The following is a 57,671-nucleotide window of genomic DNA, read 5'->3' as shown; positions in this document are numbered from 1 at the left end:
ATCTTAAAAAGTTTGAAGAAGTAAAATTAGAAGCAAAGGTTGAAACTAATATGATTTTTGCGTATTTCCCAAAAGAGTGGATAGAGCCGTTGCAAGAAAAATATCCTTTTTATGTAATTAATCCTGGTATTAATATGGTAAGATTGGTTACATCTTTTGATACAAAAAAAGAAGAGGTTGAAGAATTTATAAATATGATAAATGATTTAAGGAAACGAGGTTAGAAAGTGGAAGTAAAAGGGTAACTAATTTCATTTTTCAGCTACAGTAAGTATTGCTGGAGATAGGGATTTGTATGTTAGAGCTGCTGATGTTACTAATATTGTACAAGCTTCTGGATATGGAGTCTATAGTGTGGGTATTGTAGCAGAGGTATTAAATCCCGATGACGATGTTAATAATCATGCTGGATGGACGATTCAGATTGTTTATGCTAATGAAGCTTTACCCGTTAGAAATATGAGTGTGTATGTTGGGGCAGAAGTTTATTTTGATTTCTTAGGATTATCAGGAGTAGATATAAGTAATGAGGTTTTTGCATATGTTAAAGATGGAGCTACAGAAGAATATATCAAATTAAGATGTTGCTGTAGTAAAAATATAAATGTTAATATATATAATTGCAAAAAATAGGTAAGACAAAGAAGGGTTACTTCAATTTTAGAGTAATAGAAATACAAAGCTAATTTATTGTAATAATTTTTTAGTGTATACAATAGACTCTTAATCAGTAACTCTTAACTTTGTATCTTCTTCTCCTATTATTTTAATGCCAATTTCAATTTCTTTCAGAGATAATCTAGAGTAACTTAATCTCAGGGTATCATCAGGGGCATCGCTACAATAAAAAATATCCCCAGGTGTGAAAATTACATTTCTTTGGGTACATTTTTTAAGTAAATCTCTGGAATTAATATTATCTAGTTTTATAAATATAAATAGCCCACCATCCCCCCAAATGAATTTATGAGGAATAAGTTCTGTAGCTAGTCTTTTAGTATATATAAATTTTTCTCTATAAACATTTCTAATTCTTTTTACATATTTATCGAAATTACCTGAATTTAAATAGTCATATAATATTGCCTGGTCAAGAAAGGACGTATGTATATTTCTGCTTCTTTTTACACTTTCTAAAAGATTAATTAATTTTGGGTCAGCAAAAATCCATCCTATTCTGAGGCCTGGGAAAAGAATTTTAGATAAACTTCCTATATAAATAATAGAGTTATCATTGATACCAATTGCAGTCATTGGTGCTATATGGTCGCTTGAAAACTGTAATTCTTCATTAAAACCATCCTCTATTATAGGAATATTGAATTTTCTAAACATATCATAAACATCTTTTCTTTTTTTGTAGGACATAACTAGTCCAGTAGGATTGTGGTATGAAGGAACTAAAAAAGCAATTTTAACTTTATTTTCTTTTAGATTTTTTTCTAAAGAAGATAGGTCAATACCATTACTTGTCATTGGTATTCCTAAAATATTTAGTTTGTGAAGTTTCATTAATTTTATGGCAGTATTGTGAGTTGGATTTTCACATAGTATGGTATCTCCTTCAACTGTTAAGGAGGACAAAAGTATATCAAAAGCTTCAGTAAATCCATTAGTTATAAGGATTTTTTTATTAAAAATATTAACTCCTTTTTTGTGCATATATTGCATTAGATAATCTATGAGATTTTTATAGCCTTGTGCATAACCATAGTTTAGTATTTTTTCGCCTTCCTTGGAAATAACATTTAGAAAAGATCTTTTTACTTCTTCAATATCAAAAAAACTACCGTCTGGTGCAATGCTTTTGAAAGATATCATTCCTTTTTTATAGATTGTTTCCGTTTTCATAATGTCAAGCTGCTCTGCTAGTACAGAATAATCATTTATGGAATCATTCCAATTAAAATCCCAAGCTACTGAATCTTCAAGTTCAATGTTAGAAACAAAGTAGCCTTTATTTTTTATGCTATGAATTAAGTTATCTTCAGCTAACATATTGTAAGCATATATAACAGAATTTCTACTTATGTTTATAATACTAGAAAGCTCCCTTGTAGATGGGAGTTTACTACCACAGGGAAGCATGCCTGTTATTATCATTTTTTTTAAATGTTCGTAAATTTGAGTATATATTTTCTTTTTAGTGTCCAATTTAATATTAAAAATCATGATTACCTCATTTTCTTTTTAGAGTTAGTGATGAACTTATAATTTTATCTAATAGGGTTGTAAAGTTTAAACCATAAGCTTTTGCACTTTTGGGCAAAAGACTATTGCGAGTCATTCCTGGAAGTGTATCTATTTCTAAAACATAAATTCCTTTTTTGTTTATTATAAGATCAATTCTTGCGTAAACCTGTAGATTAAAAGAATCCCAGCATTTTAAGCAAATATCTTTGACTTTAGATTCTATATCAGAACTTAGTTTGATTACTTTCTCATCAGCTTTATTATTCCCATATTTAGACGAATAATCGAAAAAGGCAGAGTGCGGAGTTATTCCTAGCATAGGTAGTACTTCACCATTAAGAATACTACAAGTTATTTCATCCCCTTCAATAAATTCTTCAACTAAAATTTCATCATCATATTGAAAGGACGATGATAAACACTGATTTAATTCCTCTTCATTATTTACCTTGTAAACACCTATACTTGAACCTCCATTATTTGGTTTTATAAACAGAGGGAATTTAAGTTTATAGATTGCATCTAAATTTAAAGTGTCTTCTTTTTTTATTATAAACCAATTGGGAGTTTTAATCTTTTCATTATTGAATATTTTTTTACTCATATTTTTATTCATACATAAGGCACTAGAGAGTACGCCACATCCTGAGTAAGGTACATCCATAGTTTCTAGTAAAGATTGAATTTTACCATCTTCACCAAAGGCTCCGTGGAGAGCAATAAAAGCAAATTCAAGATTTCTAATTTGATCAATTAATTCATAGCGAGTATTTATTGAAACAGGAACTACTGTATATTTTTCTTTATCTAAATTTTTTATGATTTCTGCTCCAGTTAAAAGAGATACTTCTCTCTCAGAAGAGTCACCACCCATTATAACACCAACATTCATTCAATTTTCCTCCTTAAATATTAATATTCTCTAATACTATTTTAACTTATATTTAAAAAATAAAAAGAGCCACCTTTCTCTCTTTTTAGGGCAAAGATGGATTTCTTTTTTAAATATAGTGTGCAGTTTGCAGAGTGCTTTTTATTAAACATAGAGTGCAATTTGCAGAGTGCAGTTAAAAGATTAAAAGATTAAAAGATTAAAAGATTAAAAGATTAAAAGATTAAAAGATAATTAACAATGTACAATTATGTATGATGTTGCCGGTGCAAAAGCTTTGATTTAATATTCGTTTAGATTTACTAAAAAAATACTATTGTATAGGTATTTGATATATATGAGATAAAAGGGTATTAATTAATTGATGATCCTCGACAAATAGCGAGAATCATCAATCACTTCACAATTCACACTGAAAAAAAGCTTACTATTTTGTTTTTGACATCATATGTTTTGAAATAGATAGCACTCCGTTTCTGGGGAGAAATCTAACTAATTGGGATAATAAAAAGTTTTTATTGCCCACGATTTTCACTCTTTTGTTATGCATTAAAGCTGAATAGCCTTGTTTTGCAACCTCTTTTGGAGTAAGTAAATGTTGAAATATTCGTGATGAACTTGACCCTTTAGCGGTACTGGTAAAGTTAGAGTCAGTAGGACCTGGACATAGAGCTGTTACAGTTAATCCGTATTTTTCAAATTCTTTGCTTATACTTTCGCTGAAAGAAAGTATATATGATTTTGTTGCAAAATAAACAGCCATATAAGGTCCTGATTGAAAAGAGGCTGTTGATGCAATATTTAATATTCTACCATAACCGTTTTTAGCCATATCTCTAGCAAATAATTTAGTCATATGAGTAGTGCAACTAATATTTAAATTAATCATATCAAGTTCTTTTTCTAAATTTGTTTCTATAAAAGGTCCGTATGTACCAAAACCAGCATTATTTACTAGAACTGTAACTTCAATATTTTGAGATTTTAACTGCTCGTAAATTTCTTTTGGAGAGTTTCTCTGAGATAAATCTTTTTTTATAATAATAGTTTTTATTTTGTACATTTTTTCAAAAAATATAGAAGCAGATTTTAATGTTTCATAATCTCTTGCCACTAAAATTAGATTATAGCCATCTTTTGCGAATAGATTTGCTAATTCCAAACCGATGCCTTTATTTCCACCTGTAATAAGAGCAAAGTTATTATTCATTTAATCACCGTCCTCATTATATATTTTTAGTTTTATATAATAAAATATACAATTTTTGATATAATGAAAGAGTACAGATAAACTTGCATATATATAAATAAGTAGCTTTATTGATTTAATATGTAAAACTCATTAATTTGTAAGAGGATTGAATTTTATTTAAAATATTATATAAAGGTGGTATATAATGAGATATAAGATTAGAGAAAAAATTTTTAGTTTTGGCGATAATTTCACTGTTAAAGATGAAGATGATAGAGATATTTTTAAAGTTAAAGGTAAGGTTTTTGCAATAGGAGATAAACTTAGATTATATGATATGCAAGAAAAAGAAATTTCTTATATTGAGCAAAAGGTTTTAAGATTACTTCCTGAATATAATATTTATATGAATGGAATGTCAGTTGCTAAAGTAAAGAAGCAGATTTCATTTTTTAAAGCTAAATTTAATATTGAAAGTAGTTTTGGGGATTATTCAGTTGAGGGAGATGTTTTCTCTCATGAATTTAATGTTCTAAGAAATGGGACTGTAGTTGCTAGAGTGTCTAAGAAATGGTTTAGTCTTTCTGATACTTACTCAGTTGATGTTTCAGACAGTGAGAATCAAGGCTTTATGGTATCACTTGTGATTGTAATTGACCAAGTTATTCACGATGATGAGAATAAGAATTAAGTTTTACTGTGAAAACTTCGTAGTTTGACTTTTCATATAAATAATTTATATTTTACCTATTATATGGTGTATTATTTTTAAATAATACAGAGGGAGATTTTTATGAGTGCAGGTGTTCTTAACTAAACAAATTTGATATTTTAATAAAGTATACTTAAAAGTATAAATCTTGTTAAAAATTTTTTCTTGGAGCAAGCTTTTTGTGATATTTATTAGAAATATATGGTTTATAGTTCGACTAATTATTTATTCATGTCCAAAACTAGTAGAATCGTCTAGCTTTTGGAACAAGTATAAATATAGTTTTACAATGGATACCCTATAGTTAAGAATACTACAGGCTTATTATATATAATGGTTAAAAGCATAATTTAAAATATATATTTTATTTTTCATAAGGATTATATTATTCTATTCTTCATTTAAAATAGGTGATTGTGTATATATCAATACAATGGAAAGAACAGGTATAGTATACGAAGAAGAAGAATTAAATTTAAAAGATAAAATAGTGTGAAGAGTGAAATGTGAAGTTAAGGATGATTTTGCTACGCAAAATCGACTAATAAATTAAAAGATTTCCGAAGAATGAGGAAATCATCCATCATTTCACACTTCACATTTCACACTTTTTAAAATAAACCTTTTTAATATAACAATACTTTATAAATCAGCATTATTATAAAAAAAGGATTTGGTGATCTTATGGGGATAAACAATAATAGAAGAATTATTCATGTGGATATGGATGCTTTTTTTGCTGCTGTTGAGCAACATGATAATCCAAAATTGAAGGGCAGACCTGTTATAGTTGGGGGGACAAGTAATAGAGGGGTAGTATCTACTTGTTCTTATGAAGCGAGAAAGTTTGGGGTTCATTCTGCAATGCCTATTTTTATGGCAAAATCAAAATGCCCAAATGGAGTATACGTGCCCGTAAGATATGGAAGGTATAAAGAAGTTTCAAGGCAAGTTTTTGAAATATTATATAGAGTAACGGATAGAGTAGAGCCACTTTCTATTGATGAAGCTTATTTAGATGTCACTGATGTTAAACTAGAGTCTATTAAAATAGCAAATTGGATTAAAAGAGAGGTTTTAAGAAATACGGGACTAACTATTTCTGCAGGTATATCTTATAATAAATTTTTAGCTAAAATTGCTTCTGATTGGAATAAACCAAATGGTATAAAAGAAATAAATCAAGATATGATACCAGAAATATTAAAGCCTTTATCTATTGATAAAATATATGGACTTGGTAAAAAATCAGTTCAAAAATTAAATAATATAGGAATATATAAAGTTGAAGAATTACTGAAGTTAGAAGAAGATTTTTTTGTAGAGTATTTTGGTAAATACGGCAATGAAATTTATTGGAGGATAAGAGGAATAGATAATAGGAATGTTAAAGTTGAACGAAATATTAAATCTATTGGAAGAGAAAGTACCCTTAAGGAAGATACTAAAGATAAAGAAAATCTAAAAGAGTATTTAAAAGATTTTTCTAGTAATATAGAAAAATCGTTATATGCAAGAAATTTATATTGTAAGACAATAACGGTTAAATACAAAACAGCAAGTTTTCAAGGACATACTAAGAGTAAAACTGTTATTGAAAATATTAGCGGTAAAAAAGAAATATATAAGGTTGCTACGGAAATTTTAGAAGAATTATATATAGAAGAAGAAATTAGATTAATAGGGTTATCTGTAACTAATCTATATGAAAAAACTATAGAACAAATTTCTTTTTTATAATCTGTAACATATTGAAGATACAATGAAAAATTCAAAAAAAGATTCTTGTATTGTTAAAAATTTTTTGATAAAATATAATTAATATAGAAAAGGTTTTCTATATTAATTATTGAAATGGGATAACCACCTTATTCTATGTTGATATTTAATGTAAAAAATTTATTTAGGTATTTAGAAAACCTTTTCTATTTAATAATTATAAAAGTGAGGAATGTTATTATGGAATTAGTAAATAAATTAAAAAATGATTTTAATACAGTATTTGGGAATAAAGATGTTAGAGTTTTTTTTGCACCAGGAAGAGTTAATATGATTGGTGAACATACTGATTACAATGGAGGTAATGTTTTTCCTTGCGCATTAAGTTTTGGAACTTATATAATAGCGTCAAAACGAGAAGATACTAGAGGTAGAGTATATTCTTTGAATTTTGAGGATTTAGGAATTATTGAATTTGATATAAATAATTTAGAGTATTTAAAACAAGATGATTGGGCTAATTATCCTAAGGGAGTAATTAGTGAATTTAAAAAGAATGGTTTTAAAATAGATAAGGGATTTGATGTTTTATTTTATGGTAATATCCCAAATGGAGCAGGTCTTTCTTCATCAGCTTCTGTTGAACTTGTAACTTCTGTAATGTTAAAAGGATTATTCAATGTAGATGTTGATATGGTTTCAATGGTTAAAATGAGTCAAAAAGCTGAAAATGAATTTGTAGGTGTAAATTGTGGTATTATGGATCAATTTGCAATTGGGATGGGCAAAAAAGATAAGGCTATTTTATTAGATTGTAATACATTAGAGTACAAATATACAAAACTTGATTTGAAGGATGCTGCAATAGTTATAGCCAATACAAATAAAAGAAGAGGTCTTGCTGATTCTAAATACAATGAAAGAAGAAGTGAGTGTGAAAGAGCATTAAAACAACTTCAAGAAAAATTAAACATTACTTCTTTAGGTGATTTAACAGAAGATGAGTTTGAAGAAAATAAAAGTTTAATTACAAATGATGTAGATAGACAAAGATCAAAACATGCTGTCTATGAAAATAGAAGAGTCTTAAAGGCAGTAGATGCCCTTGAAGGTGGAGATTTAGTTCTATTCGGACAATTAATGAATGAAACACATATTTCTTTGAGAGATGATTATGAAGTAACAGGAGTAGAATTAGATACTTTAGTCGATATAGCTTGGAGGGAAGAAGGAACAATAGGATCAAGAATGACAGGAGCAGGTTTTGGAGGTTGCACTGTTAGTATTGTAAAAGAGGATAAAGTCCATTCTTTTATAGAAAATGTAGGCAAAAAGTACAAAGAAAAAATAGGATATGAGGCAGATTTTTATGTGGCAAAAGTAGGAGATGGAGCTAGAGAACTTTTTTAAAAAGAAGAGTGCAATTAGCAATTAGCAATTTGCAATTAAGGATGATTTTGCTACGCAAAATCTTTCAATTAATTAAAGATTCTCGACGATAGGAGAGAATCATATACAATTGCACATTGCAAATTATTTATAAAATATAGCAAAAGAGAATAAGAGGAGGGTTATTATGGTTGATATTAGCAGAGAAATCTGTAAATTAGTAGAGTATGCTCTTTATAATAGGCTTATAGAAATGGATGATGTTATTTACTCTCGTAATAGAGTTCTTGAAGTTTTGGGTTTGGATGATTTTACTGAAATGGCGTTAGAAGACGAAAAAAATGATAATGTCTCAGTAATTTTAGAGAATATATTAAATTGGGCATTTGAAAATGGTAAGTTAGAGAGTAATTCAGCTGTTTATAGGGACCTTTTAGATACAAAAATCATGGATTGTTTTATACCTAGACCTTCAGAGATTATTAGAAAATTTAAAGATTTAAGCAAATTTGATAAAGTAAAAGCAACAGATTATTATTATAATTTAAGTAAGGCATCTAATTATATAAGAACTGATAGAATTGCTAAAAATCTAGTTTGGAAATCAGAAACTGAGTATGGAGATTTGGATATCACTATAAATTTATCTAAACCAGAAAAAGACCCTAAGGCTATAGCAGCAGCAAGAAATATGAAATCATCTTCTTATCCAAAATGTCTTTTATGCAAAGAAAACGAAGGATATGCAGGACGTATTAATCACCCAGCAAGACAGAATCATAGAATTGTACCAATAGAATTAATGGGAGATAAGTGGTTTATTCAATATTCTCCCTATGTTTATTACAATGAACATTGTATAGTATTCCGTGGTGAACATGTTCCAATGAAAATTTCTAAGAGTTCTTTTGATAGACTTTTACAGTTTGTTGATGAATTACCGCACTATTTTGTAGGTTCAAATGCTGATTTACCTATTGTAGGTGGGTCTATATTATCCCATGATCATTTTCAAGGAGGACATTATAAATTTGCTATGGAAAAAGCTACTATAGAAGAAGAAATAGTGTTTGAAGGTTATGAGGATATTAGTTCAGGTATAGTAAAATGGCCTATGTCAGTTATTAGACTTAGTGGAATGAACAAAGAAAAAATAGCTTCACTAGGAGAAAAAATACTAAATAAATGGAGAGAATATAGTGATAAAAAAGTTGATATTATTGCTTACTCTGAAGAAACTCCACATAATACTGTAACTCCGATTGCTAGAAGAAGAGGAGAACTATTTGAACTTGATTTAGTACTTAGAAACAATAGAACCACAGAGGAGCATCCTCTAGGCATATTTCATCCACATAGTGAAGTTCATCATATAAAGAAAGAGAATATTGGACTTATTGAGGTTATGGGATTAGCAGTTTTACCTGCAAGATTAAAAGAAGAATTAAAAGACTTAGAACAGTATTTAATAGATGATAGTTTAGATATTATGAATAATGAAGAAATAGCTAAACATAGAGTTTGGGCAGAAGAAATTAAAGATAAGTATAGTGATATTGATACCTCTAATGTTGAAGAAATATTAAGAAAAGAAGTTGGCATAAAGTTTATGAAGGTTCTTGAGCATGCAGGAGTGTATAAAAGAAATGATGAAGGTAAAGAAGCCTTCTCTAGATTTGTTAGTTTTGTGAATGAAAAATAAAATGTAAATCTAATAAGTATAAATTCTTTTGAATGAGGATAAGACATACTATGAATTGAAAGAACGTTGTTATATTTGAAACATAAAGTTTCATATATAACAACGTTTTTCTTTATCATATGATATAATTAGAATGTTTTAATGAAATGTTTTAAAGAGTTGTTAATTTACAAGATATTGTTTGCATAAATAGTTTTAATTTATAAAAATGCAAATTGCTAATTATTATTTGTGCTAAAGTAATTTACCTAGCTAAAATTTTAATATCAACAATATTCTAAAACATAGTTATAAACAAATATATTGTGTGGGAACATGATAAAATAGGAGAATTTATATAATGAAAAATAATAAATCTAAAGCAATAGTTTATATGGTGATATCATCTTTTTCTTTTGCGATTATGGGTGCATTTGTGAAATTGACTGGAGAGATACCTCTTTATGAGAAAGTATTTTTTAGAAATTTTATTTCTTTTTTTATAGCATTATGGTTTGTTATCAAAACGAAAGAGAATGCTTTTGGTAAAAAAGAGAATAGAAAATATCTTATAGCAAGAGCTTTGTGCGGACTTATGGGGGTTGTACTTTATTTTAATGCAATAAATGATTTGAATTTAGCAGATTCATCAATTCTTAATAGACTTTCTCCTTTTTTTGTTACTGTTTTCGCTGTAATATTTTTAAAGGAAAAACTTAATAAGATACAAATACCGGCTTTAGTTATTGCATTTATAGGAGCAATATTTGTTATAAAACCTAAATTTGATTTGTCTATTCTTCCAGCTCTTTCTGGATTTATGTCAGCTATATTTGCTGGTGCCGCATATACAATAATAAGATATTTGAAAGATAAAGAGAATCCAGCTGTAATAGTTTTTTTCTTTTCTTTTGTTTCTGTAGTAGTTATGTTTCCTCTTATGATCTTTAATTTTAAAGTTCCTACTTTTAGTCAATTGGTGTATTTAATTCTTACAGGCGTTTTTGCAGCTTTAGGACAACTTGCTTTAACAAATGGATATAGATTTGCACCAGCATCAGAGGTTTCTATTTATAATTATACAAATATAATTTTCTCAGCTATAATAGGATTCTTCATATGGGCAGAGGTTCCAGATGCGTTAAGTTTATTTGGAGGGGTTTTGATTATTGGGGTATCTATAGTTGTTTACCAATACGGCAAGAGATAAATAAAAGTTGAAAATTTTTTATTTAGACTTGACAGTGTAAAATATTATATATTATAATGTAAACATTAAACCAGTGATATGGAGATAAAACCGTAATGAGCACCTAAAGAGAGCAGGAGATGGTGAGAACCTGTGGAAAAGCTGTGCGGTAAATGGACCATTGAGGGAAAGGTGAAAAATGGATAGTAATCTATCTAGTAGCTAATACGTAAGTTGGCGTTAACAACGGAGAATGTGTTGGCATTTTCGCTATATAAGAATTATTCTACGTATTGTTTATTGTATAATAATTCGTTAAAAATGTATTAAGGTGGCAAGCAGATATTATCTGTCCTTAGATTAAGGACAGATTTTTTTTGTATAAATTTATTGAATCCAACCCACTTTATAGGTATACAAAAAAAATATTAAAAGGGGAGAAAGTATATGAAAAAATTATTATCAATTTTATTAACAGGAATTATGGTTTTAGGAGTTTTAGTAGGTTGTTCTAATAATGGGGAAGTAGCTTCAAATAATGAGGTAAATGAAGTAAACGAAGAAAATGGCGTGAATGAAACATCTCAATCAGAAATCAAGAAAATTGGTATTATTCTTCCAATGGAACATCCTTCTTTAAATTTAATCTATGAAACAATTGTTTCAGAATTAGATGAATTAGGATTAACGGATAAAATAGAAATTGATTTCCAAAATGCTAACGGAGATATGAGTTTATTACCTTCTATAATGCAAAATATGATAAATGATGGTGTGGATATGCTTGTTCCAATAGCTACACCTACTGCACAAGCTGCAGCAGCTGCAACCACTGAAATTCCAATAATCTTTTCAGCAGTAAGTAGCCCTGTAGAAGCAGGCCTTGTAACTTCTTTTGAAGAAACTACAGGAAATATAACAGGAGTTTCAAATTCAATCCCAATAGAAGATATTTTTGCATTAGCAAGTGAATTAACTCCAGATGTAAAAGTTTTTGGTTTTGTGTATAATAGTAGTGAAGTTAATTCCGCTACAGGAATAAATAGAGCAAAAGCTTATTGTGATGAAAATGGTATAGAATATAAGGAAGCTACTATAACTGGAACAGCTGATATTCAGCAAGCTGCTACTTCATTAGTGGGAGAGGTAGATGCTTTTTTCACACCAAATGATAATACAGTTGCATCAGCAATGCCTACTTATCTTCAAGTTGCAATGGACGCAAATATCCCAACATATGTAGGAGCTGATTCTATGGTTACTGATGGTGCTTTAGCTACAGTAGGAATTGATTACACAATTTTAGGAAAACAAACAGCTGAAATGATAGTACGTATTGTAGATGGTGAAACAATTGAAGAAAATAATGTTGAGCAAGTTGCAGAGTATGCTAAAATGATTAATTTAAAAACAGCAGAAGGATTAAAATTAGAAATATCAGATAAGTTAATGAAGCAATTTGTAATTCTTGGTGAGTAAGATTAATTTAAGTTATTTGAAAGGAGAAAGGATATGATACTGTTAACCAGTTCTATTCAACTTGGTTTGCTATATGCAATAATGGCACTTGGAATTTATATTACTTTTAGGATTTTGAATGTACCAGATTTAACTGTTGATGGTAGCTTTGCACTAGGAATGACTTGTGCGGCGGTAGTAACTGTAAGTGGGCATCCTTTTCTTGCTTTGCTAGTTGCTATGATTGCAGGAGCTTTAGCTGGAGGTACCACAGGATTATTACAAACTAAGTTGAAGATACATCCTATTTTATCTGGAATTCTAGTTATGACTGGGTTATATACTGTAAATTTGGCAATAATGAAAGGGAAAGCTAATCTTTCTCTTTTTGGAAGTGAAACTATATTTATTAAGATAAATTCTATAATGGGTATGCAAAATGAAATGGGTAAAACCATAGTTGCTTTATCAATTTGCATAATAGCTATAAGTATTATAGCTATTGTTTTTAAGACAAGATTTGGTCTTGCTATTAGGGCTACAGGAGATAATGAAGATATGGTACGTTCATCTTCTATAAATGCTAATGTTTTTAGATGCGTTGGTTTAGCCATTGGCAATGCCTGTGTAGCTTTATCTGGTGCTCTAATCTGCCAGTATCAGATGTTTGGTGATGTAAGCTTTGGAAATGGTATGGTAGTCATCGGTCTTGCATCAGTAATTATTGGAGAAACTTTATTTGGCAGACGAAATGTTACTTTTGGGCTTATTTCTTCAGCAGCAGGTTCTATAATTTATAGAATTATAATTGCTTTTGCTTTGAAAGTAGATTTATTCCCTTCCTACGCTTTGAAATTAATATCTGCAGTTATTGTAATAGTTGCACTTTCTGTGCCTACAATTAAAGTGAATATTGATCAGAATAGAATTAGAAGGGAGGCTACAAATCATTTAGATTAGAGAATGGTTTGGAATAATATGCTTAAATTAAAAAATGTTAGCAAGACTTTTTATAAAGGAACTATAAATGAGAAAAAAGCGCTAAATTCTTTAAACTTAGAATTAAATAAAGGTGATTTTGTTACTATAATTGGGTCTAATGGTGCAGGCAAATCTACATTATTTAATGCTATAGCAGGAAGTTTTTATATAGATAGTGGAGCTATTGTACTAGATGATAAAAATATTACAGGATTAAAAGACTATAAGAGAGCCTTTGATATAGGAAGACTTATGCAGGATCCAATGAAAGGTACTGCTCCGACTATGACAATTGAAGAAAATTTAGCACTTGCTTATACGAGAAAAGCAAATAAAAGCTTTTTTGCTTTAAATAAAAGAGATTCTTCACATTTTAGAGAAATACTATCAACTTTGGATTTAGGATTAGAAGATAGAATGAAAACAAAAGTAGGACATTTATCAGGAGGTCAAAGACAAGCGATAACCCTTTTAATGTGTACTATTGCATCGCCCAAATTAATACTTCTAGATGAACACACTGCAGCCCTTGATCCAGCTACAGCAGAAAAAATACTAAAAATAACTACAAAAATTGTTGATGAATCAAAAATAACAACAATGATGATAACTCATGATATCAAAGCAGCTCTTTCTCTTGGTAATCGTACCATTATGATGGATGATGGTAGAATTATATTAGATATAAAAGGTGAAGAGAGAAGTAAAATGACTATAGAAGAATTATTAACTTACTATTCTAAAGAAAGAAAAAAAGAACTAACTAATGATAGGATGTTGCTTTCTTAAAATTAATGGAAAATGCTAAGCTTTGCGGTTTTAGTGAGAGATGTGAAGCTTGGTGATTCAGTTTAAAGTGTGAAGTGTGAAGTGTGAAGTGTGAAATTAAGGAAGATTCTCGTCTTATAGACGAGAATCTTTTATTAATTAAAGATTTTCTGACCAAAGGGAAGAAAATCATCCATAATTGTGCATTGTGCATTGTGCATTGTGCATTGTTCATTGTGCATTGTGCATTTTGTTTTAATGTTTTTAATTGTTTTTAATCATATCTTTTCAGCTAAAGCAATATGTTTGCGAACTATATTACATGATTCTTCAAATAATTTTTGTTCATCTTCGTTTAAATGCAATTCTATTATTTCTTCTATTCCATTTTTACCTATAATTGCTGGAATGCCTATATGTAAATCCTTTTGATTATATTCTCCTTCTAATAGGGCGGATACAGGCATAACTCTATGTTCATCATTGAGAATAGCTTTGACCATATCAGCAAGTACTGTACCAATCCCAAATTCAGTAGAGCCTTTGCCGATTACAACATCCATACCTATCATACGAGTACGGTTTAGAATATGGTCTAGATCTAATTTGCCATAAGTGTTTGGTTTTTCTTTCATTAATTCTAATAATGGCTTTCCTCCTATAGTGATATGAGAAAAAGGAATCATACTAGAATCTCCATGTTCACCCATTGAAAAACATTGAATACTTCTTGAATCAGCCCCTGTTTCTTCTTGAAGAACTCTTTTGAGTCTGGCTGTATCGAGGGAAGTTCCTGTACTGAAAACTCTATTTTTAGACCAGCCTGTGTGTTTTCTCATATAATCAGCAATTATGTCAGCAGGATTAGATATGCAAAGCAAAATACCTTCAAAACCTGAGTTTTTTAATGGTTCTACAATTTCTTTCATTACTTTTATGGAATCACCCATAGTATCTAATCTAGTTTGGCCAGTTTTACGAGGAACACCTGCAGCTAAAACAATTATATCTGCATCTTTGCAGTCATCATAACAGCCTAATCTTACTAATGTAGGATGAGGCATAAAGCAACCGGCATCTGCTATATCGAAGGCTTGTGCAGAGGCTTTATCTTTATCTACATCAATAAAGACAATCTCGTTGACATCTCCTTTAGTAAGCAAACTATATCCACAGTGTGATCCTACATGACCAGCTCCTATAATAACAATTTTTCTTGATGTATCTTTCATTTTCCGATTCTCCTTATACTTAAATTTTATGCTTTATTCTATATTAAGGTAAAAATACTCTTTATGCAATTCCATATAAATAATTATTTTTTGATTAAACTATTGATTTATTGAAAGGTATGTTTTATAGTTTCATTAATAGTTTTGATTATAATCTATTCTACAATATGTTCTAGAATAGACAATGTACTTGAAGTATTAGAATAGGATATAAGATTAACAAAAATAATAAGTTGACAGATGAGATATTATGGAAAAATTAGAAAAGGGGTTTTTGATATGAAGAAAATAGTTTTCGCAGGTGGTTGTTTTTGGGGAGTTCAAGCATATTTTGATAATTTAGATGGTGTAATAAATACAAAGGTAGGATATGCAAATGGAAAAGATGAAAATCCAACATATGAAAAGGTATGTAATGAAGATACTGGGTTTGCTGAAGCTGTATACATAGAATTTGATGAAAAGATATTAGATTTGAATATATTGTTAGATGCATATTGGAAGATAGTAGATCCTACTATAAAAGATAGACAAGGACATGATATTGGTAATCAATATAGGACTGGAATTTATTATATAGACCAAGAAGATTATAATGTAATAATTTCATCTAAAAATCATGAGCAAAAGAAATATGATAATGTGATAGTAACCGAAATAGAAGAATTGAGAAATTTCTATGACGGAGAAGAGTATCATCAGAAATATTTAGATAAAAATCCTAATGGATATTGTCATATATCTAAATCATTATTGAAAAAATAATTAATATTATAGAAAAACTAATTAATATTATAGAAAAACTAAATATAAAAAAATACAAGATGTATTCTTTAGAATACATCTTGTATTATAGTTACAAATATTATGCGCTAAGGAAATCATTATTGGAATTATAAATAAATAGGGGGGATATTTATACTGCAATTGAAACCTTGCGCTAAAATAAATTTAATTAATAAATATATGTTTGAATATATATTAACATGGTATAAAATAACCTGTCAACTAGTAATTATAAATTTATTAAAAAGTTTTCTGTGTAGACGTTTACTGTTATTTCATATCTTATGTAATGGTTATCATGAAGCTATTAATAATACAAAATTTGTATAATTTTGAGTAAATAATAATTACAATATCCAGAAAATGAAAAACTGTTAATTTAAACATAAAAAAAGTATCAAATGAATAATAGTAGTGAAATCATTTATTATTTAATACTACGTTGACTTTAAGAAATATGTATAATATAATTTTTCTAAACTTATAAAGGAGTATTGCTTAATAAGTAAAGACTTAGCAATCAAAAGAGATAAATAAAATAGTCTTTAAAACATAGATTAAAAAAAGGGGGATAGCTATGTTTGTAAGGTGTAGTGATATATTACAGCTACCATCATTGAAAACTTTAGACCTAGTAGCTGGAGGGTATGGTATTGAAAGAGAAATATCATGGTTTTATGTTGCAGAGTGTTATGATGATTCAATGAAGATTAAAGAATGGCTATCTGGAGGAGAACTTGTTTATATTACAGGGTCAGGATTAAAAGGAGAATTAGAATTAGTTGATTTTATTAAAATGATAGATGATAAGAAGGCAGCGGGATTAATAATAAATATTGGAGAATATTTCAAGACTATCCCAAATAGGGCTATTGAAGTTGCTAATAAACTTAATGTACCTCTGTTTAAAATCCCATGGGAAGTTAAGCTTATAGATATATCTCAAGATATTTGTAGCTATATTATAAAAAAAAATATGGAAAACGAATCACAAGCCAATTTATTAGGGGAGATATTATTTAGTAATTTTAATTCCGAAAATTCTTTTATAGAACAAGCGTATAGACTTGATTTTGATATTTCTAATAGTAATCTAATTGGTATATTAGAAATAGCTGATTTTGGATGTTCTATAGAAAAAAAATCTTTCTCGGATAAGAGTATTATAATAAATATCCAAAATAGAATACAGAAAATTGTTTATAATATGTTTCTTAGGAGTAATATAAAAGTTATAACTATTCAGAAAAATTATTCTATCATATTTATGTTAAGCATGGAAACTATGGATAAAATAGAAATTAGTAGAATTTTTAGAGAAATAAAGGGTGAAGTAAATAATAGGATAGATAAGTTAAATATTATAATGGGTGTAGGCAGCCTTTATAATTCTTCATTTAAAATGAAAGATAGCTTAGAAGAAGCAAAAGAGGCAATTTTAATTGCAAGGAGTAAATTAGAAGGTTTAGGAATTGAATTTTATGAAGACTTGGGAATTTATAAGTTTATATTAAATATTACTGATAAGAACCTTTGTACTAGGTATTTTGATGAAGTTCTTGGGCTGTTAATAGAGTATGATAATATGAATAAATCAAATATGCTAGAAACTTTAGAGACTTTCTTAAAGGAGAATTGTAATATTGCGATAGCTTCACAAAAGTTGTTTATACACAAAAATTCATTGAGGTATAGGATACAAAAGATTGAAGAAATATTAAAATGTGACCTTAATAGATTAGATGATTGTATTAAGTTAGATTTTGCATTTAAAATATATAGAATAAAAAAAATACATTGAGAATCTAGGACATATATATTCTAGATTTTTTTTGTATATAAATACAATTATATTTGTGCTAAAATACATATTAAAACTGATTATTATATGATATACTTCGGATTATTAATAAATAACGTTTATTTTTATTAAATTAATAATTTATAGATTAAATATGTATTAAAGTATCAAAATGATAACAAAAATCCAGTGATTGCATAAATTTAATTTTTGAGGAGGATTAATAATGATAGAAGAAAAAATGGCTAAAATAGTTACGGAGCAAATTCCAGGACCAAAATCTTTAGAAGCGTTAAAAAAAAGAAATGAATATGTTGCAAGAGGAGTTAGTTATAGTACGGAAGTTTTTGTGGAAGAAGCTAAAGGCGCATTAATGAAAGATGTTGATGGGAATGTTTTTATAGATTTTGCAGCGGGTATAGGTGTTCAAAACGTAGGACATTGCGATGATGAAGTTGTAGAAGCAATTAAAGTACAAGCTGAAAAGCTTATACATCCTTCTTATAATGTTTGTATGTATGAATCATATGCAAATTTAGGACAAAAACTTATAGAAAAAACTCCAGGAGATTATCCTAAAAAAATTATTTTTGCTAATAGTGGGGCTGAAGCAGTTGAAAATGCAGTTAAGATAGCTAGAAAATATACGGGAAAATCAACAATTCTTTCTCTAGAAAATGCTTTTCACGGAAGAACTTATATGGCAATGACACTAACTAGTAAAGTTAAACCTTATAAAGCTGGATTTGCGCCATTTAACACTGATACCTATAAAATACCAGCAGCAAATTGTTATAGATGTAGTTTTGGTGATAAAAAATATCCAGAATGTGGGTTAGCTTGCGCTAAAAGAGTTGAAACATTATTGCAAGGAGAATTATCTCCAGAAATGGTAGCAGCCCTAATAGTTGAACCAGTTCAAGGTGAAGGTGGATTTATAGTACCACCTAAAGAATACTTAAAAGAGCTTCAAAGAATTTGTAATAAAAATAATATTGTATTTATTGTAGATGAAATACAAGCAGGATTTGCAAGGACAGGAAAGCTTTTTGCATCAGAAAATTTTGATATTGAACCAGATATGATGACTTTATCAAAATCTATTGCAGCAGGTATGCCTCTGAGCGCTGTTATTGGTAAAGCAGAAATAATTGATAATCCGTTACCGGGTTCTATTGGAGGAACATATAGTGGTAATCCTGTAGCTTGTGCAGCTGGACTTAAAGTATTAGAAATAATAGAAAAAAAGGATTTATGTGAAAGAGCAAATGAAATAGGTGAAAAGATAAAAGATAGAATGAATAGTTTAAAAGATAAGAGCAAGTATATTGGTGATGTAAGAGGCATAGGAGCAATGATTGGTGTGGAATTTGTTAAGGATAAAGAAACAAAGGATCCTTATAAAGAAATCATTAGTGAAATCTGTAAATATTGTTTAGAAAAAGGTGTTATATTTATTAGTGCTGGTATATTTTCAAATGTAATAAGATTTTTACCACCATTAGTTATGACTGATGAACAATTAGAATATGGATTAGATGTATTAGAAGAGGCAATAATGGTTTATTCTAAATAGAGAATATATAATAAACAAATAGTATAACAAATTAAAATATAAAATAAATTATAGACTACATATAATCCATGTAGTCTATAATTTATAACTGAGATATTCTCTGGTTTTTATATTTAATTATTATTTGAATTTATTATAGTTTATTATTTAGTTTTTTTTGCAGCTGATTTTTTTTGTGCTTCTTTTTTTTCTTCAGTTCCTTCAAATGCATTAATGTACATTTGTTTTATTTCGCTTATCAACGGATATCTTGGGTTAGCTCCAGTACATTGGTCATCAAATGCATTTTCACTCATAGTATCAATAGTAGCATAGAATTTAGTTCCTGAAACTCCGAATTCCTTTATAGTTTTTGGAATATTTACAGTTGATTTTAATTCATCTATTGCAGCCATTAATAGTTCTATTTTTTCTTCATCAGTATTTCCACCTAAGTTTAGATAGTCAGCAATTTTAGCATATCTAGATTTTGCATTTGGATATTTATATTGAGGGAATGCAGCTTGCTTTCTTGGGTTATCAACTGCATTAAATTTAATTGTTTCATTAATTAATAATGCGTTTGCAACACCGTGAGGTACATGATGTTCTGCACCTAGTTTGTGAGCCATTGAGTGACAAACTCCTAAGAAGGCGTTGGCAAAGGCCATTCCTGCCATAGTTGAAGCGTGAGCCATTTTTTCTCTTGCTTTCATATTGTTTGCACCTTCTGCATATGCTCCAGGTAGATATTTGAATATTAATCTAATAGCTTCCAATGCCATTCCATTAGTGTATTCAGAAGCGAGTACTGATACATAAGCTTCAATTGCATGAGTTAAAGCATCTATACCAGAAGCAGAAGTTAATCCTTTTGGCATATTAAGCATTAATTCAGCATCTACAATTGCCATGTTAGGTGTTAATTGATAATCTGCTAGAGGATATTTAGCTCCAGTTTTTTCATCAGTGATTACAGCGAATGGTGTTACTTCAGAACCTGTTCCAGCAGAAGTTGGAATTGCAACCATCATTGCTTTTTTACCCATTTCAGGGAACTTATAAACTCTTTTTCTAATATCCATAAATCTCATTGCTAAATCTTCAAATTTAACCTCAGGATGTTCATATAAAACCCACATAATTTTGGCAGCATCCATTGGTGAACCACCACCAACTGATATAATTGTATCAGGATTGAATATTGCCATTTCAGCAGCACCTTTTCTTGCAGTTTCAAGAGTTGGATCAGGTTGAACATCATAGAAAATTCTATAATCTATATTCGACTCTTCAAGAGTTTTAGTAACATTATCAACAAAGCCTAAATCGTAAAGGACCTTATCAGTTACTATAAATGCTTTTTTCTTACCCATATCTTCTAATTCTTTTAATGCAACTGGAAGACAACCTGTTTTAAAGTAAACTTTTTCTGGAACTCTGAACCAAAGCATGTTTTCTCTCCTCTCAGCAACGCTCTTAACATTTAATAAGTGTTTAACTCCTACGTTCTCAGAAACTGAGTTTCCACCCCAAGAACCACATCCAAGTGTTAATGATGGAGCAAGTTTGAAGTTATAAACATCACCTATAGCACCTTGTGAAGAAGGCATATTTATCATAGTTCTACCTGTTTTCATCATTTGACCAAATTTTTCGATTCTATCTCTGCATTTAACTTGGTTTGTATATAAAACAGATGTATGACCAAAACCACCAAGTTCTATTAATCTAGAAGCTTTAGTTAGTGCTTCATCAAAGCTTTTAACTCTATACATACCTAATACTGGAGATAATTTTTCATGAGAAAATTCTTCTTCTAGTTCAACTGATTCAACTTCACCAATTAAAACTTTAGCAAATTCAGGTACTTTAACCCCTGCAAGTTCTGCTATTCTAAATGCTGTTTGTCCAACGATATCAGCATTTAATCTACCATTTATTATAATTGTCTTTCTTACCTTATCTATTTCATCACCTTTAAGGAAGTAAGCACCTCTATCTTCAAATTCTTTTCTAACTTCATCATAAACTTCATCCATTACTATTACAGTTTGCTCAGATGCACAAATAACCCCGTTATCAAAAGTTTTAGAAAGTAGAATTGAACTTACTGCCATTTTTAAATGAGCTGTTTCATCGATTATTGCAGGTGTATTACCAGCACCAACACCTAAAGCAGGTTTACCAGAAGAATATGCGGCTTTTACCATTCCAGGACCACCAGTAGCCAGTATAATATCAGCTTCTTGCATAATTGCTTGGGATAATTCTAATGAAGGAACATCTATCCAACCAATGATATTTTTAGGGGCACCAGCTTTAACAGCAGCATCTAAAATTATTTTAGCAGCTTCTATAGTACAGCCTTTAGCTCTTGGATGTGGAGAGAAGAATATAGCATTTCTAGTTTTTAGTGCAATTAGAGCTTTGAAAATTGCAGTTGATGTAGGGTTTGTAGTAGGAACTATTGCAGCTACAACACCAATTGGCTCTGCTACTTTTTCAATTCCGAAGGTTACATCTTTTTCAATAACACCACAAGTTTTTTCATCTTTATATTTATTGTAGATATATTCAGAAGCAAAATGGTTCTTTATAACTTTATCTTCTACAATACCCATTCCTGTCTCTTCAACTGCCATTTTTGATAATGTAATCCTAGCATCATTTGCAGCCATTGCAGCAGCTCTGAAAATTTCATCAACTTTTTCTTGAGAGAAAAGAGCAAATTCTTTTTGAGCCTTTCTTACTTCTTCGAGTCTTACTTTTAATTCTTCTAAATTTGTAACTTTCACAATAGACACCTCTTTTTTTTATTTTTTGAGTAGATTTACTAAGGTTATTATTTGCGCAAAATTAAAATATTAATAATAAATTATTTGAAAGTGAATTAAAAACTAATTAATAGATAAAAATTTAACAAACTAGCAAAAATAAAAAAAACTTCATTTAATAATAATTGTCAAAAATTGGATAGAAAAAACTATTTAAACTAAATTGTAACACGATATTAAAATATGAACAGTCTTAATTAACTTATAGGTAACCTAAACAATTGTATAAAATGGTATTCTAAACTGTTTTATTGTTAAGCTTTTAACAATTTAGATTATAATATATAATTTTATAAAAAGCAAGTGTTTTTTTGTTGTATGAGCAAAAAAAAATGTTGCAATCAATTACATGCAGTGATTTGCTGGAATATGAATTTGAAAAAATTCAAGCATATGGGAGGAAAATAACATTAACATCAATTTAATATTGCAAATTACTTATAACTACCAACAATATTTCATTATAATTAAACATTTAAAACATAATTTAATTTTTAAATTTTGAATATAAATAGTGATATAATATGTGTTGATAGAAAGTATTTTATATGATTTTGGAGGAAAGTTTATGAAAGTTTTATGGGAATTATTTAGTTGCTTTTTTAGAATTGGGGCATTTACTTTTGGTGGAGGATATGTAATGCTTCCTATAATACAAAGAGAAGTAGTGGACGTTAAAAATTGGGCAACAGATGAAGAAGTCATTGATTATTATGCAATTGGACAATCTACTCCAGGAATTATTGCTGTAAATACTGCTACCTTTATAGGATATAAGGTAAAAGGTGTTGTTGGAGCAATTATTGCAACGTTAGGAATGGTAACTCCATCGTTATTGATTATCATGATAATTGCTGCTTTTTTTTCACATTTCCAAGATTATGTAGTAGTTCAAAGTGCATTTGCAGGTATTAGAGCAGCTGTTGTTGCACTGCTTATAAATGCTGTTATTAAAATAGGAAAAAAATCTATAAAAGATAAAATAGGATTTACTATATCTATAGTAAGTTTTTGTATAGTAGCATTTTTGGGAATTTCTCCTATTTGGATTATTATTGCTTCTAGCATTATAGGTATTTTTATCAAGTTTGGAGGTTACCGAAAAAATGATATATCTTAATTTATTTCTAGTGTTTTTTAAAATAGGACTGTTTACTATTGGAGGAGGACTTGCTATGTTGCCTCTAATTGAAAGGGAAGCAATAAGTCATGCATGGATGACTTATGAAGAATTTATAAATATGATTGCTATTTCTCAATCAACACCAGGGCCAATTGGAATAAATATGGCTACTTACGTTGGTTATACAAATGCTCATGTTATTGGAGCCATTATTGCTACATTAGGTATGATTACTCCGTCATTGATAATAATTATAATAATTGCTCATTATTTTATGAAGTTTAATGAAGAACCTATTGTGCAATCAGCTTTTTATGGTTTGAGACCAGCTGTTACAGGATTAATTGCAGTGGCAGGATTTAATGTTGCTAAAGTATCTATTTTTAATTTTACGGAATTTCTAAAAACACATAGAGTAACGGATTTTTTTCAGTTAAAGGCATGTTTACTATTTATTGTTATATTGTATGTATCGAATAAGTGGAAGAAACATCCTATAGTATTTATTGTGATTTCTGCTGTAGTAGGTATTGTGTTTAAATTTTAGACGTTTTCATATAATATTTTAATTTAGATATAATTAATGTATTTGTAAAATTTAAAATATATTGAAATATAAAAGAAAAAATTGACAGTAACATTACAAATATGTACAATAAAAATATATATTTGTAATAATATAAGTAGATAAATGAATAAAATTAATATAAATTATAAATATAATAAGTTATGACAAGTAAAATAGATTTTTTTTATTAATTAGTGTTAAGATTTCTAAGGAATAATTTATAATAGAATTTTATTGAGGGAGTATGTGAGAAGGGATGGAAATGCAAAAAATAATATATGCTTGTTGTGAATCAATAGTATTTTTATTGATATTTTTGAGTTTTACACAAAAATATAGAAATACAAGAAATACGGTTTTAAAATCAATTGTTTTTATAGTGAGCTATACTATATTTAGTATTTTTATAAAAAAATCGGTTCCTATAACTTTTAACACAATTATAATAATGACTTTTGTAGTGTTATTGGCGTCTTTTTTGTTTGAGGTAAAAATGCTTAATTCTTTTATCATAATGATTTTAGGAGCGGTATACATAATTATTATTGAGTCCGTAGTTTTAATTATTTTTTCTTTGATATATCGAGTTGGAATGAGGGAAGTAGTTCAATTGCCTAAAATTGGGGCACAGATTGGATACCTTATAATTTTTTTTGAAATGTTTTTTTTATTTGTTTTTTACAAAAAAAGTGGTAAAAATAAAATGACGAAGTACTTTTCATCAAAGAATGAAGATTATGTGGTTACCTATAGTGTTTTACAAATTTTTATGGCAGCTTTATTAGTTAATAGTATTCAAGGAAATTTGCAAAATGATGTCAAAATAGGGGTATATAATATTTTGGTATATTTAATTTTTATAATTTTTATTATATTAGGATACTTTGATTATAATAAAAAGATTAAGTTATATAAGCTAAAAGCTAATTATGAATCAAGTAAACAATACGTTGAAAACTTAGAAGCTATAGTAGATATAATTAGAAAAGAGAAACATGATTTTTCAAATACTATAAATGTGTTAAATGCAATGTGTGCACTTAGTCAAGATAGTTGTAATGACAAAATAAAAGTTTATCTTGATAAAGTAAGTGAGAACCTTAGGCTTTCAAGTAAAACATATGATACAGGTAATGAGTACATAGACGGGTTACTTTCAGTTAAAAACAATTATGCTGTAGAAAGTAATATAAAACTAGAAGTAGATATAGATATTTCTCTTTCAGTAGCAGATGTATCAGAAATTGATTTTGTTAGTATTGTTAGTAATATTATTGATAATGCTATTTATGAATTAAAGAAATACAATGAAATTAATTATAAAGTAATATCATTATACGGATATTGTGAAGGGGACAAATACTATTTAGCTATTTCGAATAATGGTCCTAGAATTGTCGCAAAAGATACATTGAAAATATTTCAAAAAGGATTTTCAACTAAAAAGAGTGAAAGTGATGATCATGGATATGGATTATTTATAGTTAAAGAAATAGTTTCGAGGAATAATGGGAACATTAAGGTTGAAAGTAATGAGGAAGATACGGAATTTTTATTTGAGTTTAATATAAAAAAAGAATTCTTAGGTAAAAATATAGATGAATTAATGAGTGCTGAGTATATATAAATAAATATTTATTGAAAAGGCTGTTGCTAACAGCCTTTTTTAATGCGCAATATTATTGCAATTATTAAATTAAATACAAATATATTGCTTAGATAAGAAAAATATTGTACAATATATTTAAAAGAGTTTAGTATGTTTATAATGTTTAGTAATGATATTTATTTTTAACGATGGTGTAAACATTTACTTTGATTATATAAAGTAAATAATATAAAGGATGGGGTGTAAAATTATGATTAAATCATTTGATGATGTTTTATTAAAAGTTAAACAGCAAGAAATTAAGACTGTTGCGGTAGCAGCAGCAGAAGATGAGCATGTACTTGAAGCTGTAAGAGATGCAAAAACTAATGGGATAGCAGAGGCTATTTTAGTAGGAGACGAGAGTAAAATAAAAGAAATTGCAGCAGAAATAAATATGGATTTATCTCATTTTGAAATAGTGAATGAGGCAAATCCTAAATTAGCTGCAAAAAAAGCTGTTGAATTAGTAGTTGATGGTAAAGCTAATATGGTAATGAAAGGGTTGATAGGGACTTCTGATTTCTTGAGAGCCGTATTAAATAAAGAAAAAGGTTTAAGAACTGGAAGCTTGATGTCTCATGTATCTGTATTTGATACACCTAAAATTGATAGATTATTATTTTTAACAGATGCAGCATTTAATATGTATCCTACCTTAGAAGATAAGGTTAAAATTATTAATAATGCAGTAGTTGTAGCAAAAGCTGTAGGAATTGAATTACCTAAAGTAGCTCCAATATGTGCTGTAGAAGTTGTAAATCCTAAAATGCAAGCAACAATCGATGCGGCAATGTTATCTAAAATGAACGAAAGAGGTCAGATAAAAGGATGTATTATTGATGGACCTTTAGCATTAGATAATGCTTTATCAGTAGAAGCAGCAAAAACAAAGAAAATTACAGGACCTGTTGCTGGGAAAGCAGACATTTTACTTATGCCAAATATAGAAGCAGGAAATGTTATGTATAAAACACTAGCATTTACAACTGATTCAAAATCAGGTGCTTTAGTTGTAGGAACAGCAGCACCAGTTATTGTTACATCAAGAGCAGATAGTTACGAAACAAAAATGAACTCTATTGCACTAGCAGCATTAGTAGCAAATTCTTAAATCTAAATTTGCATTGTGCAATGTGCAATGTGCAATTAAGGATGAAATTTTTTAGCGGAGCTAAAAAATTTGTTTAATCTATTAATTATTTTAAATGAAAGATTTTCCGAGGAACGAGGAAAATCATCAATAATTGTGCATTGTGCATTGTGAATTGTGCATTAATAAATTAGCTAGATAATTAAAGTATTAAAAATTACAGAGTTCTAAAGTATAAACTACATATTTAGGAGGAGAAAATTATGTCATATAAATTATTAATAATAAATCCAGGGTCTACTTCAACAAAAATTGGTGTTTTTGAAGATGAAAAAATGATTCTTGAAGAAACTCTTAGACATTCATCAGAGGAAATTGGAAAGTATGAAAAAATTTATGATCAGTTTCAATTTAGAAAAGATGTTATACTTAATGTTTTAAAAGAAAAGAATTTTGATATTAAAGAATTGGATGCTGTAGTTGCAAGGGGAGGACTTTTGAAGTCTATACCAGGTGGAACATATGCAGTAAATGAAATGATGCTTGAAGATTTGAAAATAGGAGTACAAGGCCAGCATGCATCAAATCTTGGTGGAATAATTGCTAATGAAATAGCTGGAAGTTTGGATATACCTTCATTTATAGTAGATCCAGTTGTTGTTGATGAAATGGATGATGTAGCTAGAGTTTCTGGTATGGAAGGGTTAGTTAGAAAAAGCATTTTCCATGCATTAAATCAAAAAGCTGTAGCTAAAAGATATGCAAAAGATAATAAAATTGCTTATGATAAATTAAATTTGATAGTAGTACATATGGGCGGAGGCGTATCAGTAGGTGCTCATAAAGATGGTAAAGTAGTTGATGTTAATAATGCACTTGATGGAGATGGACCATTATCACCAGAAAGAAGCGGAAGTGTACCTATAGGAGATATCGTGAAATTATGCTTTAGTGGTGAATATACTATAGAAGAAATTAAAAAGAAAATAGTTGGTAAAGGTGGAGTTGTTTCATATCTTGATACAAATGACATGAGAGAAGTGGAAAAAATGGTAGAAAATGGCGAAGAAAAAGCAACACTTATTCAAGATGCTTTTATCTATCAAGTAGCTAAAGAAATCGGTTCTTGTGCAGCTGTTTTAAGTGGTAAAGTCGACTCTGTAATTTTGACAGGTGGAATTGCTTATTCTAAGGAAATAACTAATAAAATTAAAGAAAGAGTTGGGTTTATAGCTCCTGTTACTATCTATCCAGGAGAAGATGAATTACTTGCATTAGCTGAAGGTGGACTAAGAGTCTTAAGGAATGAGGAAAAAGCACAAGAGTATAAATAAACCATAAAAAAAGATTGCATCTAGCAATCTTTTTTTTATTTTTTTAAATTACCATTTTATAGACAAATATTAATTTAAAATGTTATAATTATTAATTAATAGATAGAAGATTATTGAGCAAAATAATGGGTAAACACAATTTGAGGGGTGATTGTTTGAGTGACAAAAAAGATAGTCAAAATAAAGCAACTAAGGCAACAAAACAGTATTTTGAATGGGGAGATATAAAATGGATTCAGAATAGTGAAGACGTTAATAAAAGTAAATATCTAGTTGCCCATACTACAATATTACCAAATCAAACACAAGAAGAGCACTTTCATACAGGGGATGATCAAACTCTATATATAATATCTGGAGAAGGAGAACAATGGGTTAATGATAGATATTATAGCTTAGTGGCTGGAAATGTGTATTATATAAAACCTTTTGCTAAACATCAAATTCAAAATACAAGTAATAAACCTCTTGAAGTAATTAATATATATAGCGTAGATAATTTTGATGTTAGTCAATTAATTCCTGTAGAGAATATAATAGATAATTTTTACTTAGAAGATCCAGTAAAAATGATAGATTTAAAGAGACTTCAAAAAATTCAAGACAAGTTTTCAGAAGCATCATATCTTGGGATAGTAATAAAAGATATATCTGGTAATTTATTAACTACTCCAAGTAATATTCCTAAGTTTTGTAAAATAAAATCAGAACACTCTAATAAATGTTTTCTTGAAGATAACTATGATTTGAATAACCTAAAAGAAACTAAAGTATTTCCTTGCTGTTCAAATACGGTAAGAATAGCTGCTCCTATTTTTCTTGGCGATAAACTTGTGGGTACAATACTGTGCGGACCGGTTATAATAAGCGAAGGTAAAAAAAATAGTGAAGATGATATTAAAAAAATAATAAATGAAGATAAATTGGAAGGTGTAATTGAAGCTTATAGCAACCTTAGAGTAGTCAGTAAGGCGCAATTATATGCAATAATGGAGACACTAAGAACTATAAGTAATTCAATAGTAGAAACTAGTGTAATAAATTTCATTAATAAGGAAAGACAAGAAAAAACTGTTCAAATATTAAAAGAATCAGAAACAAGAAGAGAATTAGAAAAGGTATTGCTTGAGACAAAAATGAAGGTTATTCAATCTCAAATGAGTCCACATTTTTTGTTTAATACACTTAGTGTTATTGGTCAATTAGCATATATGAATGGAGCAAAAGAAGCAGCTGATACTACATTTGCTCTATCGAATTTACTTAGAACTACTTTAACTAAATCTCTAGAATTTGTAAAAATAGATGAAGAATTAAAGTATATTAATGATTATTTATTTATTCAAAACAAGAGGTTTAAAGACTATATAATAACTAAAATTCAAATAGATGATGATACCAAAGAAATTGCTATTCCATTTTTAACGCTACAAATACTAATTGAAAATGCAATAGTACATGGGTTTAAAAGCATGGATAGAAAATGGAAATTAACTATAGACGGTAAATTGATTGGAGATAGAGTTGAATTATCAGTTGTTGATAATGGTATTGGAATTTCAAAAGATAAATTAAATTCTATTTATGATCACTTTGTCAATAGCTCAGGAGAAGGTATTGGAATAGGCTTATCTAGTCTTAAAAATAGATTAGAATACTACTATGGGGACGATTATATTTTTGAAATTGACAGTAATTATGGGAAAGGAACGAAAGTAAGACTTGTTCTTCCAACCCAAAAGAAAAGGGGTGTAGGAAATGAAGAAACTTCTAATAGCAGATGATGAAGGCGTTACTAGAGAATACATTAGATATGTTATAAATGAAAATTTTAAAGATATTGAAATTAGAGAAGCGTGTAACGGAAAAGAAGCTGTTGAAATTACTAAAGAGTATTCGCCTGATTTAATAATGATGGATATTAGGATGCCTGTTATGGATGGGTTAAAAGCTACCGAAACTATCAGGGCTTTTGATATGGGAGTAAAGATTGCTATACTTACTGCTCATGATGAATTTACTTATGCTCAAAAGGCAGTTAGATTAAATGCTATAGATTATCTTTTAAAACCAGTTTCTCCAGATGATTTAAGTGATTTCTTAAATACTTATTTATATGAGAAAACTGATACAGAAGAAATTTCTGATTTGTTAGATAAAGATAACAAACCTGAAGATAAACATATTGCATCGGCAAAAGAGTATGTGAAAAATAATTTTGACCAAAAAATATATTTAAATGATATTGCAGAATATGTTGGGTTTAGTCCTTATTATTTTTCAAGATTATTCAAAAAGCAAACGGGGATGAATCTTTCTGAATATATAAACAGATTTAGAATACAAAAATCTAAAGAATTTATGGTAAATACAGATTTAAGTTTGAAAGAAATTTCAGAGAATTCAGGATATGAAGATTTTAGCTATTTTAGTACGGTTTTTCAAAGGTATGAAAATTGTTTGCCTAGTAAGTATAGAAAAGCTATTAAAACTAAGAAATAGTAGATATAAAAACAATATTATTATAATTACAAGACAAGATACTCATATTTTAATTTTTTGCTGATAACTAGATATTATATTTAATTGTATAGGAGCTAGGTATAAATTATAATGAATGTTAACATTAGTGAATCCATAGAAAAACTATAGATGAAGCATTATAATTTTATAAAGGGGGCAAAAAAATGAGAAGTGATGAAATTAAAAAAGGAATTGCAAGAGCACCTCATAGATCTTTATTTTATGCAATGGGATATATACCAGAAGATTTAGAAAAGCCACTTATTGGTGTTGTAAATGCTCAAAACGAAGTTATCCCTGGGCATTTTCATTTAGATGATATTGCAAAAGCTGTCAAATCCGGTGTAACTGCGGCAGGGGGAACACCTATGGAGTTTCCATGTATAGGAATTTGTGACGGAATTGCTATGAACCATAGTGGTATGAAATATCCATTAGCATCAAGGGAGCTTATTTGTGATTCCATAGAAGCAATGGTAATGGCTTATAAGTTTGATGGACTTGTGTTAGTAGGGAATTGCGATAAGATAGTTCCAGGTATGCTTATGGCAGCAGCTAGGCTCAACGTACCTGCTATATATATTAGTGGTGGACCTATGTTAAAAGGGGATTATAATGGTGAGAAAATAGACCTTATTAGTGGGGCTTTTGAAAGTGTTGGAAAACAAGTCGAAGGAGAAATCTCTGAGAAAGAGCTTTATGAAATTGAAAAACATTCTTGCCCAACATGTGGAAGCTGTGCAGGTTTATTTACAGCAAATACTATGAATTCTTTGGCAGAGGCTTTGGGAATTGCACTTCCAGGCAATGGTACAATTCCAGCACCTTATGGTAGACGTAAAGCTTTAGCTAAAAAAGCAGGAATGCAAATAATGGATTTAGTTAAAAAAGATATTAAACCAAGAGATATAATGACATTAGGAGCTTTTAGAAATGCTATTGCAGTGGATATGGCAATTGGTGGTTCTAGTAACACAGTGTTACACTTAATGGCTATTGCTAATGAGGCAAAAGTAAATCTTCAACTTGAAGAATTTGATATAATTAGTAAGAAAGTTTGTAATATAACGAAGTTAAGCCCATCAGGGTATCATAGTATGCATGACCTTGATAAAGCAGGTGGATTATCCGCTGTAATGAATGAATTAGCAAAGACAGGATTTATATATACTGATGAAATTACAGTGACAGGGCAAACAATTCTTGAAAACGTTCAAGATTCTAAAATACTTGATGCTAATGTTATTAAAACTCTTGATAATCCTTACTCAAAAGAAGGTGGAATAGCAATTTTAATGGGTAATTTAGCAGAAGAAGGTGCAGTTATCAAGCAATCGGGTGTAAAACCAGAAATGATGTATCATAAAGGTCCTGCAAGAGTATTCAATTCAGAAGAAGAAGCTTATAAAGCTATTTTAGATAAAAAAATAGTTTCAGGAGATGTTGTTATAATTAGGTATGAAGGCCCTAAAGGTGGACCAGGTATGAGAGAAATGCTTAGTCCTACAGCTGCTATTTGTGGAATGGGTCTTGATACTTCAGTGGCACTTATAACAGATGGAAGATTTTCAGGAGGAACAAGAGGCCCTTGTATAGGACATGTGTCTCCTGAGGCAATGGCAGGTGGATTGATTGGATTACTAGAAGAAGGAGATATTATTGAAATTGATATTCCTAACAGGATTTTAAGAGCTGAATTAACAGAAGAAGTAATAGATGAAAGAAGGAAAAATTGGGTTAAACCAGAATCGAATTCAATAGAAGGAACTTATTTAAGAAGATATAGTAAGTTAGTTACTTCTGCAAGCAAGGGTGCAGTACTTGAATAAAAACAAATTAATTAGGGCAACTTCCATATGGAGGTTGCTTTTTGTTATGAGTAAATTAATTGCAATATTTGTTGAATTTAGTGGCTACAAAGCAATGAAAGCAATATATTAATAAAAAATTCATAAAATTTATTGTTTTTTTATAAAAAAACCCTTCCCTTTATAGCAAAAAAGTTGTAAAATATAATTGTAAAGGTTGACAAAGAGCAAAATTATTCTAATTTACAAAATAAATAACATGACAAAATAATTATAGTTAGTGTATAATAGACTTAAGAAAAGAAAAATAATATTAAAGATAAGGAGATAATATGAGTAGAATAAAAATATTCGCAGGACATTTTGGAAGTGGTAAAACTGAAATTGCAATAAACCAAGCTTTGAAGATGGCTGAAGAAGGACAAAAAGTTGCTATTGTAGATTTAGACATAGTAAATCCTTATTTTTGTACAAGAGAATTGAAATCATTATTTGATGAAAAAGGAATAAGATTAATTAGTTCTAACCCTGATCTTGTAAATGTTGAACTTATGGTTGTAACAGGGGAAATAAATGCTATATTTAATGATAAATCATATCAGGTTGTTATCGACATCGGTGGAGATGATGCTGGTGCTATAGCATTAGGACAATATAATAGATATTTAAGAGAAGAAGATTATGAAATGTACTTTGTAGTTAATAATAACAGATTATTAACAGGGGATATTAATACAACAGAAGATTATTTGTATGAAGTTGAAAGAGCATCTAGACTTAAAGTTACAGACTTTATTGCAAATACAAATTTATCTTATGAAACAACAAAGGAACATGTAATTAAAGGTGATAAAATAGTTTCAGAGTTATCTAAGAAATTAAATATTCCTTATAAGTATGCAGTAATAAGGGAAGATTTAGTTCCGGAATTAGAAGGTAAAGTTAAAGCAGAGATATTCCCAATTAAAATTTTTATGAAGAAACCATGGGAAGTATAATTGCAATGCACAATGCACAATGCACAATGCACAATGCACAATGCACAATGCACAATGCACAATGCACAATTCACAATGCACAATTAAGGAATTTCCTCATTCTTAGGAAATCTATAATTAAAGAAATACAAACTAAGAGGTATAAATTTAAAGAAGTATTCTTTATTTTGAGACTGCTTGTTGTACAAGTGTAGTCTTGAAATTTTAATAAATTACAAGTAGATAAACTACTTCAACATAAATTTATATGTGTACATAACTCTTTAAACCATAGAGTTTTGTACAAGTATAAATTAAGTTTCTGTAAAGTTTATCTTTAGCAAATTTCATTCTTAATTTAGAAGGAGGGTTTTTATGGCAAGAGTTACGTTTAGAGAAGACAGATGTAAAGGCTGTGGTCTTTGTATTGAAGTATGTCCTAAGAAAATAATAACTTTCTCAGAGGGATATAATTTAAAAGGATATCACCCAGCTACAGTAACAGAAGATAAAATGAGTGAGTGCATTGGTTGTGCATCATGTGCGAAAATGTGTCCTGATTGTGTAATTACAGTTGAAAAATAATAAAGGAGGAGCTATTTAATATGAGTGAAAAAGTACTGATGAAAGGTAATGAAGCTATTGGTGAAGCAGCAATTAGAGCTAACTGTCAATGCTTCTTTGGGTATCCTATAACTCCGCAAACAGAAATTTCTGCGTATTTATCAAGAAAAATGCCTAAAATAGGAAGAGTATTTTTACAAGCAGAAAGTGAAGTAGCAGCAATAAATATGGTATACGGTGCAGCTGGTGCAGGTGTTAGAGTTATGACATCTTCATCAAGTCCAGGAATAAGTTTAAAAGCAGAAGGTATTTCATATATAGCTGGAGCAGAAGTTCCATGCGTAATTGTAAATATAGTTAGAGGTGGCCCAGGACTTGGTAGTATTCAGCCAGCGCAATCAGATTACTTCCAAGCAACTAAGGGAGGATCTCATGGTGATTTCTCAATGCCAGTTTATGCACCATCTTCAATTCAAGAAATGGTTGATTTAATACAAGATGCATTTGATACAGCAGATAAATATAGAACTCCAGTTATGGTTATGGGAGATGGAATGCTTGGTCAAATGATGGAACCAGTAGAATTTAAAGAAAGACCTGTAGTAGAATTGCCAGAGAAGACTTGGGCTTCTTCGGGTTTAAATGGAAGAAAAAAACACAATGTAATAAATTCTTTATTCTTAAAATCAGAAGAGTTAGAAATGCATAATGAAAAGTTACAAGCTAAATACAAAGTAATTAAAGAAAAAGAAGTAAGATATGAAATGTTTGAATGTGATAGAGAAAATGATTTAGTTATGGTTGCATACGGTACTACATCTAGAATATGTAAAAATGTTGTTAAATTAGCTGCTGCAGAAGGTATTAAATTAGGTTTAATAAGACCAATTACTTTATGGCCTTTCCCTGCTGAAGCTTTTGAAAAAACTGTTGATAAAACTAAATTTGGTTACTTATCAGTAGAGATGAGTTGTGGTCAAATGGTTGAAGACGTAAAATTATCAGTTTTAGGTAGAAAACCAGTTGATTTCTACGGTAGATCTGGTGGAATGATTCCTCATCCAGAAGATATACTAGAAAAAGTAAAAGAAATTGTAGGAGGTGCTAAATAATGGCTATCGTATTCGAGCCTACAAAGGCGTTACTTGATGTACCTACTCACTATTGTCCAGGTTGTACTCACGGTATTATCCATAGACTAGTAGCTGAGGTAATAGATGAATTAGGGATTTTAGATAATACAATAGGGGTTGCACCTGTTGGATGTTCAGTTTTATGTTATGACTATTTTGCATGTGATATGTCTGAGGCTGCTCACGGTAGAGCACCTGCAGTAGGAACTGGTATCAAAAGAGCTCTTCCTGATAAAACAGTATTTACTTATCAAGGAGATGGAGATTTAGCCGCTATAGGAACTGCTGAAATCGTTCATGCAGCTACTAGAGGTGAATTAATAACAAGTATATTTGTAAACAACTGTATTTATGGTATGACAGGTGGACAAATGGCTCCAACAACATTACCAGGTCAAGTTACTGAAACTACACCATACGGTAGAGATACAAAACTTGCAGGTTTCCCAATAAGAGTATCTGAAATGATAGCTACATTAGCTGGTGCTGTATATGTTGAAAGAGTTTCTGTAGATACAGTTCCAAATATAAATAAAGCTAAAAAAGCAATTAAAAAAGCTTTCCAAGTTCAGTTAGATGGAAAAGGTTTCGCAATGGTAGAAGTATTATCAATTTGCCCAACTAACTGGGGTTTATCTACACAAGAATCGCTTCAGTGGTTAAGAGAAAATATGATCCCTTACTATCCACTAGGTGTAGTAAAAGATATAACTGGGGAGGTTGAGTAGTATGGCAGAACAACAATTAATTTGTGCTGGTTTCGGCGGTCAAGGTATTTTATCAATGGGTAAATTTCTAGCTTACGCTGGAATGGATTCAAATAAAAATGTATCATGGCTTCCATCTTATGGACCAGAAATGAGAGGCGGAACTGCTAACTGTTCAGTAGTAATATCTGATGAATTAGTTGGTTCTCCAGTTGTTACAGAATTAGATGCTGTAATAGTAATGAATAGACCATCACTTGATAAATTTGAAGAAATGTTACATTCAGGTGGATTAGTGATTTTAGATAGTGATATCGTAGATAGAATGCCTGAAAGGGATGATGTTGAGGTTATAGCAATTCCAGCTCAAACTGAAGCAGAAAAATTAGGAAGTAAAAAAATAGCTAATATGATTTTATTAGGTGCTTATGTTCAAAAGACAGGAATAGTTTCATTAGAAGCTACTATACAAGCATTAGCAGATCATGGTAAAGCTAAATTCTTAGAATTAAATAAAAATGCTCTTGAAGTTGGAGCTTCTTACGCAAAATAATAAAAAGTCTCGCGATAGCGAGGCTTTTTATTTTAGTGTGAAGTGTGAAGTGTGAAGTGAAAAATCAAAAGAGTAAAGAGCCAAAGGCTTAAAGAAAACCATAATGATATGATAAATAAAGGGTATTATGGTTTACAGTTATAAAATATTTATCAATAATTATTTCAGGAGTTTGAGTTTATGGCTCAATGGGAGTTATAACAGGTTTACCTTCTTTATCTAGTAGAACAGTAAGTCCACCTGCTTGTGCTGAAATTGTAAATAAGTAATTTACTCCTGTTTGTTTATCAATAAGTATTTTATATTGGTCCATAAATCCTGCTTGTTCATATGAAATTTCAAAGCGTTGCCTTTTTTCTTTACGCATATAAATTACCTCCTATTAGTTTTTATAAAAGTTCTTTTAGAGAAAAAATATTATTCTTTTTAAAATCATTGATGATTTCTGGTGTTAAAAATTGTTGTGATTCTTCTGTTGATACCCACTTAAAATCTGAATGTTCTGGGGATAATATTATTTTATCATTTTTGCTTGTACAAAGGTATGTAAGAATAACTACTTGTCTTGTTGGATTAGTTTGGAAAGTTGTTGCATAGAGAAGTTTATCAACGGTTATAGTAAGTCCAACTTCTTCTTTTACTTCTCGCATAAGTGCTTCCTCTAAATCTTCACCAAATTCTATTTTTCCACCTACACATTCCCAAGTGTCAGCACCGATTTTATCATTAGAAGAACGTTTGATAATTAGTATTTTCTCGTCTTTTACAATAATTCCTTTAACAGCAACTACTAGTTTACATTCATTAGTCATTTATTTCACTCCATTTCAATATCTTTTAAAATACTTAGGCGAATTGATTCTTTACTTTGCTATGTACAAAAAGCAAAGCAAGTATATGACATTAACCTTTGAGAGTTCAGCCATGTACCATATATAAATAAATTATAAACTATATGGGAAAAGTTTGAAATAGCAAAGTTACGCTGTGAATAAGAGTAGTAAAAAAATTGTTTAAATACAGTTTTTGTAATATAATAGTATTTGTCACAGGATAAATATATGTAGTTTAATAAGTAGTAAAATTTGACTATGCTGATAGTACAGTAATGGATAATATTTATGACACATTGCATATTAATATAATAAAATGAAAGAGGTTGAATATGGGAAGATTATTTGGAACAGATGGAGTACGAGGAATTGCAAATACTGAGTTAACACCAAAGCTTGCATATGAATTAGGAAGAGCAGGGGCTTTTGTATTAACAGAAGGAACACACAAACCGAAAATTTTAGTTGGAATGGATACTAGAATTTCAGGCGATATGTTAGAATCTGCACTAGTTGCGGGGATTTTATCAGTGGGAGCAGAAGCTATAAGCTTAGGAATTGTACCTACGCCGGCAGTAGCATATCTTACAAGGAAATATGGAGCAGATGCAGGTGTTGTAATTTCAGCATCACATAACCCGGTTGAATACAATGGGATAAAATTTTTTAATGGACAAGGATATAAATTAAAAGATGAACTAGAAGATAAAATTCAGGCAATTATAGATAATGATTTTGAAGGAGTACCAAGCCCAATAGGTGGAGAAGTTGGAAGAAAAATAATTGAAGAATCTGCGGTGGAAGATTATGTGGATTTTGCTAAATCAACTGTGGATAATTCTTTAGAAGGGTTAAAGATTGCTCTTGATTGTGCAAATGGTGCTGCATATCAGACTTCTGTGCAGACTTTTAGAGAATTAGGAGCGGAAGTATTAGTTATCAATAATGACCCAGATGGTGTTAATATTAATAAAAACTGTGGTTCAACACATCCAGAAGAATTGATGGAATATGTAGTAAAAAAAGGTTGTCATTTAGGTATTGCTTTTGATGGTGATGCTGATAGATGTTTAGCAGTTGATGAAAAAGGAAATCTAATTGATGGAGACTTTATTATGGCTATTTGTGCTAAACAAATGAAGGATGAAGGTAAATTAGAGAAAAATACAGTGGTAGTAACAGTAATGAGTAATCTAGGTTTTACATTGGCCCTTGAAGAAGAAGGTATCAATATACCAAAAACTAAGGTTGGCGATAGATATGTACTTGAAGAAATGGTAGACAAAGGTTATAAATTAGGTGGAGAGCAATCCGGACACGTTATTTTCTTAGATTTCAATACAACTGGAGATGGGCTTCTAACAGGATTACAATTGGCTTCTATAGTTAAAAAAACTGGTAAGAAATTATCTGAATTAGCTACTATTATGAAACAATTACCTCAAGTTTTAGTGAATGCCAAGGTTCCAAATAGTATGAAAGATATATACAAAGAGGATAAAGATATAATTTTAGAAATAGAAAAAGCTGAAAAATTACTTAATGGAAAAGGAAGAGTTCTTATAAGACCATCTGGAACAGAACCATTAGTAAGAGTTATGCTAGAGGGCGAAAATCAATATGAAATAGAAAAAATTGCTAATGATTTAGCAAAATTAATAGAACTTAAAGCGGGAGTAAGATAGAATTACAATGCACAATGCACAATGCACAATGCACAATGCACAATGCACAATGCACAATGCACAATGCACAATGCACAATGCACAATTAAGGTGGATTCTCCTCATTCTTCGGAGAATCTAAGATTCAAAAAAACAATCTCTTGATAGCTATGCGAGGGGTTGTTTTTTCTGTATGTATAGATTAAGTAATATAGGATTGGAATAATATTTTCAATACTACTTTTAATACTGGCTGTATTGATTTAAGAAAGTGTAAGTAAAAATATAATTGTAAACAAATTGACATCTATAAGACTATAATATATTATATAAATAGTTGTATAGGTGAAAATAAATACATTGTTTTGTGTGTATTTAGCAATACTTTATGCGATTTATGGAGCTTGTGCAAGGAATGACAGTGAAAATTATTTTAGGGAGGTGAAGACGACAAAAAAATCGAATAGAAGCGCCAGACCTTATTTATATAAGGTGACGAGGATGGGGAGTATCGAAGTTTTCGGCGGATGCCCCACGGTATTGCACTACCGATAAAGATTGACAAAACAAGAAAGCAATTTCTTGGACAGATTCAATCGGGTGTACTTCTAAGTGCAGGTTTCCTTTGTTAAAGAAAGCTTTGTTTTAGAATATTGTTTTTTATTATAAGTGTTACTTTGAGTTTATTTTAGTTATGCAATAGTGTTTAAAAGCAATGGTTTAAAACTAGTTAAGGATAATTTTAATAATATGAAATTAGTTCGTAAATTAAAGATTTTCTGAGGTACGAAGAAAATCATCCTTAATTGTGCATTGTGAATTGTGCATTGTGCATTAATTTAAGATTGAAAAACTATTTACAAAGGATAATACATTTAATATAAGCAATACTACAACATAGCTCAAAAAATTAAAAGGAGATATGTATATGTGTGGAATAGTAGGTTATTTAGGAAGTAAGGATGCTTCAACAATTTTAATTGAAGGATTATCAAAACTTGAGTATAGAGGATATGACTCAGCAGGAGTTGCAGTAATAGAAGGTAAAGGCATTACTGTTAAGAAAAGTAAAGGTAGACTTTCAAACCTTGAAGAAATGCTTAAAGGAAATCCTGTTGTTGGTAATGTTGGTATAGGACATACAAGATGGGCCACACACGGAGAGCCATCAGATGTTAATTCACATCCTCATCTTGATATGCAAGATAGAATTGCAGTGGTTCACAATGGTATCATAGAAAACTATATGGTACTGAAAGAATGGCTTCAATCTGAAGGCTATAAGTTTAAGTCAGAAACAGATACAGAAGTAATTCCACAGCTTGTTGATTATTACTACGAAGGTGATTTATTAGATGCTGTAATGAAGGCTGTTGAAAAAATGCAGGGTAGTTATGCTCTAGGGGTTATTGCTAAAGAGGAACCTAATAAGATTGTTGCTGTAAGAAAAGACAGTCCACTTATAGTAGGGGTTGGTGAAGGTGAATCCTTTATAGCTTCTGATATACCTGCAGTTTTAAATTATACAAGAGACGTTTATTTTTTAGAAGATAATGAATTTGTTTTAATAGAAGAAGAAGGTATAAAGATTTTTGATGCTGAAAAGAATAAAGTTGAGAAGGAAGTATTTCATGTAACTTGGAATGCTGATGCAGCTGAAAAAGGCGGATATGATCACTTTATGCTTAAAGAAATCCACGAGCAGCCAAAAGCTATTAAAGATACTTTAACTTCTAGAGTTACTAAAGGTGAGAAGATAAAGCTTGATGGTATCTCAATTACAAAAGAATACTTAGAAAATGTTGACAAAATTTATATAGTAGCATGTGGAACAGCTTATAATGCTGGGGTTGTAGGCAAATCTCTAATTGAAAAGTTTGCTAAAATTCCCGTGGAAATAGATGTGGCTTCAGAATTCAGATATAGAGAACCACTTATAACTGAGAGAACGCTTATGATAGTTCTTAGCCAGTCAGGAGAAACAGCAGATACACTTGCTGCTTTAAGACTTGCAAAATCTCAAAATGCTAGGATTTTGGCTATAACAAATGTTGTAGGAAGTTCAGTTTCTAGAGAAGCAGAAGATGTTCTTTATACTTGGGCAGGACCTGAGATTGCTGTTGCATCAACAAAAGCTTATGTAACTCAGCTTATTGCTCTATATATTGTGGCACTTCATTTTGCAGAAATACTAGGTACAGTAAGGGAAAGTGAAATAAATAAGATAAAATCAGGTCTTTTAGATATGTCTGAAAAAGCAGCAGAAGTACTAAATGATAAAGAAGAGATAAAAGAATTTGCTAAAGAAGTAGCTAAGCATAAAGATGTATTTTTCTTAGGAAGAGGATTCGACTATGCAGTTGCTATGGAAGGTTCTTTAAAACTTAAAGAAATATCTTATATTCATTCAGAGGCGTATGCTGGTGGAGAATTAAAGCATGGTACTATTGCTTTAATTGAAAAGGGAACAATGGTAATAGCTCTCGCAACTCAAAAAGCTTTGTTTGAAAAAATGCTAAGTAATGTAAAAGAAGTAAAAACAAGAGGGGCAAGAGTTATAGCAGTATCAAAAGAAGGTTATGAAGAAATTGAAAAGACAGTGGATGCTACAATATATACTCCAAAAGTAAGTAGTATATTGGCTCCAATTTTATCAGTAATTCCCCTTCAATTACTTGCATATTATGTTGCAGTTGAAAAAGGTGCTGACGTAGATAAACCAAGGAATCTTGCTAAGTCTGTTACTGTGGAATAGAGGATAGTTTGTCTAAATTGACGTTTTTTAACTAAAAAACTAAAAATCGAAATCGACTTTTGAGATTTGAAAATCCTAAAAGTCGATTTTTTATTGAGTAGAAAATTGGGATAATTTTAAAATAAAAAAATAAATAAAGATAGTCTTACTGGTTTATTGAATAGATTACAAATCAAATATTATAAAACGTTGCAAGGGTTACCGTATTCTATTATAATTTAGTATATTATGAAATAATAAAATGGAAATTAAGTAAAACAAGTGAAATATAAAAATAACTATTTTACTATGAATTAAATCAATTAGAAAAAAGGAGAAAAAAATGACGAATTATATTTTATATGTAGTTGCCCTGATGTTGTTACTAATATCTTTTCAAAAAGATAAAGTAAAAACTAAAAAAGCACTTAAAAAAGCTTGGAAGGCTTTTGATAATATTCTTCCGGAATTTTTAGGAGTAATTATGTTAGTGGGGATTTTGATGGCTGTTTTAAATCCAGAAGTTATTTCAAAGTTAATTGGTGAAGAATCAGGATGGTTTGGAGTAATTATTTCAGCTGTGGTGGGTACTATTACTTTGATACCAGGATTTATAGCTTTTCCAACGGCAGCAATGCTTTTAGAAGGAGGGGCAGGATATATGCAAATAGGTGCCTTTGTATCGACACTAATGATGGTTGGAGTTGTAACTGCACCTGTAGAAATAAAGTACTTTGGTAAAAAGATGACTATTATGAGAAATGTTCTTGCTTTTGTATTTTCATTCTTTGTTGCATTTATCATTGGAAAGGTGGCAGGTGTAGTATGAAGCTAATTAAAAGATATAAATTTTTTATAGGTACACTAGCGATTATAGCAATAATAACTATACTAAATATGGAATTAGGATTAAAAGCATTGTCCGTTACAGGGTATAGTTTAAAAGAAATGCTTATGGTAATTCCTCCTGTATTTATACTTTTAGGGCTTTTAGATGTATGGATACCTAGAGAAACTATGGTTAAGTATATGGGGCATGGCTCAGGGATTAAAGGGATAATTTTAGCTTTGGCTTTTGGATCAGCGGCGGCAGGACCGCTTTATGGTGCATTCCCAGTTGCAGCAGTTTTTATAAAGAAAGGTGCTAAATTTAGTAATGTACTTATTTTCATAGGAGCATGGTCAACTACAAAAATACCGATGTTTTTATTCGAGTTATCCGCTTTAGGTACAAGATTCGCACTTACTAGGCTACTTATAGATATACCGGGGATTATTATAATGGCATATATTTTATCTTCATTAATATCAGAGGAAGAAGTTGAGAAAATATATAAGGGAGTAGAGTCTCTATAGATCTACAACTACTTAAAATATATAGTATAAAAAAAGCACTATGAGGTATATATACCTTTTAGTGTTTTTTTTATGAAAGAAGAAAAATAATACTACATAATTTACAAAATATGGTATAATATATTCATGGAAAAATTATTAGTTTGCATTAAGTAGTTGAAAGAAATGTTAACTATACATTGAATACATTTTAAAAAAAGTAGATTTTAAAGGAGCAAAGTAATGGATGATAAAGCAAAAAAATATATAATAATCAGTATTGGTATAGTAGTTCTTTCAGCTCTTTTATTGCCTTGCTTTTCTCCTAAGAGTATTGATGGGGTATATAAATGCAGTTTTGGATTCCCTATAGCTTATTTTTATATAAATACAATGGGAAATAGTTCAATGGTGATACCTATTTTGCTGAGTGATGGCAAAGAGGTTAATTTTAATTTAGTTTGGTTTGCTTTAGATATTGGAATTTATTACTTTGTTTTAAGTAAATGCTCTTCTATTTTTAAAAATAAGAGAATAGGTATAGGTACTTTATCGATAATAGTATTTGTCCTTGCTATATCATTTTTTATAAGTATAGAAGGATATGGAATAATTGGTGTCTACTTCTTATCAAAATTTGGACTTAAACTTAATATAGGAAAAATGATAGGGCTAAACTATTCAACAATATTTCCACTAATATTATTTTTATTATCTTTTTTCTTGGGTAAAAGATATAGAAGAGATTTAGGGGCTGAACTAGGGACAAGCTTATCTGCTTTTATGGGCGTTTTTCTAGGGTTGCTATTGGTAGTTAAAGTAGCTTTTTGAAATAAAGTAATGGCTAAATCTCATAAGATTTATTCTTGGATAAAATCAAGGTTTAATAATTCTATATTATGCGCATCGTATTTAATCATGCCGTTTTTTCTCATTTTATTCAGTTCTCTAGAAAGTGAAGTTCTCTGTATGCCCATTTTTTCAGCGAGTTCTTTTTTACTTAATTCAAGTTTGATTACTGAAGAGTTTTGAATATTATATTCATATTTTAAGAAGTCTATAATACTTTCCCTAATTGATTTAAGTGAAATTGATTTTATTTTTTGTGAAAGAATGGCAGATTTATTTGATATATTATTCAAAAATAAAACTAAAAAATCTTTATTATCACTACATAGATTGAGTATTAGTTCTTTTTTTAAATGAAGTAAAATCACATTTTCTTTTGCAATAATACTCATGGGGTAAATAGGATAATTAGAGAATATTAAATTCCCTCCAAAATCATCTCCCTTTTTAAAATCAGCTATAGTAAGAACATTTCCTTTTTCATCAATCTTTTGTACAATAATGGTGCCCTTTAAAATAATGTCTAAAGTCGTTGAATGTTCCCCTTCAAGTCTTATTAAAGCATTTTTCTTGTAGGATTTTATTTGATAGTACCCTTGAATAAAATATCTCTCGATTTCTTCTTCTGATAAATGATTAAATAATTTATTATTTTTAAGTTCTGATATGTATTTTTCTATTTCCATATAATTTACAGTCCTTTTTTATAAGTAATAATCTACAAGTAAGACTTTCTTATTATTCGGAAGTCTTTTAACTATTTGAAAATTTTCTGACCAAAGGGAAGAAAATTCACATTAATTGTGCAGTGTGCATTGTAAATTGTGCATTGCTTTAAAATTAGTTACCGTGGTAACTGATTTTATCTTCAATTAATTATATTATAAAAGTACAAAATATAAAAGGAGGACAAAAGATGTTAGAAAAAATATTCCAATATTCAATGAAAAAAGAAAAGGCTGTTGAGAGGATTATTGATGATGAAAATGTAAATATTAATCATATGATTTTTAGAAAAGGAGAATCACTACCAGAACATTATTCTAATTCTAATGTTTATATGATAATCACTAATGGAGTTATGAATATTAAATTAAACGATGAGGAATATCACTCTTATGAAAAAGGCAAAATGCTTAATATTCCGTATAATATAAAAATGAATATTACTAATTTGGATGAAGAAATTTTAGAATTCTTCGTAGTTAAATCACCAGCACCTAAATATTATGGAGGTAAGTAAGCATGGATATATTTACAATAGGGCTTTGGGTAGTGACGGGTATTTTGTTTGTTTTTTTTATGATTAAGGATAAAGATAAAACTTTATCTTCGATGAAAATGTCTAAGGGTATGATGAAAAGTATGGTAGGAGAAATTATAGGAATATTATTCTTGATAGGATTAATACTAACATTTGTTCCTCCAGAGAGTATAAAAAATGTTTTAGGAGAATCAAATTTAGTGTTATCAACAATAGCAGCTGCATTTGTGGGTAGTATTACTTTGATACCGGCTTTTCTAGCATTCCCATTGGTAGGGTCTTTAGTCAATGTAGGAGCAAGTATTGTACCAGCAGTTGCATTTTTAACTACACTTACAATGGTTGGGTTTGTAACATTCCCATTAGAAAAGAGGGAGTTTGGATTAAAATTCGCTTTTTATAGAAACTTATTTAGTTTTATATTTGCAATTATTATTGCAATATCTATGGGGGTGTTCATTTGAAAATCGTAAATTTATTTAAAAAAAATATTTTGTTAGCTTTTGTTATTTTAATTTATATAGTGCTATTTATATTTGCTCAAGATAAGGCTATTTCATCTGTAGATAATAGTATGTATTATGTTATTGAAATGTTGCAAATTATGCCAGTTATTTTTCTTTTGACGGCTATTTTAGATGCTTGGGTTCCGAAAGATGCTATTGTAAAGAATTTAGGAAAAGATTCAGGAACCAAAGGTATATTGTTGTCTTTTGTCTTTGGTAGTATTTCAGCTGGACCTATATATGCAGCATTTCTAGTGTGTAAAATGCTTCTAAATAAAGGAGCTAGTGTTAAAAATATTGTTGTTATTTTAAGTGCATGGGCAGTAATTAAAGTTCCTATGTTAGCTAATGAAGCTAAATTTCTTGGTGTACATTTTATGAGTATAAGATGGATTTTGACAGTAATATCCATAGTAATTATTGCTTATCTTGTATCTTTGATTGTTAAAAGAGAAGATGTAAAAATTGAAGAAGTTAAAGAATTAAGTGAGGTTAAAAAGATTAGCATATTAACGGAAGCTTGTATGGGGTGTGGACTTTGTGCAAAGAGCATGCCAGAATATTTTCAAATAAATAATAGAAAAGCTGAAGTAACAAATAAGGTATTGAAAGTGGAAGATTTGGACAAATTAAAAGAAGTAAGTGAAAAATGTCCTGCTAAGGTTATTAGATTGGATTAAGATTTTGTTAAAACTGTTATTTACATTCAGATATAGTATAATGAATTAACTATAATCGACATTTTTCAAAAGAGATGGGATGTTTTAATTTTGTAAACATCTCATCTCTTTATTTATATGTATTTAGAATTTTAACTAAAAGGATGACATAAAACCTACATATGAATTCCATATATTTAATAATATAATTACAATTAATGTAATATTAAATACTTTAAGTATATCCTTATTATCTATTTTTTTATTTAGTTTTGCACCAAGTAGTCCACCTATTATCCCGCCTGGAACCATAAAACAGAGCATTTCAAGATTATAAAAACTAAAACCGGTGGTAAAAGTGATGGTTAAGAGTTTTGAAGCTTGAGAAAATAGTATAATTAAAATAGAGTGTATAGCAGCTTCTTTTGTATCCATACTAAAGAAAATTGCTAGTATTGCTACATTAATAGGACCTCCACCAATACCTAAAAATGATGCTATAGTTCCTAATAAGAAACCTATGAAAAATATAAAAAAACTATTATGTATATCGAATTTTGGTAGTTTTTCTTTTAAATTGATATAAATAAATACAAAAATCATTAATAAGGCTAAGATTACTGCTTGTATAGTTTTAGCTAAACTTTCGTTTTGTAAAACAAAGAGAAAATTTGAAAAAAGAGATTTACCAAGTATCCCTCCTAATATAGAACCAAAAGAAATTATTAGTGTGGTTTTACCTTTGAATTTTACTCCATTACGAAACTGTTTGTAAGTAGAAACTATGGCCATAGAAAAAACGGTAAAAGATGATAAGACACTTATAGTTGCAAGATCATAATGGCCTAATGCATCAAGAACTGGTTTTATTATAACACCACCACCAAGTCCGGCCATAGAACCGACAACTGTGGCTATAAATCCAATAAGAAAATAAACTAAAAACATTTTAAAAGCCTCCTAAAAACCTTTCTTATTTCTTTGATATTATATAATAATCCCAAAAACATTTATTCTAATACTATATCAAATTTAAGACGAATTCAAGTTTGATTATATTTCATAAGAGACTATTATGAGATAACTTATATTAGATAAAGTGAAAACAATATGGAGAATTTCATAATTAATAATATTGACAAATAGATAGATGATAATGTATGATTAAATTAAAGTCAACGTTAACTTAAAAATGTATTAGAAAATTGTAAGGGAGGAAGTAATTTAGTGGATAAACTAAAAAGTGCAGTTATAAAAGAAGTAAACGAACACATTTTACCATTTTGGGAAAAATTAAAAGATGAGAAAAATGGAGGCTTTTATGGTTCGGTTGATTTTGGCATAAATATTATTAAACAAGGGGATAAAGGAGGTATAGCTGCAGCTAGATTTCTTTGGTCGTTTTCAGCTGCTTATCGAGTACTTAAAAAAGAAGAATATTTAGAATGTGCACATCATGCGTATGATTTTTTGTGTAATAAAATTATAGATGAAAAATATAAAGGATTATACTGGATGGTTGATGCTGAAGGAAATCCGATAGATGAAAGAAAACATATATATACACAAGCTTTTGGAATATACGCTTTAAGTGAATATTATAGAGTAACAAATAAAGTAGAAGCTTTAGAATTGGCAAAAGAATTGTATAGATTAATTGAGGATAAAGGATTTAATCAAGATATAAATTCTTATAAAGAAGAGTTTAATCGTCAGTGGGTTGAAGTATCAAATGAAATGCTGAGTGAAAATGGTGTGCTAGCTAAAATTACTACCAATACTCATTTGCATATATTAGAGGCCTACACTAATTTATATCGTGTTTGGCCTTCACAGGAATTAAAAGAACGTCTTACGAATTTAGTGTATATTTTTTATAATGAGATTTTTAATCAAGATAGTAAATGGTTAAAAATATTTTTCGATAATAAATGGCAATCGATAATTGAGTTAAAATCTTTTGGACATGATATAGAAGCTAGTTGGTTAATTGATGATGCATTAAAAATATTAGGATTACAAGATCCTAAACTTGTACGTATGGTAATAGACATTGCTTATAATGTTTCCGAGAATGCAATACAAAAGGATGGGTCTTTAGTTAATGAGCAAGAAGGAGATATAATTGATTATACAAGGGTTTGGTGGGTTCAAGCTGAAGCAATGGTAGGATTTTTAAATGCCTATGAACATACAAGAGATAATAAGTTTTTAGATAGAGTAAAGGGTTTATGGAATTATACTAAGAATAATATTATAGATTCAAGGCAAGGTGGAGAGTGGTATTGGTCTGTTGAAGATAGTGGGAAAGTAACTAAAAGAAATATTGCAGAACCATGGAAAACACCTTATCATAACACAAGATTTTGTCTAGAATTTATAGAAAGGATGGATGGATGATGATACATAAAAAATATTTTGAGTTAAAAGAAAAACAAGATACTTTTTTAAATAGAAAAAATGAGATAAATGAAGAGTTTTACAATGGACTATATAATAGATACAAATATCCTGTTATAACAAGACATCATGTACCACTTCACTGGAGATTTGATTTGAATAAAGAAACTAATCCATATTTTATGGAACGATTAGGGGTAAATGCGACTTTGAACGCAGGAGCTATTTATTTGGAAGGTAAATATTATTTAGTAGTTAGGGTTGAGGGTCTAGATAGAAAGTCTTTTTTTGCCCTAGCTCAAAGTGATAATGGTATAGATAGTTTTAGGTTTATTAATGAGCCGATAGTGTGGGAAGATATATATAAAGAAGAAACTAATATATATGATATGAGATTGGTAAAACATGAAGATGGGTGGATTTATGGTGTTTATTGTTCAGAAAGTAAAGATAAAGAAACTCCTATAAATGATACTTCTACGGCAGTTGCACAAGCGGGATTAGTTAGGACTAGGGATTTAAAAAAATGGACTAGGCTTCCTAATATCAAAACTGCTTCGCCACAACAACGTAATGTTGTTCTACATCCTGAGTTTGTTGAGGGCAAGTATGCATTTTATACTAGGCCACAGGATGGATTTATTTCTACAGGAAGTGGTGGAGGAATTGCATTTGGATTATGTGATGATATATTAAATCCCGTAATTGAAGCAGAGAAGGTTATAGATGGTAGAAGGTATCATACAATTTATGAAGTGAAAAATGGGCAAGGACCAGCGCCTATTAAAACAGCAAAGGGTTGGATTCATATAGCTCATGGTGTTCGCAATACTGCTGCTGGACTAAGATATGTATTATATGCATTCGCTACTAGTATAGAGGAACCTACAAAGTTAATAGCAAAACCAGGAGGTCATTTTATTGCGCCTTATGATGATGAGAGAATAGGAGATGTATCAAATGTTATTTTCTCTAATGGTGTTATAGTAAATGAAGATGAAGAAGTGTTTATATACTATGCATCATCTGATACAAGAATGCATGTAGCAACAACAACTGTAGATAAGTTAGTTGATTACGTTTTTAATACGCCGGAAGATAAATACAGGTCTTTAGATTGTGCTAAGCAGAGAGCAAATTTAATAAGAAATAACGTAAATTTACTTAAAAAATAGTTTTTATTAAGTAAATATGTTATTATTGTGTTTAGAGGTGAGATTGTGAAAAATAATATTACAATGAAAGATATTGCAGAAAAACTAGGAGTAAGCAATGTTACAATATCAAAAGCATTAAATGATAAAGATGGTGTTAGTGATGAACTTAAGGAGAAAATAAAAAATTTAGCAGAAGATATGGGCTATAGAGTGAATACTGTAGCTAAATCTATGAAAGAAGGTATTTCATATAATATAGGAGTTATTCTTGCTGAGCGGTTTACAGGTGAAATGAATTCGTTTTATTTGGAATTTTACAAACATATAGCTAGTACTCTTGAAAAATATAACTATTACGGTATTTTGCAAATTATAAATGATAAGGATGAACAAGAACTTAATCTACCAAGAATATATTATGAACGAAAAGTCGATGGATTTATAGTATTAGGGCAAGTTAGCAAGGAATATGTTGATACTCTGCAAAAAATAGATATTCCAGTAGTGTGTTTAGATTTTTATGATGAGCATAATAGGATAGATACCGTAATAACTGACAGTTTTTATAGCACATATGAGATAACTAATTATCTAATAAAGAATGGGCATCGTGATATTGCATATATAGGAAATATATATGCTACTAGTAGTATACAAGATAGATTTTTAGGATATTATAAATCATTATTAGAACATAGAATAGAATTAAAAGATGAATACGTAATAAAAGACCGTGATGAAAAAGGAGCTTTTATCGAATTGGATATGCCAGAAAAGATGCCTACGGCTTTTGTTTGCAATTGTGATAAAATAGCGTATCAACTTATAAAAAGGTTGAAAAATGAAGGGTATAATATACCAGGTGATATATCTGTGGTTGGGTTTGATAATGATATATATTCAACTATATCAGAACCACAAATCACTACTGTAGAAGTTGATATAGAAACTATGTCTGAAACGGTAGTAAAAGCAATTATTAGTAAAGTTAAAAATGACGACGTTAAATATGGGCGTGTTCTAATAAAGGGTAATATAATATATAGGGATTCTGTTGCGTCTTTGAAGCAAGGTAATTAATTTTACCTTGTTTTTTTCTAAGTAAATAATTATGAACAATTAAAATGCTAAAACGGGTACTACTTCACAGTATAAATTTTTTTTCGAAAGGGTATAAAAAAATAGAAAAAGTTATAATATGAGTTTTTTAGGTGTTTTGAAGAATTTTTATTTTTTTATTTAAAATATTTTGATATCTTATTATTTAGCTACACGTTAACTTAAAAAAACAATGAAAATAGAATCCCACATTTATAGGTATGTTCACGTTTACAGCTATTAATAAGTTTTATTGTAACGTTTAAATATAGAAATATTGTAATAAGGATTACCTTAAATTTACTTAAAAATAGGTTGACAAAAAATATGTAAAGGTTTATAATTCAATTATAAAGTTAACGATTAAGTTAATAAATTTTAGGGGGTTGAAAATATGAAAATGAAAAAATTAGTTCCACTTATCATGAGTACAGCTTTATTAGTTTCAATGTTGGCTGGTTGCACAGGTAATAATTCAAGTAATAACAACTCAGTTTCAAACAATGGAGGAGAAAAGGCTGCTGAAGAGACAATTAGTGGTGAAATTACAGTTCTTACGAATCGTACTGATCTTGTAGATACAACCTTTAACGAGTACAAAACAAAATTCAATGAAAAGTATCCTGATGTAAAAGTAAATTTTGAAGCAATAACAGATTATGAAGGTCAAGTAAAAACTCGTATGAACACAACAGATTATGGGGATGTTTTACTTATACCAAATGATTTAAACTTAACTGAATTACCTGATTTCTTTGAATCATTAGGAACAATAGAGGACTTAAGTGAAAAATACTTGTTTACTGACGAAAAAGCGATAAATGGAGAAGTTTATGGTATTCCAACTTTTGCCAACGCGCAAGGTATAATTTATAATAAAAAAGTGTTTGAAGAAGCTGGCGTAGACAAAGTTCCTGCGACACCAGAAGAATTCATAGATGCAATGAAAAAAATTAAAGAAAATACGGATGTTGTTGCACCATACTATACAAACTTTGCCGCTGGATGGCCATTAACTCAATGGGAGCCAAATAGAACTTCTATTGCTGGAGATCCTGAATATGTAAATACATTAGCACATACTGATACACCATTTGATGAAGGAACACCTCACTATATTTTATATAAATTAATGTACGATTTAGTTAGTGAAGGATTAATTGAAGAAGATCCACTAACTACAGATTGGGAATCTTCAAAGCAAATGATTGCTGATGGTGATATTGCAGCGATGGTATTAGGTTCTTGGGCAATAGTACAAATGAAAGATCTTGCTGAAAATCCTGATGATATTGGATACATGCCATTTCCATATACTAATGAAGACGGAAATATTTATTGTAATAGTGGTGGAGACTACAAAATAGGGATTAACAAAAACAGCGAAAATAAAGAGGCTGCAAGAGCTTGGCTAGATTTCTTTGTGGATGAATGTGAATTTGCTGAATCTCAAGAAGCTATTTCACCATTAAAAGGTTCACCAATGCCTTCATCATTAGCAGCATTCGATGAACTTGGTGTTAAATTAATTGCGAAAGCACCTGCTCCAGAAGGTGAAGAAGGTTGGGTAGAAGATATAGACAATGAATCTGAAGTGGGTTTATGGGCAGATAACTTCAAAAAAAGAATTATTGAAGCAGGATTAGGAAATACAGACGAATCTTTCGAAGATATAATGAGTGATTTGAATACTAAATGGGCAGATGCAAGAGCTAAAGTTGTAAAATAAATTATAATTATGTTATTTAATTAAAAAAATTAGGACATACCTTATGAGGGACTGTGTTGGTAAATGTTGTTATATAAAAATCAGCAATTAATAACACGGTCCTGAATTTTAGTGAGGAGGAGTAGATATGAGTATGATTAACTTTAAACTCTCAAATTTGAGTTATAAAAAGCAAAGAATAATAATTATAGCAGCATTTTTGATAATACCATTATTTCTATTATTGACCTTTTCTTTTTGGCCACTTGAAAAGATGATAGTTTATAGTTTTTATGATTGGAATGGGTTTAGTAAAAATAAAGAATTTGTAGGATTTGAAAATTATATAACAGTATTTACTAGACCGGAGTATTTTTCGGTTTTTAAGGTTAGTTTGTATTATTTAGTTGGTTCATTTGTGCAGATGGCTTTAGCATTATATTTTGCAACAATTCTGAGTGCAAAAGTAAGAGGTAAAAATATATTTAAAGCAATTTTATTTTTTCCCTACCTATTAAATGGTGTTGCAGTTGGATTTGTTTTCTTGTTTTTTTTCAAACCTACAGGAACACTTGATACAGTAATGAATCTAATGGGTTTAGGAGCTTTTACTCAAAAATGGTTAGGAAACCCTGATTTAATAAATATATCATTGGCAGGTGCTTCTATATGGAGGTATATTGGGTTCAATTTTATTATTTTTCTAGGAGCTATTCAATCAATACCTGGAAGCATATATGAAGCTGCTGAAATTGATGGAGCAAGTAAATGGCATCAATTTAAATATATTATTTTCCCTAGTATAAAAAGAATAATTGAGTTGAATTTAATTCTAGCAATAAAGGGAGCACTTTCTGTATTTGAAATACCATTTATTATGACAGATGGAGCAAATGGGAGTAAAACTTTTGTAATTCAAACACTAGATACTGCATTTGAATTTGGCAAATTCGGATTAGCATCTGCTATGGCAGTAGTGCTGTTGATTATAGTAATTATAACTGCTATTATACAAAAAAAATTCTTTAGAGATAAGGAGGCATAATAATGAATAGGATAAAGTACTTTATTGGTGATTTATTAAAATATTTATCTCTTTTTATTGGTGCATTTATAGCTTTAGTACCTATTGCTGTTATTTTTATAGCTTCTTTTAAGACCGGTGAAGAATATAAAATAACAAGTCCTTTAACGTTGCCAAGTAGTTTTTTAAACATTGAAAATTTTAGAAGAGCATTTGTTGAAGGAAAGATGTTTCTTGGTTTTATGAATACTATATTTATTTTAGTAATTTCTATAGGGGGAGCAATACTTTTGGGTACAATGGTTGCTTATGTATTAAATAGATTTAAATTTAGAGGTAGCAAATTTATTATGAGTTTGTACTTACTTGCTACTTTGATACCTGCGGTAACAACGCAAGTTGCTACTTTTCAAATAATAAATATGTTTAATCTTTACAATACACGGTTTGCTGCAATCATACTTTATATGGGCACTGATATTATTGCGGTGTATATATTCTTGCAATTTTTAGATGGAATTCCAATTTCTCTTGATGAATCAGCAATGCTAGATGGAGCATCATACTTTACAATATACAGTAAGATAATCCTACCATTATTAAAGCCTGCAATTGCAACGGTGTTAATAATTAAAGGAGTGTCTATATATAATGACTTTTATACACCATTTTTATATATGCCTAAAGATGGTCTTCAAGTTATTTCAACGGCATTATTTAAATTTAAAGGGCCTTATGGATCACAATGGGAAGTTATTTGTGCAGCTATAATTATTGCAATAATACCTACACTAGCTATTTTCTTATCATTGCAAAAATATATCTATAATGGTTTTACACAAGGATCTGTTAAATAATATTAGAAATAAAAATGAAAAAAATCTCGTAATGTGAGAATTATATTTAATAGCCGATGGGAAAAGATGAAAGGAGAATATAAATTATGAGTACAGTAAAAATAGTTGGAGATAATGTTTCTAATATGCCTTGGGAAAAAAAGCCAGAAGGAATAAATGCACCAGTTTGGAGATATTCTGGTAACCCTATTACAAAAAGGAATCCTGTAAAAGGAATTACAAGAATATTTAATAGTGCAGTAGTACCATATGAAGGTAAATTTATAGGTGTATTTAGAGCAGAAACGATAACAGGGAGACCGCATTTACATTTAGGGTATAGTGATGATGCAATTAAATGGGATATAAATGAAGAAAGAATAGATTTTGTAGATGAAGATGGTAATGATTTTCAGCCTAAATATGCTTATGATCCTCGATTAGTTAAAGTAGAGGATACTTATTATATTATTTGGTGTACTGATTTTTTTGGGGCTTCCTTAGGAATAGCTAAAACAACTGATTTTGAATCTTTTGTAAGACTTGAAAACCCGTTTTTACCATTTAATAGAAACGGGGTTTTATTCCCTAAGAAAATTAATGGTAATTTTGCGCTACTATCTCGTCCTAGTGATAGTGGACACACACCGTTTGGAGATGTTTTTTTAAGTGAAAGTCCAGATTTAAAATACTGGGGTAAACATAGACATGTTATGAGTAAAGGTGGGCAAGGCTGGTGGCAGGCATTAAAAATTGGTGGCGGTCCAGCACCGATAGAAACAACTGAAGGATGGCTTATGTTTTATCATGGAGTAACAGGTACTTGTAATGGTTATGTTTATAGTATGGGTGCAGTTATTTTAGATAAAGATGAACCATCAAAAGTAAAATACAGAAGTAAAAATTATGTATTAACACCTGAAGAGTGGTATGAAGAAAGAGGCTTTGTTTCTAATGTAATTTTCCCATGTGCAACACTTAATGATGCAGAGACAGGAAGAATTACAATATATTATGGCGCTGCTGATACATATGTTGGTGTAGCATTCACAACAGTAGAAGAAATAGTAGCATATGTTATAGAAAATAATGAGGTTGTAGGTGAGGATACAAGTATTGGTAAAATATAATGAATAAAAAGTGATTTTGATAATGTGAATATATAAAATCAAGGTAAATCTTAATAGAGTACCTTGATTTTGATTTATATGCATTAGTAAAATGAATATACAAGGAGAAAATAATATGGATTATATTAAAGGAATTACTTTTGGGTGGGGTTGTAGAAGAGGAGAATTTCAAAAAAAAGGGGTTAAACAGTCTTTAGTATTGCTAAAAGAAAGAACTAATTGTAATTATATTATTATAGCTATTGCTGCGCTTCAAGATACTGCACACTCAGTAGATATTGATTATAAAGGTGAACATATTGTCGGAGATTTGGAATTAATTGAAATGATTAATTATGCTAAATCTATGGGTTTGAAAGTTATATTAAAACCAACAGTTAATGTAAAAAATGGTATATGGAGAGCGCACATTAACTTTTTTGATATAGATGTACCATTTGAACCTAAATGGAGTGAATGGTTTAAAAGCTATACAGAATATCAGCTTCATTATGCTAAGATAGCTGAAAAAACTAACTGTGAAATGGTTATAGTTGGTTGTGAAATGGTACAAACAACAAGGCGTGAAAGTGAATGGAGAAAATTAATAAAAGATGTTAGAAAAATTTATAAAGGCTTAGTTAGTTACAATTGTGATAAATATCAAGAAAACACTGTTAATTGGTGGGATGAAGTTGATGTAATTTCATCCAGTGGATATTATCCAATTAGTGATTGGGATACACAGTTAGAGAGGATAAAAAAAGTTGTTAATGAATATAAAAAACCATTCTTTTTTGCAGAGGCTGGATGTCAAAGTAAATCTGGAGCAAGTAAAATACCTAATAAATGGGATTTAGAAGGAGAAATAGATTTTAAGGAACAAGAAGATTATTATAAAGTTATGTTTGAGAAAGTTAATAATGAGAAGTGGATAAATGGTTTTGGATTATGGGAATGGCCGGGGATTATATATAGTGAGAATAATGCCCACAAAAACAAATGTTATTCAATATATGGGAAACCAGCAGAGAAAATAGTAAGAGAATTTTATTTAGACAGGAAAGGGAGTAATTATGATAACAAGTAGAAGACCTAATATACTTATTTTGTATACAGACCAGCAAAGACAAGACACATTAGGTTGCTATGGTAATAAATACGCAGTTACACCTAATTTAGATAAGTTAGCGGAGAAGGGAGCTAAATTTAACAACTATTTTGTTCAGAATCCTGTGTGCATGCCTAGCAGAATGTCATTTTTAACAGGAAGGTATTGTAGTTCTATAGGTATAGGAACTAATGGTGTTCCTTTGGACGAAAATGCGTGTACAGTAAATAGAATAGTAAAATCTTATGGCTATAATACAGCTCAAATAGGTAAGCTACATTTCCAACCACATAGTAGGCGTGATCATAAAGATCCACATCCTCTTTATGGTTTTGATACATTTATTTTATCAGATGAACCAGGTTGTTATGATGATGCATATATAAAATGGGTAGAAAATATTGATCATGACATGGTTGATAAAGTAAGAACTTCACTACCACCTGCTGCAGTAGAATTTGGAGCAAAAGTCTTTTCACATATTCCAAGAGAAACTCATGAACCATATGTTTTTGGGGGAAGAAAAGAATATACACATAGTAGTTTCGTTGCTTCAGAGATGTGTAATTTTTTGAGAAGTACTGATAAGAATAAGCCTTTCTTTGCTATAGCAGGATTTTATGCTCCGCATACTCCTATTAATCCACCACAATGTTATATTGATTTAATTGAAAAAAACAAACTTGATTTGCCATTAGTAGGCAAAGATGAGAAAGTTATGGAAATATTAAAAGACTTAAGTAATGATGATTGGAAAGAAATTAGAGCATATTATTTGGCTCTAGTATCTCACGTAGATGATTGTGTTGGAGAAATAATAAAAACGTTAGAGGAAGAGAAACTAAGTGATAATACACTAGTAATATTTACTAGTGACCATGGTGAGTATCTCATAGCCATCAACCTAACAGAACCAATTTATGTAAAATAACAAATCTAGATGTTACCTATTAGATTACAATAAAAAA

At 29.6% G+C, this 57,671-nt stretch carries 52 protein-coding genes (1 of these 52 running past the window's edge); 43 read left to right on the top strand and 9 right to left on the bottom strand.

What is annotated here, in order from left to right; translation table 11 throughout:
- Positions 1 to 224, top strand: partial view of a threonine aldolase family protein gene (locus tag ACVHXK_RS09660; RefSeq protein WP_461206182.1) — the final stretch only. Its footprint begins 808 nt before the window's first position; 224 of the gene's 1,032 nt are visible here — the last part of the coding sequence; the start codon falls outside the window, past its left edge; its stop codon occupies positions 222 to 224.
- A 67-nt stretch (positions 225 to 291) separates the two neighbouring features.
- Positions 292 to 633 (top strand): hypothetical protein, encoded by a 342-nt coding sequence (locus ACVHXK_RS09655; protein ID WP_461206181.1) that lies wholly within the window; start codon positions 292 to 294, stop codon positions 631 to 633.
- A gap of 90 nt (positions 634 to 723) precedes the next feature.
- Here the strand turns inward: ACVHXK_RS09655 and ACVHXK_RS09650 are convergent, their stop codons facing one another.
- The 3 genes from ACVHXK_RS09650 to ACVHXK_RS09640 form a co-directional block, all read right to left on the bottom strand.
- A complete protein-coding gene (locus tag ACVHXK_RS09650; RefSeq protein WP_461206180.1) occupies positions 724 to 2,172 on the bottom strand; it encodes an aminotransferase-like domain-containing protein in 1,449 nt (482 codons plus the stop codon).
- Between the two features lie 7 nt (positions 2,173 to 2,179).
- Positions 2,180 to 3,085 (bottom strand): D-alanine--D-alanine ligase, encoded by a 906-nt coding sequence (locus tag ACVHXK_RS09645; protein ID WP_461206179.1) that lies wholly within the window; start codon positions 3,083 to 3,085, stop codon positions 2,180 to 2,182.
- Positions 3,086 to 3,512: 427 nt separating this feature from the next.
- Complete coding sequence (locus ACVHXK_RS09640; RefSeq protein WP_461206178.1) at positions 3,513 to 4,295, bottom strand: SDR family NAD(P)-dependent oxidoreductase; 783 nt, start codon at positions 4,293 to 4,295, stop codon at positions 3,513 to 3,515.
- 187 nt (positions 4,296 to 4,482) lie between these two features.
- Here ACVHXK_RS09640 and ACVHXK_RS09635 point away from each other — a divergent pair, with 187 nt between their 5' ends.
- The 8 genes from ACVHXK_RS09635 to ACVHXK_RS09600 all read left to right on the top strand — a co-directional run bounded on the left by ACVHXK_RS09635 (position 4,483) and on the right by ACVHXK_RS09600 (position 14,195).
- Positions 4,483 to 4,968, top strand: a complete 486-nt coding sequence (locus tag ACVHXK_RS09635; RefSeq protein WP_461206177.1) for an LURP-one-related/scramblase family protein — start codon at positions 4,483 to 4,485, stop codon at positions 4,966 to 4,968.
- Between the two features lie 705 nt (positions 4,969 to 5,673).
- On the top strand, positions 5,674 to 6,729 hold the full coding sequence (locus ACVHXK_RS09630) for a DNA polymerase IV (protein ID WP_461206176.1): 1,056 nt from the start codon (positions 5,674 to 5,676) through the stop codon (positions 6,727 to 6,729).
- A gap of 219 nt (positions 6,730 to 6,948) precedes the next feature.
- A complete protein-coding gene (locus ACVHXK_RS09625) occupies positions 6,949 to 8,118 on the top strand; it encodes a galactokinase (RefSeq protein ID WP_461206175.1) in 1,170 nt (389 codons plus the stop codon).
- 166 nt (positions 8,119 to 8,284) lie between these two features.
- A complete protein-coding gene (galT, locus tag ACVHXK_RS09620) occupies positions 8,285 to 9,799 on the top strand; it encodes a UDP-glucose--hexose-1-phosphate uridylyltransferase (protein WP_461206174.1) in 1,515 nt (504 codons plus the stop codon).
- A gap of 340 nt (positions 9,800 to 10,139) precedes the next feature.
- The gene (locus ACVHXK_RS09615; protein ID WP_461206173.1) at positions 10,140 to 10,988 is read left to right on the top strand and encodes a DMT family transporter; all 849 of its coding nucleotides are present in this window, start codon (positions 10,140 to 10,142) and stop codon (positions 10,986 to 10,988) included.
- 426 nt (positions 10,989 to 11,414) lie between these two features.
- Positions 11,415 to 12,446, top strand: coding sequence for an ABC transporter substrate-binding protein (locus tag ACVHXK_RS09610; protein WP_461206172.1), 1,032 nt, complete (start codon positions 11,415 to 11,417; stop codon positions 12,444 to 12,446).
- A gap of 33 nt (positions 12,447 to 12,479) precedes the next feature.
- Positions 12,480 to 13,385 (top strand): ABC transporter permease, encoded by a 906-nt coding sequence (locus ACVHXK_RS09605; RefSeq protein WP_461206171.1) that lies wholly within the window; start codon positions 12,480 to 12,482, stop codon positions 13,383 to 13,385.
- An 18-nt stretch (positions 13,386 to 13,403) separates the two neighbouring features.
- A complete protein-coding gene (locus ACVHXK_RS09600; RefSeq protein ID WP_461206170.1) occupies positions 13,404 to 14,195 on the top strand; it encodes an ABC transporter ATP-binding protein in 792 nt (263 codons plus the stop codon).
- Between the two features lie 257 nt (positions 14,196 to 14,452).
- Here the strand turns inward: ACVHXK_RS09600 and ACVHXK_RS09595 are convergent, their stop codons facing one another.
- The gene (locus ACVHXK_RS09595; RefSeq protein WP_461206169.1) at positions 14,453 to 15,406 is read right to left on the bottom strand and encodes an L-lactate dehydrogenase; all 954 of its coding nucleotides are present in this window, start codon (positions 15,404 to 15,406) and stop codon (positions 14,453 to 14,455) included.
- A gap of 279 nt (positions 15,407 to 15,685) precedes the next feature.
- Between ACVHXK_RS09595 and msrA the strand changes: the two genes are divergently transcribed.
- The 3 genes from msrA to gabT all read left to right on the top strand — a co-directional run bounded on the left by msrA (position 15,686) and on the right by gabT (position 19,569).
- Positions 15,686 to 16,171 (top strand): peptide-methionine (S)-S-oxide reductase MsrA, encoded by a 486-nt coding sequence (gene msrA, locus ACVHXK_RS09590; RefSeq protein ID WP_461206168.1) that lies wholly within the window; start codon positions 15,686 to 15,688, stop codon positions 16,169 to 16,171.
- Positions 16,172 to 16,769: 598 nt separating this feature from the next.
- The gene (locus tag ACVHXK_RS09585; protein ID WP_461206167.1) at positions 16,770 to 17,993 is read left to right on the top strand and encodes a PucR family transcriptional regulator; all 1,224 of its coding nucleotides are present in this window, start codon (positions 16,770 to 16,772) and stop codon (positions 17,991 to 17,993) included.
- Between the two features lie 226 nt (positions 17,994 to 18,219).
- Positions 18,220 to 19,569 carry a 4-aminobutyrate--2-oxoglutarate transaminase gene (gabT, locus tag ACVHXK_RS09580; protein WP_461206166.1) on the top strand — a complete coding sequence of 450 codons (1,350 nt, stop codon included), beginning with the start codon at positions 18,220 to 18,222 and terminating at the stop codon, positions 19,567 to 19,569.
- Between the two features lie 143 nt (positions 19,570 to 19,712).
- On the opposite strand, the gene adhE is transcribed toward gabT, so the two are convergent.
- Positions 19,713 to 22,346 carry a bifunctional acetaldehyde-CoA/alcohol dehydrogenase gene (gene adhE / locus ACVHXK_RS09575; RefSeq protein WP_461206165.1) on the bottom strand — a complete coding sequence of 878 codons (2,634 nt, stop codon included), beginning with the start codon at positions 22,344 to 22,346 and terminating at the stop codon, positions 19,713 to 19,715.
- A 607-nt stretch (positions 22,347 to 22,953) separates the two neighbouring features.
- Between adhE and ACVHXK_RS09570 the strand changes: the two genes are divergently transcribed.
- From ACVHXK_RS09570 to ACVHXK_RS09510, 13 genes are all read left to right on the top strand, one after another.
- Complete coding sequence (locus ACVHXK_RS09570; RefSeq protein WP_461206164.1) at positions 22,954 to 23,505, top strand: chromate transporter; 552 nt, start codon at positions 22,954 to 22,956, stop codon at positions 23,503 to 23,505.
- Positions 23,492 to 24,055 (top strand): chromate transporter, encoded by a 564-nt coding sequence (locus ACVHXK_RS09565; RefSeq protein ID WP_461206163.1) that lies wholly within the window; start codon positions 23,492 to 23,494, stop codon positions 24,053 to 24,055. Before ACVHXK_RS09570 ends, ACVHXK_RS09565 begins: the two co-directional genes overlap by 14 nt.
- 283 nt (positions 24,056 to 24,338) lie before the next feature.
- Positions 24,339 to 25,703: a sensor histidine kinase gene (locus ACVHXK_RS09560; protein ID WP_461206162.1), complete on the top strand. Its 1,365-nt coding sequence runs from the start codon at positions 24,339 to 24,341 to the stop codon at positions 25,701 to 25,703.
- 232 nt (positions 25,704 to 25,935) lie between these two features.
- Positions 25,936 to 26,838, top strand: a complete 903-nt coding sequence (gene ptb, locus ACVHXK_RS09555; protein WP_461206161.1) for a phosphate butyryltransferase — start codon at positions 25,936 to 25,938, stop codon at positions 26,836 to 26,838.
- 242 nt (positions 26,839 to 27,080) lie between these two features.
- Complete coding sequence (gene buk / locus ACVHXK_RS09550) at positions 27,081 to 28,151, top strand: butyrate kinase (protein WP_461206160.1); 1,071 nt, start codon at positions 27,081 to 27,083, stop codon at positions 28,149 to 28,151.
- Between the two features lie 155 nt (positions 28,152 to 28,306).
- Entirely contained in the window at positions 28,307 to 29,935 is a 1,629-nt protein-coding gene (locus ACVHXK_RS09545; protein WP_461206159.1) for a PocR ligand-binding domain-containing protein, read from the top strand.
- The gene (locus tag ACVHXK_RS09540) at positions 29,910 to 30,653 is read left to right on the top strand and encodes a response regulator transcription factor (protein ID WP_461206158.1); all 744 of its coding nucleotides are present in this window, start codon (positions 29,910 to 29,912) and stop codon (positions 30,651 to 30,653) included. Before ACVHXK_RS09545 ends, ACVHXK_RS09540 begins: the two co-directional genes overlap by 26 nt.
- A 185-nt stretch (positions 30,654 to 30,838) precedes the next feature.
- A complete protein-coding gene (gene ilvD / locus ACVHXK_RS09535) occupies positions 30,839 to 32,503 on the top strand; it encodes a dihydroxy-acid dehydratase (protein WP_461206157.1) in 1,665 nt (554 codons plus the stop codon).
- A 311-nt stretch (positions 32,504 to 32,814) separates the two neighbouring features.
- Positions 32,815 to 33,480 carry an ATP-binding protein gene (locus ACVHXK_RS09530; protein ID WP_461206156.1) on the top strand — a complete coding sequence of 222 codons (666 nt, stop codon included), beginning with the start codon at positions 32,815 to 32,817 and terminating at the stop codon, positions 33,478 to 33,480.
- A 354-nt stretch (positions 33,481 to 33,834) separates the two neighbouring features.
- Entirely contained in the window at positions 33,835 to 34,044 is a 210-nt protein-coding gene (locus ACVHXK_RS09525) for a 4Fe-4S binding protein (protein ID WP_461206155.1), read from the top strand.
- 20 nt (positions 34,045 to 34,064) lie between these two features.
- Positions 34,065 to 35,135: a 3-methyl-2-oxobutanoate dehydrogenase subunit VorB gene (locus ACVHXK_RS09520; RefSeq protein WP_461206154.1), complete on the top strand. Its 1,071-nt coding sequence runs from the start codon at positions 34,065 to 34,067 to the stop codon at positions 35,133 to 35,135.
- Positions 35,135 to 35,884, top strand: a complete 750-nt coding sequence (locus tag ACVHXK_RS09515; RefSeq protein WP_461206153.1) for a thiamine pyrophosphate-dependent enzyme — start codon at positions 35,135 to 35,137, stop codon at positions 35,882 to 35,884. The genes ACVHXK_RS09520 and ACVHXK_RS09515 overlap by 1 nt, the downstream gene beginning before the upstream one ends.
- Position 35,885: 1 nt before the next feature.
- Positions 35,886 to 36,416, top strand: a complete 531-nt coding sequence (locus ACVHXK_RS09510) for a 2-oxoacid:acceptor oxidoreductase family protein (protein WP_461206152.1) — start codon at positions 35,886 to 35,888, stop codon at positions 36,414 to 36,416.
- Between the two features lie 178 nt (positions 36,417 to 36,594).
- On the opposite strand, the gene ACVHXK_RS09505 is transcribed toward ACVHXK_RS09510, so the two are convergent.
- Positions 36,595 to 36,783 (bottom strand): DUF6440 family protein, encoded by a 189-nt coding sequence (locus ACVHXK_RS09505; protein ID WP_461206151.1) that lies wholly within the window; start codon positions 36,781 to 36,783, stop codon positions 36,595 to 36,597.
- Between the two features lie 22 nt (positions 36,784 to 36,805).
- Positions 36,806 to 37,228, bottom strand: coding sequence for an NUDIX hydrolase (locus ACVHXK_RS09500; protein WP_461206150.1), 423 nt, complete (start codon positions 37,226 to 37,228; stop codon positions 36,806 to 36,808).
- A 353-nt stretch (positions 37,229 to 37,581) separates the two neighbouring features.
- Between ACVHXK_RS09500 and glmM the strand changes: the two genes are divergently transcribed.
- From glmM to ACVHXK_RS09475, 5 genes are all read left to right on the top strand, one after another.
- Complete coding sequence (gene glmM, locus ACVHXK_RS09495; protein ID WP_461206149.1) at positions 37,582 to 38,934, top strand: phosphoglucosamine mutase; 1,353 nt, start codon at positions 37,582 to 37,584, stop codon at positions 38,932 to 38,934.
- A 907-nt stretch (positions 38,935 to 39,841) separates the two neighbouring features.
- Positions 39,842 to 41,668: a glutamine--fructose-6-phosphate transaminase (isomerizing) gene (glmS, locus tag ACVHXK_RS09490; RefSeq protein WP_461206148.1), complete on the top strand. Its 1,827-nt coding sequence runs from the start codon at positions 39,842 to 39,844 to the stop codon at positions 41,666 to 41,668.
- A gap of 322 nt (positions 41,669 to 41,990) precedes the next feature.
- Complete coding sequence (locus tag ACVHXK_RS09485; RefSeq protein WP_461206147.1) at positions 41,991 to 42,476, top strand: permease; 486 nt, start codon at positions 41,991 to 41,993, stop codon at positions 42,474 to 42,476.
- A complete protein-coding gene (locus ACVHXK_RS09480; RefSeq protein ID WP_461206146.1) occupies positions 42,473 to 43,003 on the top strand; it encodes a permease in 531 nt (176 codons plus the stop codon). Before ACVHXK_RS09485 ends, ACVHXK_RS09480 begins: the two co-directional genes overlap by 4 nt.
- A gap of 222 nt (positions 43,004 to 43,225) precedes the next feature.
- Positions 43,226 to 43,813: a hypothetical protein gene (locus tag ACVHXK_RS09475; RefSeq protein WP_461206145.1), complete on the top strand. Its 588-nt coding sequence runs from the start codon at positions 43,226 to 43,228 to the stop codon at positions 43,811 to 43,813.
- Positions 43,814 to 43,842: 29 nt separating this feature from the next.
- Here the strand turns inward: ACVHXK_RS09475 and ACVHXK_RS09470 are convergent, their stop codons facing one another.
- Positions 43,843 to 44,517 (bottom strand): Crp/Fnr family transcriptional regulator, encoded by a 675-nt coding sequence (locus ACVHXK_RS09470; RefSeq protein ID WP_461206144.1) that lies wholly within the window; start codon positions 44,515 to 44,517, stop codon positions 43,843 to 43,845.
- 230 nt (positions 44,518 to 44,747) lie between these two features.
- On the opposite strand from ACVHXK_RS09470, the gene ACVHXK_RS09465 reads away from it, so the two are divergent.
- Genes ACVHXK_RS09465 through ACVHXK_RS09455 form a run of 3 tightly spaced genes read left to right on the top strand, consistent with a single transcriptional unit; the run spans position 44,748 to position 46,281 of the window.
- Positions 44,748 to 45,074: a cupin domain-containing protein gene (locus ACVHXK_RS09465; RefSeq protein WP_461206143.1), complete on the top strand. Its 327-nt coding sequence runs from the start codon at positions 44,748 to 44,750 to the stop codon at positions 45,072 to 45,074.
- A gap of 2 nt (positions 45,075 to 45,076) precedes the next feature.
- Positions 45,077 to 45,559 carry a permease gene (locus ACVHXK_RS09460; RefSeq protein ID WP_461206142.1) on the top strand — a complete coding sequence of 161 codons (483 nt, stop codon included), beginning with the start codon at positions 45,077 to 45,079 and terminating at the stop codon, positions 45,557 to 45,559.
- Positions 45,556 to 46,281 carry a permease gene (locus tag ACVHXK_RS09455; protein ID WP_461206141.1) on the top strand — a complete coding sequence of 242 codons (726 nt, stop codon included), beginning with the start codon at positions 45,556 to 45,558 and terminating at the stop codon, positions 46,279 to 46,281. Before ACVHXK_RS09460 ends, ACVHXK_RS09455 begins: the two co-directional genes overlap by 4 nt.
- A gap of 135 nt (positions 46,282 to 46,416) precedes the next feature.
- Here the strand turns inward: ACVHXK_RS09455 and ACVHXK_RS09450 are convergent, their stop codons facing one another.
- The gene (locus tag ACVHXK_RS09450) at positions 46,417 to 47,208 is read right to left on the bottom strand and encodes a sulfite exporter TauE/SafE family protein (protein WP_461206140.1); all 792 of its coding nucleotides are present in this window, start codon (positions 47,206 to 47,208) and stop codon (positions 46,417 to 46,419) included.
- A 279-nt stretch (positions 47,209 to 47,487) separates the two neighbouring features.
- On the opposite strand from ACVHXK_RS09450, the gene ACVHXK_RS09445 reads away from it, so the two are divergent.
- The 9 genes from ACVHXK_RS09445 (at position 47,488) to ACVHXK_RS09405 (ending at position 57,634) form a co-directional block, all read left to right on the top strand.
- Positions 47,488 to 48,660, top strand: coding sequence for an AGE family epimerase/isomerase (locus tag ACVHXK_RS09445; protein WP_461206139.1), 1,173 nt, complete (start codon positions 47,488 to 47,490; stop codon positions 48,658 to 48,660).
- Entirely contained in the window at positions 48,657 to 49,835 is a 1,179-nt protein-coding gene (locus ACVHXK_RS09440) for a glycoside hydrolase family 130 protein (protein WP_461206138.1), read from the top strand. Before ACVHXK_RS09445 ends, ACVHXK_RS09440 begins: the two co-directional genes overlap by 4 nt.
- 45 nt (positions 49,836 to 49,880) lie before the next feature.
- Positions 49,881 to 50,897 (top strand): LacI family DNA-binding transcriptional regulator, encoded by a 1,017-nt coding sequence (locus ACVHXK_RS09435; RefSeq protein WP_461206137.1) that lies wholly within the window; start codon positions 49,881 to 49,883, stop codon positions 50,895 to 50,897.
- Between the two features lie 412 nt (positions 50,898 to 51,309).
- Positions 51,310 to 52,644 (top strand): ABC transporter substrate-binding protein, encoded by a 1,335-nt coding sequence (locus ACVHXK_RS09430; protein WP_461206136.1) that lies wholly within the window; start codon positions 51,310 to 51,312, stop codon positions 52,642 to 52,644.
- A gap of 127 nt (positions 52,645 to 52,771) precedes the next feature.
- A complete protein-coding gene (locus ACVHXK_RS09425; protein ID WP_461206135.1) occupies positions 52,772 to 53,668 on the top strand; it encodes a carbohydrate ABC transporter permease in 897 nt (298 codons plus the stop codon).
- A gap of 2 nt (positions 53,669 to 53,670) precedes the next feature.
- The gene (locus ACVHXK_RS09420; protein WP_461206134.1) at positions 53,671 to 54,504 is read left to right on the top strand and encodes a carbohydrate ABC transporter permease; all 834 of its coding nucleotides are present in this window, start codon (positions 53,671 to 53,673) and stop codon (positions 54,502 to 54,504) included.
- 86 nt (positions 54,505 to 54,590) lie between these two features.
- Positions 54,591 to 55,613 carry a glycoside hydrolase family 130 protein gene (locus tag ACVHXK_RS09415; RefSeq protein WP_461206133.1) on the top strand — a complete coding sequence of 341 codons (1,023 nt, stop codon included), beginning with the start codon at positions 54,591 to 54,593 and terminating at the stop codon, positions 55,611 to 55,613.
- Positions 55,614 to 55,728: 115 nt separating this feature from the next.
- Complete coding sequence (locus tag ACVHXK_RS09410) at positions 55,729 to 56,682, top strand: glycoside hydrolase family 113 (protein ID WP_461206132.1); 954 nt, start codon at positions 55,729 to 55,731, stop codon at positions 56,680 to 56,682.
- Positions 56,669 to 57,634 carry a sulfatase family protein gene (locus ACVHXK_RS09405; protein WP_461206131.1) on the top strand — a complete coding sequence of 322 codons (966 nt, stop codon included), beginning with the start codon at positions 56,669 to 56,671 and terminating at the stop codon, positions 57,632 to 57,634. Before ACVHXK_RS09410 ends, ACVHXK_RS09405 begins: the two co-directional genes overlap by 14 nt.
- Positions 57,635 to 57,671 lie beyond the last annotated feature (37 nt).

This window comes from Clostridium sp. DL1XJH146, assembly GCF_054819755.1.
The sequence above is the reverse complement of the archived record's forward strand: the minus strand, read 5'-3'. Positions and strand labels throughout refer to the sequence as shown.

Coding starts and splice junctions, on each gene's coding strand:
- ACVHXK_RS09410 (WP_461206132.1), top strand. CDS start 55,729: ATGGATTATATTAAAGGAATTACTTTTGGGTGGGGTTGTAGAAGAGGA.
- ACVHXK_RS09450 (WP_461206140.1), bottom strand. CDS start 47,208: ATGTTTTTAGTTTATTTTCTTATTGGATTTATAGCCACAGTTGTCGGT.
- ACVHXK_RS09525 (WP_461206155.1), top strand. CDS start 33,835: ATGGCAAGAGTTACGTTTAGAGAAGACAGATGTAAAGGCTGTGGTCTT.
- ACVHXK_RS09640 (WP_461206178.1), bottom strand. CDS start 4,295: ATGAATAATAACTTTGCTCTTATTACAGGTGGAAATAAAGGCATCGGT.
- ACVHXK_RS09465 (WP_461206143.1), top strand. CDS start 44,748: ATGTTAGAAAAAATATTCCAATATTCAATGAAAAAAGAAAAGGCTGTT.
- ACVHXK_RS09615 (WP_461206173.1), top strand. CDS start 10,140: ATGAAAAATAATAAATCTAAAGCAATAGTTTATATGGTGATATCATCT.
- ACVHXK_RS09605 (WP_461206171.1), top strand. CDS start 12,480: ATGATACTGTTAACCAGTTCTATTCAACTTGGTTTGCTATATGCAATA.
- ACVHXK_RS09540 (WP_461206158.1), top strand. CDS start 29,910: ATGAAGAAACTTCTAATAGCAGATGATGAAGGCGTTACTAGAGAATAC.
- ACVHXK_RS09650 (WP_461206180.1), bottom strand. CDS start 2,172: ATGATTTTTAATATTAAATTGGACACTAAAAAGAAAATATATACTCAA.
- ACVHXK_RS09600 (WP_461206170.1), top strand. CDS start 13,404: ATGCTTAAATTAAAAAATGTTAGCAAGACTTTTTATAAAGGAACTATA.
- gabT (WP_461206166.1), top strand. CDS start 18,220: ATGATAGAAGAAAAAATGGCTAAAATAGTTACGGAGCAAATTCCAGGA.
- ACVHXK_RS09460 (WP_461206142.1), top strand. CDS start 45,077: ATGGATATATTTACAATAGGGCTTTGGGTAGTGACGGGTATTTTGTTT.
- ACVHXK_RS09610 (WP_461206172.1), top strand. CDS start 11,415: ATGAAAAAATTATTATCAATTTTATTAACAGGAATTATGGTTTTAGGA.
- ACVHXK_RS09565 (WP_461206163.1), top strand. CDS start 23,492: ATGATATATCTTAATTTATTTCTAGTGTTTTTTAAAATAGGACTGTTT.
- ACVHXK_RS09510 (WP_461206152.1), top strand. CDS start 35,886: ATGGCAGAACAACAATTAATTTGTGCTGGTTTCGGCGGTCAAGGTATT.
- ACVHXK_RS09595 (WP_461206169.1), bottom strand. CDS start 15,406: ATGAAAGATACATCAAGAAAAATTGTTATTATAGGAGCTGGTCATGTA.
- ptb (WP_461206161.1), top strand. CDS start 25,936: ATGATTAAATCATTTGATGATGTTTTATTAAAAGTTAAACAGCAAGAA.
- ACVHXK_RS09430 (WP_461206136.1), top strand. CDS start 51,310: ATGAAAATGAAAAAATTAGTTCCACTTATCATGAGTACAGCTTTATTA.
- ACVHXK_RS09645 (WP_461206179.1), bottom strand. CDS start 3,085: ATGAATGTTGGTGTTATAATGGGTGGTGACTCTTCTGAGAGAGAAGTA.
- ACVHXK_RS09520 (WP_461206154.1), top strand. CDS start 34,065: ATGAGTGAAAAAGTACTGATGAAAGGTAATGAAGCTATTGGTGAAGCA.
- glmM (WP_461206149.1), top strand. CDS start 37,582: ATGGGAAGATTATTTGGAACAGATGGAGTACGAGGAATTGCAAATACT.
- ACVHXK_RS09635 (WP_461206177.1), top strand. CDS start 4,483: ATGAGATATAAGATTAGAGAAAAAATTTTTAGTTTTGGCGATAATTTC.
- buk (WP_461206160.1), top strand. CDS start 27,081: ATGTCATATAAATTATTAATAATAAATCCAGGGTCTACTTCAACAAAA.
- galT (WP_461206174.1), top strand. CDS start 8,285: ATGGTTGATATTAGCAGAGAAATCTGTAAATTAGTAGAGTATGCTCTT.
- ACVHXK_RS09530 (WP_461206156.1), top strand. CDS start 32,815: ATGAGTAGAATAAAAATATTCGCAGGACATTTTGGAAGTGGTAAAACT.
- ilvD (WP_461206157.1), top strand. CDS start 30,839: ATGAGAAGTGATGAAATTAAAAAAGGAATTGCAAGAGCACCTCATAGA.
- glmS (WP_461206148.1), top strand. CDS start 39,842: ATGTGTGGAATAGTAGGTTATTTAGGAAGTAAGGATGCTTCAACAATT.
- ACVHXK_RS09485 (WP_461206147.1), top strand. CDS start 41,991: ATGACGAATTATATTTTATATGTAGTTGCCCTGATGTTGTTACTAATA.
- ACVHXK_RS09480 (WP_461206146.1), top strand. CDS start 42,473: ATGAAGCTAATTAAAAGATATAAATTTTTTATAGGTACACTAGCGATT.
- ACVHXK_RS09515 (WP_461206153.1), top strand. CDS start 35,135: ATGGCTATCGTATTCGAGCCTACAAAGGCGTTACTTGATGTACCTACT.
- ACVHXK_RS09475 (WP_461206145.1), top strand. CDS start 43,226: ATGGATGATAAAGCAAAAAAATATATAATAATCAGTATTGGTATAGTA.
- ACVHXK_RS09440 (WP_461206138.1), top strand. CDS start 48,657: ATGATGATACATAAAAAATATTTTGAGTTAAAAGAAAAACAAGATACT.
- ACVHXK_RS09470 (WP_461206144.1), bottom strand. CDS start 44,517: ATGGAAATAGAAAAATACATATCAGAACTTAAAAATAATAAATTATTT.
- ACVHXK_RS09585 (WP_461206167.1), top strand. CDS start 16,770: ATGTTTGTAAGGTGTAGTGATATATTACAGCTACCATCATTGAAAACT.
- ACVHXK_RS09420 (WP_461206134.1), top strand. CDS start 53,671: ATGAATAGGATAAAGTACTTTATTGGTGATTTATTAAAATATTTATCT.
- ACVHXK_RS09570 (WP_461206164.1), top strand. CDS start 22,954: ATGAAAGTTTTATGGGAATTATTTAGTTGCTTTTTTAGAATTGGGGCA.
- ACVHXK_RS09425 (WP_461206135.1), top strand. CDS start 52,772: ATGAGTATGATTAACTTTAAACTCTCAAATTTGAGTTATAAAAAGCAA.
- ACVHXK_RS09415 (WP_461206133.1), top strand. CDS start 54,591: ATGAGTACAGTAAAAATAGTTGGAGATAATGTTTCTAATATGCCTTGG.
- ACVHXK_RS09630 (WP_461206176.1), top strand. CDS start 5,674: ATGGGGATAAACAATAATAGAAGAATTATTCATGTGGATATGGATGCT.
- ACVHXK_RS09560 (WP_461206162.1), top strand. CDS start 24,339: ATGCAAAAAATAATATATGCTTGTTGTGAATCAATAGTATTTTTATTG.
- ACVHXK_RS09625 (WP_461206175.1), top strand. CDS start 6,949: ATGGAATTAGTAAATAAATTAAAAAATGATTTTAATACAGTATTTGGG.
- ACVHXK_RS09405 (WP_461206131.1), top strand. CDS start 56,669: ATGATAACAAGTAGAAGACCTAATATACTTATTTTGTATACAGACCAG.
- msrA (WP_461206168.1), top strand. CDS start 15,686: ATGAAGAAAATAGTTTTCGCAGGTGGTTGTTTTTGGGGAGTTCAAGCA.
- ACVHXK_RS09505 (WP_461206151.1), bottom strand. CDS start 36,783: ATGCGTAAAGAAAAAAGGCAACGCTTTGAAATTTCATATGAACAAGCA.
- ACVHXK_RS09500 (WP_461206150.1), bottom strand. CDS start 37,228: ATGACTAATGAATGTAAACTAGTAGTTGCTGTTAAAGGAATTATTGTA.